Genomic DNA, 57,172 nt, shown 5'->3' on the forward strand with positions numbered 1-57,172 from the left:
CATGTGTTAGGCCTGCCGCCAGCGTTCAATCTGAGCCATGATCAAACTCTTCAATTTAAGTTTGATGCTCGTGAATTAAACTTCGTAATGAATTACGTATGTTCACTCAGAGACTTGGTATTCATTTATTGTCCGAAGACATTAAGAATCCATGTCACTTTGAGTGCCCACACAGATTGTCTGATAAATTGTTAAAGAGCAGTGCCGCTTCGCTTTTCGCTTCGGCGCGGGGTGTGCATATTACGCTTTCCCGCTTCAGAGTCAAGCGTTTATTTTCGCTTTTCTCTCCTGACCCGGCGGCGTGTGTGCCGTTGTTCCGTGTCAGTGGAGGCGCATTATAGGGAGTTATTCCGACGTGACAAGCATAAAATACAAAAAACTTTTCGTTCGCTCACTTTTCAAACTTAACGCTTATTTATGTCGCGAATCGCCCGTTAAATGTGCGATTTCCCGCGCAAAACTGGCCACCTGCGACCAGTCGGTATAAACCACTTCTTTACGCGTATCGGTTTCACCCCCGGTCATCTTCATAATCAGGCGGATCATAAAGCGGTCATACCAGCGGTAGCGAGGATAGCGCAGCGCGCCGGCAAAGACGGCGCACAGGTCTGGCTGCCACGGCGAGCCGAGTAAAAACTTGCGCGTGTAGCTGTTCGTTTGTGGCGTACGCTTCTCGGCTTTACGTGCGACCAGGTTGACCGAGTAAAACGCACCGGGCAATTTGTTGAGTACCGCCGTGTGCTTTTTCACAAAGCGATCCAGCGCCGGATGGAAATGCCCGTAACGAATTGACGCGCCAATTACCACGCGATCGTACTCCTGCCAGGCTATCTGCTCCGCACGGTTCAGGTTCACCACATCAGAGTAAATACCCAGCTCTTTTAATTCCGACGCCAGATAAGCGGCAATCTCACGCGTTTGCCCGTCTCGCGTAGAGAAAAGAATCAATGTTTTCATCAACGGCTCCTTACTCGCGCCAGAATGTAGGGGTGAACAGCACCAGCAGCGTAAAGACCTCAAGACGACCAAACAGCATATTGGCGATGAGGATCCATTTCGCGACCGGGTTCATGCTGGCAAAGTTATCCGCCACAACGCCCAGGCCGGGCCCGAGGTTATTCAATGTTGCTACGACGGACGCAAAGGCGGAGAAATCATCCACCCCCGTCGCGATAATCGCCAGCATGCTGACGATAAAGACCAGCGCATACGCCGAGAAGAACCCCCACACCGCTTCGAGGATACGTTCCGGCAGTGCGCGGTTCCCCAGCTTAATGCTGTAAACCGCGTTAGGGTGGACCAGGCGCTTCAGCTCACGGTTCCCCTGCTTAAACAGCAGCAGAATACGAATCACCTTCAGGCCACCGCCCGTAGACCCCGCACAGCCCCCGATAAATGCAGAGCATAACAGCAGCACCGGCAGGAACAGCGGCCAGCGCGCGATGCTGTCCGTGGTAAACCCGGCGGTCGTCGCCATCGATACCACCTGGAAGAACGCCTGATTTAGCGTAGTCAGCGCGGAGTTGTAAACATTATGGAACCACAGCACCAGGGTACAGATGATCACCAGCGTCAGCTGGACGCCAATGAACATGCGGAACTCCGGGTCACGCCAGTACACCTTCAGGCTGCGCCCGCTCAGTAAAGAGAAGTGCAGACCGTAGTTACAGCCCGAAATCAGCAGGAAAATGGCAATGATGGTGTTAATCGTTGGGCTGTCGAAGTATCCGACGCTGGCATCGTGGGTGGAAAACCCGCCGATAGCAATCGTCGCAAAGCTGTGTCCGATGGCGTCGAAAGCCGGCATCCCGGCAAACCATAGCGCCACCGCACAGGCCACCGTCAGTAATACATAGATAAGCCAGAGGGTTTTCGCCGTCTCGGCAATACGCGGGCGCATTTTGTTATCTTTCAGCGGCCCGGGCATTTCGGCGCGATAAAGCTGCATGCCGCCAACGCCCAGAATAGGAAGAATAGCCACTGCCAGGACGATGATCCCCATCCCCCCGAACCACTGCAGCATCTGACGATAAAAGAGAATGGCGTGCGGGAGTGAATCCAGCCCCACCAGCGTCGTCGCCCCGGTGGTTGTTAAACCGGAGAACGATTCAAAAAAGGCATCCGTGATGCTCAGGTTAGGCTGTTCAGAGAAGATGAAGGGCAGCGAACCGACGCTCCCCAGCACCGTCCAGAACAGGACCACAATCAGAAATCCTTCGCGAGATTTCAGCTCACCTTTCTGACGACGGTTTGGCCACCACAGCAGCGAGCCGATCGCCAGCGCGACAAAAAAGGTCTGGGTAAAAGCCCGCCCCGCGCCGTCCCGATAGATAAGCGCCACCAGTCCTGGGAGAATCATCGTCCCGGAAAAGAGTATGACCAGCAGTCCAACGATTCGGGTTATGGCACGAAAATGCATCTCTGCCGCTTCCTTTGGTATTCATAAAAGTGAGGTGGGGATTATTCTTCAATCGGCAGCAATTGCAACGAACCACGACTAAAATCAGCCAGTTTTGCTGAAAAAGCAGCCAGCTCCGCCTGCGGAAGCGCCACGCGTAATTGCACCATTGCCTGATATTCACTGTGCGCGATGACGCCGTTAAACTGTTTGAGCAGCGTTTCAATGCCCGATAGCTGAGCGTAATCGCACAACAAAGTATATTCGGTGAGCGGCGTTTTGCGGATCGTTGTGAGCATATTCAGTGCCTGCTGAACTCCGCCGCCATAGGCTTTTACCAGCCCACCCGTGCCCAACAGGATGCCGCCGTAGTAGCGCACCACCACGGCGGTAATTTCACCCACGTCGCTGCCCATCAGCTGCGAAAGCATGGGTTTACCGGCCGTGCCCGCCGGTTCACCGTCGTCGGAAAACCCCAGCTGTTGTGAATCGTCCGGCGGCCCTGCCACCCACGCCACACAGTGGTGACGCGCGTCAGGATGCTCAGCCCGAACGGATTCGACAAACGCCTTTGCCGCCTCTACGCCGTCGGTATGCGCCAGCAGCGTAATAAAGCGGCTTTTCTTGATTTCCTCAACAAAGGTGACCGGTTCAGCCGGTATCAGCCAGCTTTCCATCAGGCCAGCTTCAGGTCTCGCGTCATATTCTCAATACCGTTTTCGTGAACCACCACGTTATCTTCGATGCGAATACCGCCAAACGGCTTCAGCGCGTCAATTTTTTCCCAGTTGAAGTGCTTGCTGAACTGGCCTTCACGCCACGGCGCCAGCAGGGATTCGATAAAGTAGATCCCCGGTTCAATCGTCAGCACCATACGCGGCTCCAGAATACGGGTGCAGCGCAGGTAAGGATATTTAGACGGTGCCGCCAGGTGCGTGCCGGTGTCATCCTGCATAAAGCCCGCAACGTCGTGAACCTGCAGGCCCAGCGGGTGACCGATACCATGCGGCATGAATGGCCCGGTCAGATCGTTTTCGACCATCGCCTCTTCGCTCATGTCTTTCACAATCTGATGTTTACGCAGCAGTTTTGCGATGCGCTGATGGAACTGGATGTGATAATCCACATAGCTGGTTCCCGCCTTCATGGTGGCAATCAGCGCCAGCTGTTCATCGTTCACGTCTTTAATCAGCTGCGCGAAATCGGTATCCGCATTCGCCGCCCAGGTACGGGTCAGGTCGGCCGCGTAGCCGTTGTACTCGGCGCCTGCGTCAAGCAGGAAGCTGCGCATTTCCGACGGTACGTGGTGATCCAGTTTGGTGTAATGGAGCACAGACGCGTGCTCGTTCAGCGCGACGATATTGCTGTACGGCACGTCGGTATCACGGTGGCCCGTCGCGGTCAGATAGGCCTGATTGATGTCGAACTCGCTCATCCCCGACTGGAATGCTTCGTGTGCGGCACGGTGGCCATTCACCGCCGTTTTTTGCGCTTCACGCATGCAGTAAAGTTCGTAGTCGGTTTTATACGCGCGGTAATAGTGCAGGTAATCCAGCACCCCTTTCGGATTGAGTTTGTCTGCCGGAATATCCAGACCCAGCGCGCGCTCCGGAACAGGGCCAATATAGGCGATGTTGCCCCGCGCGGCAGGCAGCTGGCTGCCAATGCCGTCCGCTTTCGGCAGCGCAATCACATCAATTTCTTCCGTCCAGAAAGAGGTCGGCAGCGGTTCTACGTTGTGCCAGTAATCGACCGGCAGGTAGAACCACAGCTTCGGCTTGTTCACGCCATCCACCAGCAGCCAACAATTTGGAACCTGAGTCACCGGCACCCAGGCTTTAAACTGCGGGTTCACCTTAAACGGATAAGCGTGGTCATCCAGAAAGGTATTCATCAGCTCGCCGGAGTGGATCAGCAGCGCATCCAGCTTAAAGCGGGCCAGTACATCGCGGGTACGTTCCTGTAGGGTAACGATATGATTTTTATAAAGCGAAGCCAGTGAGTCCATCATTCTTCCTTTCGTTTTTTTGACCTCAAGTCATCGCATCTTAGCACACCTCACTCCGGCTGCGTGATTTCCACCGACCGTGATCAATGCAGCAATTTCTTAATGAGTAATTTGCATTTTATTAACATAAATCCCACACTCCGATTCATCTGGTATGACCAGATCCAATTGCTGGATTCAGGAGACTGACATGCTCTACAAAGGCGACACCCTGTACCTCAACTGGCTGGAAGATGGCATTGCCGAACTGGTGTTCGATGCCCCCGGCTCAGTGAACAAGCTTGATACCGCGACGGTGGCCAGTCTTGGCCAGGCGCTGGATGTTCTTGAAAAACAACCTGAATTAAAAGGGCTGCTGCTGCGTTCGAACAAAGCGGCCTTTATCGTCGGTGCCGATATCACCGAATTCCTTTCGCTGTTCCTGGTTCCGGAAGAACAGCTGAGCCAGTGGCTGCACTTTGCCAACAGCGTCTTTAATCGTCTGGAAGATTTACCTGTCCCGACCATTTCCGCCGTTAACGGCTACGCGCTGGGCGGCGGCTGCGAATGCGTACTCGCGACCGACTACCGTCTGGCGACGCCGGACCTGCGCATCGGCCTGCCGGAAACCAAGCTGGGCATCATGCCGGGCTTTGGCGGCTCCGTCCGTATGCCGCGCATGCTCGGTGCCGACAGCGCGCTGGAGATCATTGCCGCGGGTAAAGATGTCGGCGCAGAACAGGCGCAGAAAATTGGCCTGGTCGACGGCGTCGTGAAGCCTGAGAAACTGGTTGAAGGCGCAATCGCCATTCTGCGTCAGGCCATTAACGGCGATCTCGACTGGAAAGCCAAACGCCAGCCGAAGCTGGAACCGTTAAAACTCAGCAAGATTGAAGCCACCATGAGCTTCACCATCGCCAAAGGCATGGTGATGCAGACGGCGGGTAAACACTACCCGGCGCCGATCACGGCGGTGAAAACCATTGAAGCGGCCGCTCGTCTCGGACGCGATGAAGCGCTGAAGCTCGAAAATCAGAGCTTTGTCCCGCTGGCTCACACCAATGAAGCTCGCGCGCTGGTCGGTATCTTCCTCAACGATCAGTTTGTGAAGGGTAAAGCCAAACAGCTGACCAAAAACGTTGAGACGCCAAAACATGCGGCGGTACTCGGCGCCGGCATTATGGGTGGCGGCATCGCTTACCAGTCGGCCTGGAAAGGCGTGCCGGTAGTGATGAAAGACATCAGCGAGAAATCCCTGACGCTGGGCATGACCGAAGCGGCCAAGCTGCTGAATAAACAGCTGGAGCGCGGAAAAATTGACGGGCTGAAGCTTGCAGGTGTGATCTCCACCATTCAGCCCGTGCTGGAATACAGCGGTTTCGACCGCGTGGACGTAGTAGTCGAAGCCGTCGTCGAGAACCCGAAAGTCAAAAAAGCGGTGCTGGCAGAAACGGAAGATAAAGTTCGTCCTGAGACCGTGCTGGCCTCTAACACCTCCACCATTCCAATCAGCGAACTGGCGAGCGTGCTGAAGCGTCCGGAAAACTTCTGCGGGATGCACTTCTTCAACCCGGTACACCGTATGCCGCTGGTCGAAGTGATCCGCGGGGAAAAAACCTCTGACGAAACCATCGCTAAAGTGGTGGCATGGGCGAGCAAGATGGGCAAAACGCCGATCGTTGTTAACGACTGCCCGGGCTTCTTCGTCAACCGCGTGCTGTTCCCTTACTTCGCCGGCTTCAGCCAGCTGCTGCGCGACGGTGCGGACTTCCGCAAAATCGACAAAGTAATGGAGAAACAGTTCGGCTGGCCGATGGGCCCGGCGTATCTGCTGGATGTGGTCGGCATTGATACCGCCCACCATGCTCAGGCGGTGATGGCGGCAGGCTTCCCGCAGCGTATGCAGAAAGATTATCGCGACGCCATTGACGCTTTGTTCGATGCTAACCGCTTCGGCCAGAAAAACGGCCTGGGCTTCTGGCGCTATAAAGAAGACAGCAAAGGCAAACCGAAGAAAGAAGAAGATGCCGCGGTGGATGGCCTGCTGGCCGACGTCAGCCAGCCAAAACGTGACTTCACCGACGATGAAATCATCGCCCGCATGATGATCCCGATGATCAACGAAGTGGTGCGTTGCCTTGAAGAAGGCATCATCGCCAGCCCGGCAGAGGCCGACATGGCGCTGGTGTACGGCCTGGGCTTCCCTCCGTTCCACGGCGGCGCGTTCCGCTGGCTGGACACGCTCGGCAGCGCCCGCTATCTCGATATGGCTCAGCAGTATCAGCACCTCGGCCCGCTTTATGAGGTGCCGGAAGGGCTGCGTAACAAAGCGCGCCATAACGAACCCTACTATCCAGCAGTTGAGCCAGCCCGTCCGGTTGGCGAGCTGAAAACGGCTTAAGGAGTCACAATGGAAAAGGTTGTCATTGTTGATGCGATTCGCACCCCGATGGGCCGTTCAAAAGGCGGTGCATTCCGTAACGTGCGTGCGGAAGACCTCTCCGCGCATCTGATGCGTAGCCTGCTGGCGCGTAACCCGGCGCTGGATCCTGCTGCGCTGGACGATATCTACTGGGGCTGCGTGCAGCAGACCCTGGAGCAAGGTTTCAACATCGCCCGTAACGCGTCGCTGCTGGCGGAGATCCCGCATTCGGTTCCGGCCGTCACCGTCAACCGCCTGTGCGGTTCGTCAATGCAGGCTCTGCACGACGCGGCGCGGATGATCATGACCGGTGATGCGCAGGCCTGCCTGGTGGGCGGCGTTGAGCACATGGGTCACGTGCCGATGAGCCACGGGGTCGATTTTCATCCTGGCATGAGCCGTAACGTGGCGAAAGCCGCGGGGATGATGGGCCTGACCGCCGAGATGCTCTCTCGTCTGCACGGCATCAGCCGTGAAATGCAGGATGCCTTTGCCGCACGCTCTCACGCTCGCGCATGGGCGGCGACGCAGTCCGGTGCCTTTAAGAATGAGATCATCCCGACCGGCGGCCACGACGCTGACGGCGTACTCAAGCAGTTCAGCTACGACGAAGTCATCCGCCCGGAAACCACCGTAGAAGCACTTTCTACCCTGCGCCCTGCGTTTGATCCGGTCACCGGTACGGTAACGGCAGGTACTTCGTCGGCGCTGTCCGACGGTGCCGCCGCGATGCTGGTGATGAGCGAAAGTCGTGCCCGCGAGCTGGGCTTAACGCCTCGCGCTCGGGTACGTTCGATGGCGGTCGTGGGCTGCGATCCTTCAATCATGGGTTACGGTCCGGTTCCGGCCTCGAAGCTGGCGCTGAAAAAAGCGGGATTAGCCGCCAGCGACATCGACTTGTTTGAAATGAACGAAGCGTTCGCCGCGCAGATCCTGCCGTGCATTAAGGATCTGGGGCTGATGGAGCAGATCGACGAGAAGATTAACCTCAACGGCGGCGCGATCGCCCTCGGTCACCCGCTGGGCTGCTCCGGGGCGCGTATCAGCACGACGCTTATCAACCTGATGGAACGCAAAGATGCCCAGTTTGGCCTGGCAACGATGTGTATCGGGCTGGGTCAGGGTATCGCGACGGTGTTTGAGAGAGTGTAAATCAGGAAAAGTATCTCAAAGCCAATGACGTCAGAACGAACGCAGCCAACGCAGTTATGGCGTCATTGGCGAAGAGAAAGAGTTTAGTTGCCGTTCTTCCCGCCTGTCAGGGGCGGGTTTTTTATTTAGATAAACGCAAAAGCATCGCCGAACAGGCGGTCTTCACGCGCGTCACGTTCGTTACAGAACAGGTCGCGGGCAATTTTCGCCATCTCAAAACGGCCAGCGATATAGATATCGTGCCCTGCCAGCGTACCATGATCCTGCAGCACCGCCGTCAGCACCGTACCGCTACGACCACGCCAGCCCTCTTCCGGCTGCTCAACCACCGGCTCAATGCGCAGGTTAGGATGGGTTACGCTCAGCGCTTCCAGCTCAGACAGGTCGTACAGATGTTTCTCTTCGCGGCCACCCCAGTAAATGGTGATGTCGCGGTCAGGGTTACGCGCCAGGGCGGTCAGCAGAATGGAGCGCACGTAAGAGAAGCCCGTACCGCCAGCGATCAGGATCAGCGGACGGTCTTCGTCATCGCGCAGCCACGCATCGCCGTGCGGAATATCCACTACGATCTCGCGCTCTTTCAGAATGCGGTCCATGACGGCCATCGCATACAGGTTAAGCTCTGACGCACCAATATGAAGCTCAATAAATTCCTGCTCCGCTGGCGTGGAGGCCATGGAGAAAGGACGCTTATCACGCTCATCCATCACGACCATCAGGTACTGACCCGCGCGGAAAGAGAATGGCGCTTCTGGCACTAAACGGACGCGATATACGGTGTCGGTGATGGCATCTACCGAGGTCACTTTACAGCTTAAGGTTGTCATTCGCTCTCTCTGTCGGGAAGTCTATAGGGCTTAACGGTCAGCTCAGGGTTTACCGTTATTCATTATGGCCAGCTCGTCCCAGATCGCGTCAATGCGCGCGGTCACAGCAGGATCTTTTTTGATCGGGCGACCCCATTCACGGTCGGTTTCGCCAGGCCATTTATTTGTGGCATCCAGTCCCATCTTTGAGCCAAGGCCGGAAACCGGCGAGGCAAAATCCAGGTAATCTATCGGCGTATTTTCGACTAACACCGTATCGCGCGCCGGGTCCATTCGCGTGGTAATGGCCCAGATTACGTCATTCCAGTCGCGGGCGTTAACGTCATCATCGCAGACAATAACAAATTTGGTATACATAAACTGGCGCAGGAAAGACCATACGCCCATCATCACGCGTTTAGCATGACCAGGATACTGCTTCTTCATCGTGACCACCGCCATGCGATACGAGCATCCTTCAGGCGGCAGATAAAAATCAACAATTTCCGGGAACTGCTTTTGCAGGATCGGCACAAAAACTTCATTCAGCGCCACGCCCAGCACCGCCGGTTCATCCGGTGGACGTCCGGTATACGTGGAGTGATAAATCGCATCTTCACGCTGCGTAATATGCGTCACGGTAAACACCGGGAAGTTATCCACTTCGTTGTAATAGCCGGTGTGGTCGCCGTAGGGGCCTTCTGGCGCCATTTCACCCTGCTCGAGGTAACCTTCCAGCACAATTTCCGCACTGGCCGGAACTTCGAGATCGTTAGAGATACACTTCACGACTTCGGTTTTCGTTCCGCGCAGCAGGCCTGCAAATGCATATTCAGAGAGTGTATCCGGCACGGGTGTGACGGCTCCCAGAATGGTGGCCGGATCGGCGCCTAAGGCGACAGACACCGGGAAGCGTTCCCCCGGATGCGCAGCGCACCACTCCTGGAAATCCAGCGCGCCGCCGCGATGCGACAGCCAGCGCATGATGAGTTTATTCTTGCCAATCAACTGCTGGCGGTAAATACCGAGGTTTTGCCGCTCTTTGTGCGGGCCGCGCGTAACGGTCAGCCCCCAGGTAATCAGCGGCGCGGCATCTTCAGGCCAGCACTGCATAATAGGGATTTTAGTCAGATCTACCGCATCGCCTTCCAGCACTTTCTGCTGGCACGGCGCGCCGCGCAGGCGTTTGGTGGGCATATTCAGCACCTGCTTAAACTGCGGCAGTTTGTCGAACAGATCGCGAAAGCCCTTCGGTGGCTCCGGCTCTTTCAGAAACGCCAGCAGTTTACCGACTTCACGCAGCGCAGAGACGTCTTCCTGCCCCATTCCCAGTGCAACACGACGCGGTGTACCAAATAGGTTGCACAGCACCGGCATGGAGTAACCTTTCGGATTTTCAAACAGTAATGCGGGGCCACCGGCACGCAGGGTGCGATCAGCAATTTCTGTCATTTCCAGATAAGGATCGACAGGAAGTGTAATACGTTTGAGTTCACCCTGCTTTTCCAGCAGCGTCAGGAAGTCGCGGAGATCGTGGTATTTCATGCAGTTAATCATGGCCTCTCTGTAAGCGCTTCATTATACGGCGTAAGCCTGCTTGATGCTGTAATTTTGTTAAATAAGCGTGAACTTATGCGTTCTGTTCCATTTTCCCCCATTATAATCAACTTAGCGATCCCGCCAGGGTTTTGATATGCTTGCGCCCCGAACTAAGGGAAAGAGTGATTATGCAGGCCTGGTATTTACTGTATTGCAAACGCGGGCAACTTCAGCGCGCGCAGGAACATCTTGAACGTCAGTCTGTAAATTGCCTGACACCCGTGATCACGCTTGAAAAAATGCAGCGCGGGAAGCGCACAACCGTCAGTGAGCCGTTGTTCCCGAACTACCTCTTCGTGGAGTTCGACCCGGAAGTCATCCACACCACCACCATCAGCGCAACGCGCGGCGTCAGCCACTTCGTTCGTTTTGGTGCCCACCCGGCAACAGTTCCGTCAACGGTCATTCATCAGCTGTCAATTTATCAACAGCCTGAAGGGATCACCGACCCCGAAACTCCTTACTCGGGCGATAGCGTCGTCATTACCGAAGGCGCTTTCGAAGGCCTGCAGGCGATTTTTGCCGAGCCGGACGGGGAAGCCCGCTCTATGCTGTTGCTCAATCTGCTGAACAAGCAGGTGCTGCAGAGCGTTAAAAACACCGACTTCCGCAAGCTTTAAACGTTTATCCCGAACAGGTTACGCACGTTGTCATCCGTCTGCGCCGAAAGCCAGTGCGGATCCTCTCCGCGCCACTTCGCAACGCTCTCCACAATGTGCCCCAGATACGCGGGCTCATTGCGCCGCGATGCCGGTTTGGGTTTCATATCGCGCGGTAGCAGATAAGGCGCATCGGTTTCAAGAAGCAGCCGGTCAGCCGGGATTACCGGCAACAGCTCACGAAGTTCAAGCCCGCGGCGCTCATCGCACACCCAGCCGGTAATACCCAGATAAAGCCCTCGCGCCAGGCAATCCAGCGCTTCCTGCCGTGAACCGGTGAAGCAGTGCAGTACCGCGCCGGGCAGTTTCTCCAGCCACGGATCCAGAAGCGCCAGAAAACGCTCATGCGCGTCGCGACAGTGCATAAACACGGGCATTCCAAGCTCTGCCGCCAGCGCAAGCTGGGCAGTAAACGCCTTTTCCTGCTCTTCAGGCGTGGAAAAGTTACGGTTGAAATCGAGACCGCATTCGCCGATCGCTACAACGTCTGGCGTCTTCGCCAGCCTGTACAGGGTGTCGCCACTTTCCGCGGTCCACTGGCTGCTGTCGTGAGGATGCACGCCAGCGGTAGACCAACAGCGATCGTAACGTTGCGCCAGCTGCTGCGCCTGCTCGCTCTCATGCAGGTTGGTGCCCGTCAGCAGCAGTCCTTTCACCCCGGCGGCAAACGCACGCGCAACCACCTCATCACGATCTTTCGCAAACTGCGAGCTGGTCAGGTTGAGTCCGATATCAAACATGCAAATCCCCATATAACAACCGCCCTGACGGGCGGCTGGTTTTACTCTTCAGTGGTCTTGTCGGACGTATCGTCTTCGTCATCCGCTCGACGTCCTTTACCCACGTAGAAACGCGAGAAGAAAACGCCGACCTCAAACAGACAGTACATCGGTATGGCCAGCAGCGTCTGCGAGAACACATCCGGCGGTGTCAGCAGCATGCCGACAACAAATGCGCCCACAAGGATATACGGACGCTTCTTACGCAGGTCATCCGGGGTCGTTACTCCTACCCAGCAGAGCAGCACAATGGCCACCGGCACTTCGAATGCCACGCCAAACGCCATAAAAAGCGCCATCACAAAGCTGAGGTAGCTGGCGATATCCGTCGACACCTGGACCCCTTCCGGCGCGGTATGCGTCAGGAAGCCGAAGGCCAGCGGGAAGACAACGAAATAGGCAAACGCCATGCCGATATAGAACAGCAGCGAGCTGGACACCAGCAGCGGGATCACCAGCTTGCGTTCATGCTTATACAGCGCGGGCGCCACAAACGCCCACACCTGGTAAAGAATGACCGGCGCAGAGGCAATCAACGACACCCAGAAGGTCAGCTTGATGGGGGTAAAGAACGGAGAAGCAACGTCTGTTGCAATCATCGTTGCGCCCAGCGGCATCTGCTTGATCAGCGGCGCAGAGACCACCTGATAGATATCGTTGGCAAAATAGACCAAGCACAGGAATATGAGTAAAACCGCAATAATGCAGTTTAACAGGCGCTTACGCAGCTCAATGAGGTGCGTAATCAGCGGTTGAGTATCATCTACTGCCATGTTTACGCTTTATCACTCGACGAGGGGGATGATTCGGAAACGGACGCAGCGGGCTTCACTTCCGCCGTTTTTGCTACCGGCTCTTCCGGCTGCGCCTGTTTTTTCACTTCGGTTTCCTGCGGCGTCTGTTCCGGCGCGGCAGCCTGATGTTCAGCGCTGGCAGGCGTTACGCCCTCGCGCTGCTCCTCACTGCCCTTCACCACCGGGTTATGAATGGTGTTCGCTTCATCGCTCGCTTTTTCAGGATCGTTGACGCTGTAAGAGCGCTTCATGGATTCCGCCGCTTCGCGCAGCTCATCCATTGACGCTTTCAGTTCCGGCGTCAGGTTATCCATGCTCGCCTTCTCGACCTTTTTCAGGCTTTCCTGAAATTCCTGCAGCTTAAGCTCCTGCGCCAGTTCATTCTGAACGGTCGATGCCAGCGATCTCAGCGCACGAACCCAGCCCGCAACGGTTTTCACTGCCACCGGCAGACGCTGCGGCCCCAGCACAATCAGGCCAATCACAAAGACCAGCAGGAGCTCACTAAAACCAATGTCGAACACGACTTACACCTGTTCTTTATCGTGGCGTTTAGCGTCTTCCTTTTTGGCTTCTTCTTGCTTGTCGGCGATGGATTTAGCAGTAAAGTCAGCGTCCTGGCTGGTTTTATCCTGCTTGCTCTCATCATCGCTCATCGCTTTCTTGAAGCCTTTGATAGACGCGCCCAGATCGGAACCAATAGAACCGAGCTTTTTGGTGCCAAACAGCAGCACGACGATGACGGCAATGATCAACAATTGCCAGATACTGATACCACCCATACATGTTCCTCAGGGATAGATGATTAATGAGTCAGGTCGCATTATACGTGTGCGACCCGTCGATAGCGACGCACGCTCAGCGCGTTTTTCGCCAGCCGGCTAGCCAGACTACCACCCCGCCAGCCATCAGCCAGGCGGGCATCATCTGCCAGTCCGGACGATTGATCAGCAGCAGCGTACCGCTCAGCAGCAGCGTTGCGCCAATCCCAAAGAGATAGCGTGACTGCCCCTGGCGAACGCGGCTGGACTGAAGTTCGCGGGCGATTTTATCCATGCTGTGCTGAAGGTTCTTGCTCTGACGCAAACTGTCATAAACCAGTTCAGGAATTTCAGGCATTTTTTCTATCCAGAACGGGCCTTTCTCTTTCAGCGAGCGCACCAGCGCCGGAATGCCAACCTGATCCTTAATCCAGGATTCAAGGAAAGGTTTCGCGGTCTTCCACAAGTCTAACTGAGGATAGAGCTGTCGGCCTACACCCTCAACGTAAAGTAATGTTTTCTGAAGTAAAACTAGCTGTGGCTGAACTTCCATATTAAAGCGGCGAGCCGTGTTGAACAGGTTCAACAGCACGTGCCCAAAGGAAATTTCCGCCAGCGGTTTTTCAAAAATCGGTTCACAAACGGTCCGGATCGCGAACTCGAACTCTTCGACGTTGGTGTCCGGCGGCACCCAGCCGGAATCGACGTGCAGCTCGGCCACCTTACGGTAGTCGCGGTTGAAGAACGCGATGAAGTTCTCAGCCAGATACCGTTTATCTTCCTTGTTCAGTGAACCCACAATTCCGCAGTCGATACCGATATACTTCGGATCCTCAGGATGTTCGTAGCTTACGAAGATATTGCCCGGATGCATGTCCGCATGGAAAAAGCTGTCGCGGAACACCTGGGTAAAGAAGACCTGTACGCCACGTTCGGCCAGGAGCTTCATATTCGTTCCCTGTTTCTCCAGGGCCAACACGTCCGAAACCGGAATACCGTAGATACGCTCCATCACCATCATGTTCTGGCTGCAGTAGTCAGAATAGACTTCAGGCACATAGAGCATCGGGCTGTTTTCAAAGTTGCGACGCAGCTGAATGGCATTCGCCGATTCGCGCAGCAGGTTTAGCTCATCAATCAGCGTTTTTTCATATTCCCGCACCACTTCCAGTGGACGAAGACGACGCCCGTCCGGCAGCAGGCGTGGCACCCAGCGCGCCAGACGATAAATCAGCTTCATGTCCGCTTTGATGACTGGCAGGATGTCCGGACGAATGACTTTAATAACGACTTCTTTGCCGTTTTCTTTCAAACGTGCGGTGTGCACCTGCGCGATAGAGGCCGATGCCAGTGGCTTAATGTCGAAATCGTCAAACCAGGTCTCGACGGGGACATTTCCCATCGCCTCTTCAATTTGCTTTTTCGCGCGCGCGCCGTCAAACGGTGCGACGCGATCCTGCAGCATCGCGAGCTCATCGGCAATCAGAGGCGGGAAGAGATCGCGGCGGGTAGACAGCATCTGCCCGAATTTAATCCATACCGGGCCGAGTTCCTGCAGCGCGAGGCGCAGACGCTCACCCAGCGGTTGACCTTTATGGCGATTGGGCATCCAGAAGAGCATCCGCCGCCAGATACGAAGCGGCAGCGTGATACGCATTTTGGGGATAAGCTCGTCGAGCCCGTAGCTCAAAAAGGTGCGAATAATAAAATAGAGGCGCCGAATTTCACCAGGCGTCATTTGCCCTCCAGTTTTTCCAGCCGTTTGGTTAACGCATCCACCGCACGTTCAACAGCAGCGGTTTCTTCCGCAAACCATGCAACTTCCAGTGGCCCGGGCGCCATTCGCCACTCCTCAGTCAGCACTTCCGTCGCATAGCGTTGCTGGCGCTGGAGGCTTTTACGCGCAAAGGAGGCGCCACCATGAAGGACTTTCCCGATGCCTTCGGCGGCAATGTCGCCGATAAAAGGCGCGAGCAGCTCTGCCGGATCGAATTCTGCCAAATCGGTGAGCGCAACGAAGTTCTGCACGACCTGAATGTCGCCCTCCACTTCCAGCTCACCGCTGCGGATAAGCGCCGTTAATTGCTGGCGATCGCGCAGTTTTGGCAGCACGCTCATGTGCGTGATGACCGAGCAGTCTGCTTCACCTTCCCACGCCCCCAGAACGTCAAGCTGGCGTTCGCTGAATACCAGCACAAGCGGCGTCGAGAACTCTTTTAAAACAATGCGTAATACCTTTCCGTTAAGCCGCTGACGAGCTGCTTTCAGCGCAGGGGCGCGATACAGAAAAGCGTTCAGTACATTCTCGATGCCTGCGGAGACTAAGGGTTTAAAGGGCACGGGACACCTCCACTCAGAATTTGTAACCGCGATGCAGCGCGACGACACCGGCCGTCAGGTTGAAATATTCAACGTTCTCAAATTCCGCGTCCTGCATCATGGCTTTTAATGTGTCCTGATCCGGGTGCATACGGATAGATTCCGCCAGATAGCGGTAGCTTTCAGCGTCGTTAGCCACCAGCTCACCAATACGCGGCAGCACGTGGAAGGAATAGGCGTCGTAGGCTTTGCTTAGCGGCTCAATGATCGGTTTAGAGAACTCGAGCACCAGCAGACGTCCCCCCGGCTTCAGCACGCGGTACATAGAGCGCAGCGCTTTTTCTTTATCGGTCACGTTACGCAGACCAAAAGAGATCGTGATGCAGTCAAAGGTGTTATCCGGGAATGGCAGCGCTTCGGCGTTTGCCTGCACATATTCCACATTCCCCACCACGCCGATGTTACGCAGCTTTTCGCGTCCCATTTTCAGCATGGAGTCATTAATATCGGCGAGAACAACGCGACCGGTTTCGCCCACCAGACGGGAGAATTTCGCGGTTAAATCGCCCGTGCCGCCGGCTAAATCCAGCACCGTTTGTCCACGACGTACGCCGCTACAGTCAATGGTGAATCGCTTCCACAAGCGATGAATGCCGAACGACATCAGGTCATTCATCACATCGTACTTCGCCGCCACGGAATGAAATACGTGGGCCACCATGTCAGCTTTCTGCGCTTTGGCAACAGTCTGAAAGCCAAAGTGCGTTGTGTCTTGTGAATCGTCAGCCATCTCAGAGCCTGCTTATCAGTAAAATGTTCGTGAAGTGTAACAGATTGGGCGCGTTTGCCCTACGTTTCAACCACCGCGAAAGAAACGCGCTGGAGTCTCGTCTGATGATAAATCCGCCGCTAACGTGTTGTCTTCACTGTTTGTCTTTTGTTCGCCCGCACCTTCTCGCAGACGAAACTCATCGTCCTGTGCGGTGGCCTGTTCGACCAATTCCGGATTAATCTCGCGTTTAACCTCAACCCCCAGGCTGCGGAATGATTCGGCCTGTGCCAGCAGATTGCCACGTCCGGAGGCGAGTTTTTTCATCGCCTGGCGGTAGTTATCCTGCGCACGATCCAGGCTCTGCCCGACTGAAGACATGTCGTCCACGAAGAGGCGCATTTTGTCGTACAGCTTGCTGGCACGATCGGCAATCTGCTGCGCGTTGCGGCTCTGGTGCTCGTAGCGCCACAGGTTCGCAATGGTGCGTAACGCCACCAGCAGCGTGGTGGGGCTGACCAGCATAATGTTATTTTTGAGCGCTTCGGTGATAAGTTCAGGCTGTCTGTCGAGAGCCAGCAGGAACGCAGGTTCTACCGGGATGAACATCAGGACATAGTCCAGCGAGCGCAGACCCGGCAGCTGCTGGTAGTCTTTTCTGCCAAGCAGGCGAATATGATTACGCACGGAGGCAATGTGCTCCTGCAGCGCAGACTCGCGGGTGTAGTCATCGTCCGCATTAAAGTAGCGTTCATACGCCACCAGCGTCATTTTGGCGTCAATCACCACATCTTTGCCCTGCGGCAGCCGCACGATCACATCCGGCTGCATGCGTGAGCGGGCGTCGTTTTCGATACTCACCTGCGTTTCGTATTCGTACCCTTCCCGCAGGCCAGAAGCTTCCAGGACGCGGGTCAGCACCACTTCGCCCCAACTGCCCTGGGTTTTGTTATCCCCTTTGAGCGCGCGGGTCAGGTTAACCGCTTCCTGCGCCATCTGGGCATTGAGCTGCTGGAGATTGCGAATCTCATGCGCCAGGGTGTGACGCTCGCGGGCTTCCTGACCAAAGCTGTCCTGCACCTGACGGCGAAAACCGTCAAGCTGTTCGCGCAGGGGCGTCAGCAGGCTGTTCAGGCTCTGGCGGTTCTGTTCGTCAACGCGGCGGTTGCTGTGCTCAAAAATTCGGTTAGCGAGGTTCTCAAACTGTTCGCTAAGGCGCTGCTCGCTGTTGATCATCTGGCGGATTTTGTCTTCCGCATGCAGCTGGGTGGATTCAAGGCGGGTGGTCACTTCGCGGAGATCGGCTTCCAGTGACGTGTTGATATCGCGCAGGTTGCGCAGCTCGTTATTGAGCAATTCACACTCGTCGCGCCAGTGTTCGCTCAGCGCAAGCTGCTGTTTTGTCGCGCTTAAATCGGCGACCATCTCTTCTCGCTCGGCCAGCTGGTCGGCCTTCTGCTGCGCATGCTGGTAGCTGGAAATCAGCCAGCCAATCCCTAAGCCCACCAGCCCAATCACCGCGTAAATCAGGATTGAGATATCCACAATGCCCCCTGCATCAACGTATTACCCGCACAAAATAGAATTGTGCTGTATAAACGTCCAGTTTGAAAGGCTTTTCCTGCGAGGCGCTACGCAAAAAATAAAGGCCGAACGCGTCGGCCTTTGATTTCGGAAGAGAGGATTAGATCAGGCGACGCGCTGCTTCCACCACGATTTTCACTGCATGACTTTCGGTCTGCTTCATGGTTTCGGCGTTCGGGATCTCCTGCTGGGTGCGGTTAACGATCACGCCCGCCACCATACCGGCACGCAGACCCTGGCTTGCACACATGGTCAGCAGCGTTGCGGATTCCATTTCGTAGTTCATCACGCCCATGGACTGCCACTCTTCCATTGAGCCTTTGAAACGGCTTACCACGCGGCCTGAGAAGGTGTCGTAACGCTCCTGGCCCGGGTAGAAGGTGTCGGAAGAGGCGGTGACGCCCACGTGGGTAGTTGCGCCTACGGATTTCGCGGCTTCAACCAGCGCGGTGGTGCATTCGAAATCAGCCACTGCCGGGAATTCCATCGGTGCAAAGTGCAGGCTTGCGCCGTCCAGACGAACGGATGCGGTCGTGACCAGCACGTCACCGACGTTGATGTGCGGCTGGATAGCGCCGGTGGTGCCGATACGCAGGAAAGTACGGATGCCCAGCTGTGCCAGCTCTTCAACAGCAATAGACGTAGACGGACCACCGATACCGGTAGAGCACACGATCACCGCTTTGCCATCCAGCTCTGCGCGCCAGGTGGTGAACTCACGATGGGCAGCCAGCTTGACCGGCTTATCCATCAGCGCGGCGATCTTTTCCACACGCTCAGGATCGCCAGGGACGATAGCGAGCGTAGCCCCTTGTAAATCGTTTTTGGTGAGGCCGAGATGAAAAACATCAGACTTAGACATAGGTGACTCCTCTGTGGGTCGGTTAGTCAGAAGAAGTAAAACGGTACTTTACAGAAGCAGTAAGCATATTTTCGTGACACACCTCACCATGAATGAAAATGATTACATTGAATTTCCATAAAAAAGTGATTCACATCACATTAACAAGTTATATCGCCAGGTGCTGCACAAAAGATAGACCGTTTAAGGCACTGTGAGTTGTTAACCTGGTGTCTATATTTACCTTTGCGCTAACTCATTGGTACGGAGAATGCCATGACTGAAAAAACCGGTTTTGCACCTGCTGCGGCCCCACATGCTTCAACCATCGTGTCGACGCCAGAAGCGGCAATTACCGCGGGTGAGACCTCCATTCCCTCGCAGGGGGAGAATATGCCTGCATATCACGCACGGCCAAAATCGGCAGACGGTCCGCTGCCCATCGTGATTGTGATTCAGGAGATATTTGGTGTTCACGAACACATTCGCGACCTCTGCCGCCGGCTGGCGCTTGAAGGGTATCTGGCCGTTGCGCCAGAGCTCTACTTCCGTCAGGGCGATCCGAACGACTACAGCGATATTCCAACATTGCTCAGCAATCTGGTCAGCAAAGTCCCGGACGCGCAGGTGCTGGCCGATCTCGATCACGTCGCCAGCTGGGCGGCACGCAACGGCGGCGATCCGCATCGTCTTCTGGTCACCGGTTTCTGCTGGGGAGGACGTATTAGCTGGCTGTATGCCGCGCATAACCCGCAGCTCAAAGCCGCTGTCGCCTGGTACGGCAAGCTGGTGGGTGAAAAAACGCTGAATTCACCGAAACATCCGGTCGATATCGCCACGGAGTTGAACGCCCCCGTGTTAGGGTTTTACGGCGGCCAGGACACCGGTATTTCGCTGGATTCGGTTGAGACCATGCGCCATGCGCTCCGTGCGGCCAATGCGAAGGCGGAGATTGTGGTATACCCGGATGCCGGGCATGCGTTTAACGCCGATTATCGTCCGAGCTATCACGCAGAATCAGCCAAAGATGGCTGGCAGAGAATGCTGGCGTGGTTTAGCCAGTACGGCGGTAAGAAAGCGTAATAAAAAAGCCCGGTGGCGGCTATGCCTTACCGGGCCTACGCATCATCAAGCCTGACGCAGGTTTTGCGCCGCCTTCACCATGTTCGCCAGCGCCGCGCGCGTCTCCGGCCAGCCGCGGGTTTTCAGTCCGCAGTCCGGGTTCACCCACAGGCGCTCCGCCGGAATGCGCTGGGCCGCTTTTTTCAGCAGAGCTTCAATCCACTCCACGCTCGGCACGTTCGGAGAGTGAATGTCGTACACGCCCGGCCCGATTTCATTCGGGTAGTCGAACTCTTCAAACGACTCCAGCAGCTCCATGTCTGAACGCGAGGTCTCGATGGTGATCACGTCGGCGTCCAGCGCGGCAATCGAATCCATGATGTCGTTAAATTCGCAGTAACACATGTGGGTGTGGATCTGGGTGTCGTCCTTCGCCACCGCGGCGTTGATGCGGAACGCTTCCACTCCCCACTGCAGGTAGGCATCCCAGTCGCTGCGGCGCAGCGGCAACCCTTCGCGCAGGGCCGGTTCGTCAATCTGAATAATGCCAATGCCTGCCGCTTCCAGATCCGCCACCTCATCACGCAGCGCCAGGGCAATCTGTTTGGCGATAGTTTCACGAGTCACGTCTTCACGCGGGAACGACCAGCAGAGAATGGTCACCGGACCGGTCAGCATCCCTTTTACCGGCTTGTCGGTAAGGGACTGGGCATACTTCGCCCACTCCACGGTGATCGCTTCCGGGCGGCTGACGTCACCGATAACCACCGGCGGCTTCACGCAGCGGGAGCCGTAGCTCTGCACCCAGCCGTTCTGGGTAAAGACAAAGCCATCCAGGTGCTCACCGAAGTATTCCACCATGTCGTTACGCTCGGCCTCGCCGTGCACCAGCACGTCCAGCCCCAGGCGTTCCTGCTCGATAATCGCCTGCTTGATGTGTTCCGCGATGCCGGTGCGGTAGTGATTCGCATCCAGATTGCCCTTTTTGAAGTCCAGGCGCAGGCCGCGGATCTCCGTAGTCTGCGGGAAAGAGCCAATTGTGGTGGTCGGCCACGCAGGCAGATTAAAGCGGGCGCGCTGCGCTTCGGCGCGCACCTCGTACGGACTCTGGCGCTGGCTGTCCTGGGCAGTGATGGCCGCCAGGCGTTTCTCCACCGCCGGGTTGTGCACGCGCGCCGAGTGACGACGCGCCTGGATCGGGGCGCTCCATTCGGTAATCGCCGCCGTGTCGCCGCTGTTCAGCGCGTCGCGCAACAGCGTCAGCTCTTCACATTTTTGCAGGGCGAAGGCAAACCAGCTTTTCACCTCAGCATCCAGACGTGTTTCCACGCTCAGATCGATCGGGCTGTGCAGCAGCGAACAGGACGAGGCCACCCACAGCTCGCGTTTACCGACGATGTCTTTAATTTGCGCGTATTTCTCGGTGAGATCGGCGCGCCAGACGTTACGGCCGTTGATCAGCCCGGCGGAGAGCAGCCAGTCCGCTGGCAAACGCTTATGCAGTTCCGCGACATCGTCTTTACCGTGTACGAGGTCAACGTGCAGGCCCTGCACCGGCAGCGCGGTAATGGTCTTCAGGTTCGGCGTCACGCCTTCAAAATAGGTCGTCAGAAGGAGTTTTACCTGACCGGTGAGCGCGTCATACGCCGGTTTGAAGGCATCGAGCCAATCCTGCGGCAGCTCAAGCACCAGCGCCGGTTCGTCGATTTGCACCCACTGAATGCCGCGTTTGCCCAGCTCACTCAGCACCTGTTTGTAGACCGGCAGAATATCCTTCAGCAGGCTGAGTCGGTCAAACGGCTCGCCCTTTACTTTGCCCAGCCACAGGTACGTTACCGGCCCGAGCAGCACCGGCTTCACCTGGTGGCCCAGCGCCAGCGCTTCGTCCACCTCGTCCAGAAGCTGCGTCCAGGTCAGCCTGAACTGCTGGCCTTTGACGAACTCCGGCACCATATAGTGATAGTTGGTGTTAAACCACTTGGTCATTTCCGCCGCTGCCGCTGGCTCCCCCGTTGGCGCGCGGCCACGGCCGATGCGGAACAGGGTATCGATATCTACCGATCCATCTTTGTTCTGATGACGAGCCGGCACGTTGCCAAGCAGCAGGCTGGTCGTCAGAACATGGTCGTACCAGGCGAAATCGCCCACCGGCAGCAGGTCAATGCCCGCCTGTTTTTGCTGATCCCAGTGGCGGGCGCGCAGCTCGCGCCCCACCGCCAGCAGTTCTTCGCGGGTGGCATTACCCGCCCAGTAGCTTTCTTGCGCTTTTTTCAGCTCGCGACGCAGGCCGACGCGAGGGAAACCGAGAGTGTGATTGCGGATTGTCATGGTGTGCCCCTTGTGAAATTCGTTATTTAGACGTCCAGATGTTTACACATCTATAATTGGCAGGTACTGTATATTCCTCAAGCGCAATATGTTCATGGCGAAGTGAAGGACTTTCATGATCGAGATTAAACACCTGAAAACGCTACAAGCGTTGCGGAACTGCGGTTCGCTCGCGGCGGCTGCGGCCACGCTGCACCAAACCCAGTCTGCCCTTTCTCACCAGTTCAGCGATCTGGAACAACGCCTCGGCTTCCGTCTTTTTGTGCGTAAGAGCCAGCCGCTACGCTTTACGCCGCAGGGTGAAATTCTTCTTCAGCTGGCGAATCAGGTACTGCCGCAAATCGCCAGCGCGCTGCAGGCGTGTAACGAACCGCAGCAGACCAAACTGCGCATCGCCATTGAGTGCCACAGCTGTATTCAGTGGCTGACCCCCGCGCTTGAGAACTTCCGCCAGAAGTGGCCGCAGGTGGAGATGGACTTCAAATCTGGCGTGACCTTTGACCCGCAGCCGTCGCTGCAGCAGGGCGAGCTGGATCTGGTCATGACCTCTGACATCCTGCCGCGCAGCGGCCTGCACTATTCGCCGATGTTTGATTATGAAGTACGCCTGGTGCTGGCGCCGGACCACCCGCTGGCTGCCAAAACGCGCATCACGCCGGAAGACCTGGCGACAGAGACGCTGCTGATTTATCCGGTGCAGCGCAGCCGCCTGGATATCTGGCGCCACTTCCTGCAGCCGGCAGGCATTAGCCCGCAGCTGAAAAGCGTGGATAACACCCTGCTGCTGATTCAGATGGTGGCGGCCAGAATGGGTATCGCGGCGCTGCCACACTGGGTGGTGGAGAGTTTTGAACGCCAGGGTCTGGTGCAGACCAAAACCCTGGGTGAAGGACTGTGGAGCCGACTGTACGCCGCCGTGCGCGATGGCGAGCAGCGTCAGCCGATTACGGAGGCGTTTATTCGCTCAGCGCGGAACCACGCGTGCGACCATCTTCCGTTTGTGCGGAGCGCGGAGCGACCCATCGGCGATGGACCCACAGCGAAGCCAGGATCACCGCTCCCCCAATAATAAAGCTCGGCCAGTGCGGCTGTTGCTGCCAGATGGCGAGGTTGACCAGCAGCCCTGCCGGGACATGCACGTTGTTCATGATCCCCAGCGTACCGGCGTCTACCTGCGTAGCGCCGTAGTTCCACATGAAGTACCCCAGCCCTGACGCCACCACGCCCAGCCAGACCAGAACACCCCACTGCACGGTGGTGGTCGGCAGTTTTTGCGGGTTACCGAGCATAAACCACGCCGCCACCGCGACAATCGCGGCGCCCATATAGAACCAGGCGAACGCGTTATGCTGCGGCATCGGACGGGTTTCCATCAGGCGTTTGTAGCCCACCATGCCGATGGCAAAACTGATGTTGGCGAGCTGGACGAACATCAGCCCGGTCCAGAAGTGATCGCTGACTTTGTCATAGCGAATAATCGCCGCGCCGATCACCGCCAGCGCGGCGCTCAGCAGGTATCCCCAGCGCAGGCGGCGCCTGCTGAGCAGGTCGTAAATCAGCGTGATATAGAGCGGCGTCAGCACGGTAAAGAGCAGGAACTCGGAGACAGACAGGTAGACGTAAGCCCGGAAGCTGAACAGATACATGATGCCGAGCTGCATCGCTCCCACCAGCATATACAGCACAATCGTTTTCAGCGATTGCCCGCGCGTGCGCAGAAACGGCAGGAACACCAGCGCCGCCAGCCCCACGCGCATCAGCACCGAGAAGTAGCTGTCGACCGAACCGGCAAGGTATTCGCCAATCAGGCTAAAGGAGAAGGCCCACAGGATAGTGGTGATAATGAGTAGCGCCACAATGCTTGTCTCTCAGAAAGAAGGAGAGGCATTGTAGCGAACTCTTTAGTTGACAACTGAGTAATAAATAATCGAATGAAGATTATTCAAGGAACAGTTTGCGCAGGTATTTCGGTACCGCGTTGTCTGCGTTAGAACCAATCACTTCCAGCTCAGGGTGCAGATCCTTCAGACGCTGGTGCGCGTTCTGCATGATGCAGCCCTTGCCCGCCATCGAAAGCATCTCGGCGTCGTTCATGCCGTCACCGAAGGCGATACAGTCTTTCAGCCCGAAGCCCAGCCGTTTCGCAACCGCTTCCAGAGCGTGACCTTTGGAGACGCCACCCGCCATCACCTCCAGGCAGGTCAGGGTTGAGAAGCTCACGTTAACGCGATCGCCCCAGCGGGCGTTGATCGCCTGCTCCAGCGGGAGCAGCTCTTCGTGACTGTCGCAGGTGAAGAACACCTTGCTGATCCCTTCCGGCTCCAGCAGGCCCGGTTCGTAGAGGGAGTAGTTGAATACCGCTTCCTTGAAGAAACGCATTTCATCCGGGCGGTGGCGGTTCATGAACCAGTCGTCGTCGCGGTAAACGTTGGTAACGATAGCCGGGTTGCTATGCACCACGCCGAACAGATCGGCGGCAATATCGCGATCCAGGTTGTGGGTAAAGATCAGGTTGCCGTCGGTATCATGCACGCGCGCACCGTTGGAGGTGATCATGTACGATTTGATCTCAAGATTATCGCGGATCTGCCCCACGTCCACGTGGTGGCGGCCGGTAGCGAACACAAAGTTCACGCCACGGGCAGTCAGAAGCTTTAAGGTCTCTTTCGCATAAGGCGACAGGGTGTGGTCGGGGGAAAGCAGCGTGCCATCTAAATCAGATGCAACAACCTGGTACATAGGGATTTCAACCTCTGGTGGAAAACAAGAATCAATTATGCCTGTTGAAAAATTCAACAATGGCGTTAAGCGCGACTGAGCGCATAGCGTCCTTTTCAAAAAGGATCTCATGGAACGCGCCGTTAATGACCAGCGGTTTACCCCCTTCACAAGGGTGACCGGCGGCAGCGCGCAGTTCACAATAGCGGTCATGCATGCGGTTATCCACCACACGCTCTTCTTCCGCCTGGATCAGAAGCGTCGGCGTGTCATCATCGCCTACGCCTGCCAACACCTGCTCACCGGCCAGAATACCCTCACGCACCCAGTGCCAGGTCGGGCCGCCGACGCGCAAGCGCGGTTCATCGGCATAAAAGCGCAGGTTACGGCGATAACGCTGCCGGCTGTGGGTTAAGACGTTGATGGCGAACGGCAGCGCGCGCCAGCGTCCTGTGCCAATGGCGTAACCTTCACGAATGCGCTGATGGCCCTCAGCCCAGTCAAGAAGATGACGCACCATCCAGTCAGGAAAACGAATGACGATACCGTACATCGGCGCGGTGAGCGCAATGGCGTCGCACTCGTGCGCGTAACGCTGCAAAAACAGCGTCGAAATGGCGCCGCCCATGGAGTGCGCAAGAATATACCGCTTGCGCCAGGGGCCGGGCTGCACGTCCTGCTGCCAGAACGCGGCAAAATCGTCGACGTAATCGCTGAAGCGATCGACGTGCCCACGGTGCGTGTCCGGCAGCATACGTCCGGACAGCCCCTGTCCACGATGGTCGATGATCAGGACATCGAACCCCATATGGACCAGGTCATAGGCCAGCTCGGCGTATTTAACGTAGCTTTCAATACGCCCGGGGCAGACCACAATCACCCGGTCATTTTTTTCATTTCGGAAACGAACGAAACGCACCGGGACGCCCCCGACGCCCGTAAACTCATCTTCCTCACGCTGCCGCCAGAAATCGGTCAGCGGCCCCATAGAGAAAGCAGCAAAAGCGTTTTCTCGTGTTTCCCAGTCCTTTTTCTGCTGAAACATTGGGTTTCCACTCACGTAATCCAGGGAATATCGTTTTTTTCGTCACCGGTCACAAAATGACTCAATAATAGCGTATTGTGGCATAAAAATAGACGGTTCGGGAGTTTCAAATGACCTTCGAATGGTGGTTCGCCTACCTGCTGACATCCATTATTCTCAGCCTTTCTCCGGGTTCGGGTGCTATTAACACCATGACCACCTCCATCAATCACGGCTACCGCGGTGCGGCGGCGTCGATTGCCGGTTTGCAGACCGGGCTGGGCATTCATATTTTGCTGGTCGGGATCGGTCTGGGAACCCTGTTCTCCCGCTCCGTGCTGGCCTTTGAGGTGCTGAAATGGGCCGGGGCGGCGTATCTCATTTGGCTCGGCATTCAGCAGTGGCGCGCGGCAGGCTCCATCAACCTGAATACGCTGGCTCAGACGCAAAACCGCGGCCATCTGTTTAAGCGCGCAGTGTTCGTCAACCTGACCAACCCGAAGAGCATCGTTTTCCTCGCCGCGCTGTTCCCGCAGTTTATCGTTCCGCATCAGCCCCAGGTGATGCAGTACGTGGTGCTGGGCGCGACCACCATTATCGTCGATATCATCGTGATGATTGGTTACGCGACGCTGGCGCAGCGAATTGCGGCGTGGATTAAAGGGCCTAAGCAGATGAAGGCCCTGAATAAAGTCTTTGGCTCGCTGTTTATGCTGGTTGGCGCGCTGCTTGCGTCAGCGCGTCATGCTTAGCGAGAAATGATGAGATGAATGCCGAAGCCGGCGAACAGCGCGCCGGCGAAGCCGTCAATCCACTTCGCGATACGCTGATAGCCGCGGCGCATCGCCGGTAAGGCAAACAGGCTGGCCACGATGGTAAACCAGGCAAAGGTTTCAACGACGATCAGCAGGAAGATGCCCCAGCGCGCGCCAGCGCCGACGCTATCGCCGACAAACAGCGAGAACACCGAGCCGAAATAGATAATGGCTTTCGGGTTCGCCAGATTGGTCAGCAGCCCTTTTACAAAGCTGCGGCCGCCCGTAGCCAGCTCCACCTTTGGCTCTTCCGGCTTTTTCTCTTCTTTCTTCAGCGCCCCGCGCAGCATCTGGTAGCCCATCCAGCACAGATACAGACCGCCGCCGACCATAATGATGTTATGCAGCCAGGCCATCTTCGCCAGGATTAGGTTCAGACCAAGCAGCGCAACGGCCGCCCAGACCATAACGCCCATGGTGATACCGAGCACGCCCATCATCGCCTCTTTGCGGGAGCGGCTGACGGCCGTTTGTGATACGAAGAAAAAGTCCGGGCCGGGGCTCATCAGCGCAACGATGTGCACTAACGCCACGGTGAGAAATAGCATTAACATAATTAGCTCGCGAGGAAATAATTCAGTGAGTCATCATCCTGGCACTTTTTCGCCCGGCTGACTACTCCTCATCATCACCATCGGCGTGAGAGCGGATGAGCGCCATAAACTCTTTACCGAAGCGCTCCAGCTTGCGCGTTCCCACGCCGTTGACGCTGAGCATTTCGCTGGCGCTGAGCGGCATCTGTTCGGCCATCTCGATCAGCGTCGCGTCGTTGAACACCACGTAAGGCGGGATATTTTCTTCGTCGGCGATGGCTTTACGCAGCTTGCGCAGTTTGGCGAACAGCTTGCGGTCGTAGTTGCCGCCGTAGGATTTCTGCATCACGCGTGGCTTCAGGGCGATGACGCGCGGCACGGCGAGCTTAAGCTCAACGTCACCGCGCAGGACCGGACGCGCCGCCTCGGTCAGCTGCAGGGCGGAGTGCTGGGCAATGTTCTGCGTGGCGAAGCCGAGGTGGATCAGCTGGCGAATGATGCTCACCCAGTGCTCGTGGCTCTGCTCCTTGCCAATACCGTAGACCGGCAGCTTGTCGTGACCCATATCGCGAATACGCTGGTTGTTGGCGCCGCGCAGCACCTCCACCACGTAGCCCATCCCGAAGCGTTGATTCACACGGTAAATGGTCGAGAGCGCCTTACGCGCGTCCATCAGGCCATCGTACTGCTTTGGCGGATCGAGGCAGATATCGCAGTTGCCGCACGGCTCCTGGCGCCCTTCACCAAAGTAGTTGAGCAACACCAGACGACGGCAGGTTTGCGCTTCGGCAAACGCGCCCATCGCGTTGAGCTTGTGGCGCTCGATATCCTGCAGCTGTCCCTGCGGCTTCTCTTCCAGACATCGGCGCAGCCACGCCATATCGGCCGGATCGTAAAACAGCATCGCTTCCGCAGGCAGCCCGTCACGCCCGGCGCGGCCGGTTTCCTGATAGTAGGATTCGATATTGCGCGGGATGTCGAAATGCACCACAAAGCGCACGTTGGGCTTGTTGATCCCCATTCCGAACGCCACCGTTGCGACGACGATTTGCAGGTCATCGCGCTGGAATTTTTCCTGCACGTCGGCGCGGATGTGGTTCTCTAATCCGGCGTGATAGGCGGCGGCGCTAAAGCCGCGGTTTTGCAGACGCGCGGCGGTGTCTTCCACCTTCGCGCGGCTGTTGCAGTAGATGATGCCGGACTTGCCGCGCTGCTCCTGGACGTAGCGCAGGAGCTGATCCAGCGGCTTGAACTTTTCCATCAGCATATAGCGGATGTTTGGGCGGTCGAAGCTGCTGACCTGAATATAGGGGTCGTTCAGCCCGAGCAGGCGAACGATATCCAGCCGCGTGGTGTCATCCGCCGTGGCGGTAAGCGCCATAAACGGCAGCTCGGGGAAGCGCTGACGCAGCTGGCCGAGGGCAGCGTATTCCGGGCGGAAATCGTGTCCCCACTGGGAAATACAGTGCGCTTCATCCACCGCCAGCAGGACCGGGTTCCAGTGCGCCAGGTGATCGAGGAAGTTATCCAGCATCAGGCGTTCCGGGGCGATATACAGCAGGCGGATCTGCCCGGTACGGCATCCGGCCATCACCTCTTGCTGCTGCTCCCGGGTTTGGGTCGAGTTGAGACAGGCCGCCGCCACGCCGTTGGCAAGCAGCTGGTCAACCTGGTCTTTCATCAGAGAAATAAGGGGGGATACCACGACCGTCAGGCCGTTAAGCACCAGCGCGGGCACCTGATAACAGAGGGACTTGCCGCCACCGGTCGGCATTACCACCAGGCAATCACGACCTTCCAGCACCGTTTCAATGATGGTTTCCTGGCCGGGGCGGAACTGCTGGTAGCCAAAGGTTTCATGCAAAACCTGTTTAGCCAGCGACTCCTGATTCAATACTTCCGCCTGCGCCACGTTAACCCCATATGCCAGAAATGAAACAGGCGCTATTTTCAGCGCCTGAGAGAGAAACTTCAACGTTTAACGCAAAAACATTCGAACAGCCTAGAGAATATCGTTCAGCATCACGCCCACGCCGACGCGGGTCTGGTTGAAGTTGTAATCGATAAGCGACTCGCCGTAACCGCTGTACACCTGAGTGTAGATGCGGACATGCTTCGTCATTGGATAGCTTAAGCCCACTTCCGCACCGCCGTAGCCGGTGTTCCAGTTGTACTGGCCTTTGGCGCTGAGCACGGCATCGCCTAACTGATAGCCGACTTTAAGCTGGTAGTAGCCCATATATTTGGTGATATCCGGGTTGTCATCCGTACTGCCGACCACATACCACGGCTTCACTTCCACCATCCAGTTACCGTTCTGCGCCATCAGGCGCGTATAGGCACGGTTCCAGCTGCGGGATGTCGGGTCAGAACGACCGTTGGAATCGTGGTTAAAGCCCACTTCGACATCGCGCAGCGTCCAGCCCGCAAACTCATAATCCGTTGCAAAACCGAGGAACAGCTGCGGCTCATAGTTGGTTTCACGGAACGGCGAGGACTCTTCGCTGTTAGAGAGCTGCCACCAGGATTTCTGCGTGTAAGACGCCCCGAGCACCGAGTTCGGCCCCAGAATACCGCGCCAGAACGGGAACGCGAGGCTGAGCTGGAACTTCACCTCATCTTTACGCGCATTATCAGACCAGTTATAGGAGCTTATCGCCTCTTTGTTGAGATCGCTGGTCTGGGTGTAAATCACATAGTTGGTGTCATACGGATAGAGCGTGAACGGATTGTCATGCTCCTGAAGAAGGTTCGCGATAATGCTACCGTGAACGGCAGGTTTATCATGCACCTCTTTGATCGTCGCTTCCTGCGCATATGCTGTGAGGGGCAGCGCAACCGCCGCCAGTAACCAGGCCAGATACGTCCGCATCGGTGGTGTTCTCCTGCAAAAGAGTAAAATTAGCTGAATAGTTATGTGGCGAACATTCTACAGACTTCTGCGACAACTGCTGCATCCTCGTTTCTGAAAGTGGAATTCCTTGTTGCCGAGGCATAAAATCAACATTTCGTTAACAATAAGGATGTGATGCCTCATGTCAGCCATGCTTACCGCCGAAGAAGTGTTAAAACTCGTGGGCGAGATTTTTGTTTACCATATGCCGTTTAACCGCGCGCTGGGACTGGAGCTGGAGCGTTACGAGAAAGATTTTGCCCAGCTGAGCTTCAACAACCAGCCAATGATGGTGGGCAACTGGGCGCAAAGTATTTTACACGGCGGCGTGATTGCCTCCGCGCTGGACGTGGCGGCAGGTCTGGTCTGCGTGGGCAGTACGCTGACCCGCCATGACACCATCAACGAAGACGAACTCCGCCAGCGTCTGGCGCGCATGGGCACCATTGATCTGCGCGTCGACTATCTTCGCCCGGGGCGCGGAAATCGCTTTACCTGTACCAGCAGCCTGCTGCGCGCGGGGAATAAAGTTGCCGTGGCGCGCGTTGAATTACACAACGAAGAACAGGTGTATATCGCCAGCGCAACCGCCACTTATATGGTGGGTTGAGGCGGCAAAATCGGGTAAAATTAATTCACTTTTTTGTAACGGATTTTCCCGATGGATGCTAAACAGACGCGGCAGGGCGTTTTACTCGCCCTTGCCGCTTATTTTATTTGGGGTATCGCCCCGGCGTATTTCAAGCTTATTGCCTACGTTCCGGCCGATGAGATCCTGACTCACCGCGTTATCTGGTCATTCTTCTTTATGATTGCGCTGATGAGCCTCAGCCGTCAGTGGTCGGGCGTCAAAACGCTGCTGCAAACCCCGAAAAAGATTTTCATGCTGGCGCTCTCAGCGGTGCTCATTGGCGGCAACTGGCTGCTGTTTATCTGGGCGGTGAATAATCATCACATGCTCGAAGCGAGCCTGGGGTACTTCATTAACCCGCTGGTGAACATCGTGCTGGGGATGATTTTCCTCGGGGAGCGCTTCCGCCGGATGCAGTGGGTGGCGGTGATTCTGGCCTTCTGCGGCGTACTGGTGCAGCTCTGGACCTTCGGCTCGCTGCCGATTATTGCCCTCGGTCTGGCGTTCAGCTTTGCGTTCTACGGCCTGGTGCGTAAGAAGATTGCGGTTGAAGCACAGACGGGGATGCTGTTTGAAACCCTGTGGCTGCTGCCGGTAGCGGCGATTTATCTCTTCGGCATTGCGGACAGCCCAACCAGCCACATGGGCAGCAACCCGTGGTCGCTGAACCTGATGCTGATGGCGGCGGGCGTGGTAACCACCATTCCACTGCTGTGCTTCACCGGTGCAGCGACGCGCCTGCGTCTCTCTACGCTGGGCTTCTTCCAGTACATTGGCCCGACGCTGATGTTCCTGCTGGCGGTGGTGTTTTACGGCGAAGTGCCTGGGGCGGATAAGATGGTGACGTTCGCCTTTATCTGGGTGGCGCTGGCGATTTTCGTCGCCGATGCGATTTATACCCAACGCAGGGTGCGTAAAGGGCTGTAAAGTTGCCCTCACCCTAACCCTCTCCCACAGGGAGAGGGAATTCGCCTCGCTCTTACAGCCAGTTCCGGCGCTTGAAATAGAGATACGGCGCCAGCCCCGCGAGGATCATAAAGATAATCGCCCCCGGATAGCCAAAGCTCCACTTCAGCTCCGGCATAAACTCGAAGTTCATCCCGTAGCTGGAGGCTACCAGCGTCGGCGGCAGGAACACCACGGAAACCACCGAGAAGATCTTGATGATGCGGTTCTGCTCGATGTTGATAAAGCCCATCGCCGCCTGCATCAGGAAGTTCACCTTCTGGAACAGGGATTCGTTGTGCGGCAGCAGGGATTCGATATCTCGTAAGATCTCACGCGCCTGCTCCAGCTGACCGCCCGGCAGACGCGCCTTGCGCACCAGGAAGTTCAGCGCGCGCTGGGTATCCATCAGACACAAGCGCACCTTCCAGCCGATATCTTCCAGCTCCGCCAGCGTGGAGAGCGCTTCGTCGTACTCATCGCCCTGATGGCCTTCCATGATCACGCGGCTCAGCTTTTCCAGATCGCTGTAGATGTTTTCAATTTCGTCCGCCAGCTGTTCAATTTTTGTCTCGAACAGATCGAGCAGCAGTTCGTAAGCGTTACCGTCCACCATTGCCTGGCTGCGGGCGCGCATGCGGTAGAGGCGGAATGCCGGCAGCTCACGCTCGCGCAGGGTAAACAGACGGCCGTCGCGAATGGTAAACGCCACGGTGGAGTTACCCGCGTGGTCCTCCGCATCTTCAAAGAAGAAGAAGGAGTGAATATGCAGACCGTCTTCGTCTTCAAAAAAACGCGCGGATGCTTCGATGTCTTCCAGTTCCGGGCGGGTTGCCAGGCTTTGCCCCAGTTCAGATTGTACGCGAAGGCGTTCATCGTCGTCCGGCTCGACCAGATCCACCCATACGGCATCAATGAGGGGCTGTGACTCTTCGGCTTCAAGCCGAGTCAGTCGGTTATTTTCGAGTTGAAATGCGCTCAACATGACCGGGACTCCCAATGCAAAAAATATCGGACAGTTCGGTGGGCACACAGAAACAAATTGGGTTTCAGACCATTAAACAGCCTGACTCAGCGCGACGGGAATAATGCAGGTCGCTGACAACCACTAAGGCCATCAGCAAGAGGAGATAGCCTTAGGAGTTGTTCCTGGATGACAGGGAATTGAGCCAGTATCTACTGGGTGTGTCCAAGGCGAATGTCCTCTTAGCGTAATCGTGCGCGCATGTTACGCCAGCTATAACTGTGGCGTCAACACGCAACGGAACGCTGAAGGGCATTAATTGACCTTCACTGTATAAGGCTAGCAGATTATTACAAAATAATGATATTTTTCTGAATGTTAGACCGTTTCCAGCTTTGCGTAGGCCGCCACCAGCCATTTGATCCCCTGCCCCTGGAACGCCACCTGCAGGCGGCTGTGCTCGCCGCTGCCTTCCAGATTCACAATGGTGCCTTCGCCAAACTTCGAATGGCGCACGCGCTGGCCGAGCTTGTAGCCAGTGTCCGTTTCCGCAATCGGCGAGCCCATGCGCTGATGGCTGACCGGACGGCTGATGCTCGCCCGCAGACGCACCTCTTCCACGCACTCCTCCGGCAGTTCGCCGATAAAGCGCGACGGACGGTGATAAACCTCTTTACCGTACAGACGGCGGGTTTCGGCGTAGGTTAGCGTCAGCTTTTGCATCGCACGCGTCACGCCCACGTAGGCCAGACGACGTTCCTCTTCCAGACGTCCGCCCTCATCCAGCGACATCTGGCTCGGGAACATCCCCTCTTCCATCCCGACGATGAACACCTGCGGGAACTCCAGGCCTTTGGCGGAGTGCAGGGTCATCAGCTGAACCGCATCCTGCCAGGTGTCCGCCTGCCCTTCACCCGCTTCCAGCGCGGCGTGGGAGAGGAACGCCTGCAGCGGCATCAGATCTTCGTCTTCTTCGTTGTAGCTGAACTGGCGCGTTGCCGTGACCAGTTCCTCTAAGTTCTCAATACGGGTCTGGCCCTTCTCGCCTTTCTCCTGCTCGTACATGGTGCGCAGGCCGGAGTCTTTAATCACCCGGTCGGTCTGCACGTGCAGCGGCATGTCGGCCGTTTCCTGCGCCAGAGCGTCAATCAGCTCAAGGAAGCGCTGTAATGCGCTGGCGGCGCGTCCAGCGAGGGCTTTTTCCTGCAGCAGCTCGCGGCACGCCTGCCACAGCGTCAGCTGGCGATCGCGCGAGGCCTGACGCACGACGTCCAGCGTGCGGTCGCCAATCCCGCGGGTCGGCGTATTGACCACGCGTTCAAACGCCGCGTCGTCGTTACGGTTCGCAATGAGGCGCAGATACGACAGCGCATCTTTGATTTCCTGACGTTCGAAGAATCGCATACCGCCGTAAATGCGGTACGGCATGCTCACCTGCAGGAGAGCCTCTTCCAGCACGCGCGACTGGGCGTTGCTGCGGTAGAGAATGGCACACTGCTCCAGCGCACCGCCGTTCTCCTGCCAGGTTTTGATGCGGTTCACCACGAAGCGGGCTTCGTCGAGTTCGTTGAAGGCGCAGTAGATCGAAATCGGTTCGCCGTCGACGCCGTCGGTCCACAGCTTCTTACCCAGACGCCCGTTGTTGTTCTCAATGAGGGCGTTGGCCGCGCTCAGGATGTTGCTGGTTGAACGGTAGTTCTGTTCCAGACGGATAGTTTCCGCGCCGGGGAAATCGTTGAGGAAGCGCTGGATATTCTCCACCTGCGCCCCGCGCCAGCCGTAGATCGACTGGTCATCATCGCCCACGATCATCACCTTGCCGGTATCACCGGCCAGCAGGCGGATCCACGCGTACTGAATGTTGTTGGTATCCTGGAATTCGTCCACCAGAATATTGGTGAAGCGTTCGCGGTAGTGCTGCAGGATGTGCGGCTTGTTGAGCCACAGCTCGTGGGCGCGCAGCAGCAGCTCGGCAAAATCCACCAGACCGGCGCGATCGCACGCTTCCTGATAGGCCTTGTAGACGTTCTGCCAGGTCTGCTCGACCGGGTTGCCGAAGCTCTGAATATGGTGCGGACGCAGCCCCTCGTCCTTCTGGCCGTTGATGTACCACATCGCCTGACGCGGCGGCCACTGCTTCTCGTCGAGGTTCATCGCCTTGATCAGGCGCTTCAGCAGACGGAGCTGGTCTTCGCTGTCGAGGATCTGGAAATCCTGCGGCAGGTTGGCGTCCATATGGTGCGCGCGCAGCAGGCGGTGCGCCAGGCCGTGGAAGGTGCCAACCCACATGCCGCCCTGGCTGGTGCCCATCAGCTGGGCGATACGGTGGCGCATCTCTGCCGCCGCCTTGTTGGTGAACGTCACCGCCATGATGGAGTACGGGGAGCAGTTCTCCACGCTCTGCAGCCAGGCGATACGGTGAACCAGCACGCGCGTCTTACCACTGCCCGCTCCAGCCAGCACCAGCAGGTTGGTGCGCGAGGCGGCAACCGCGTCACGCTGTTTGTCATTAAGGCTGTCGAGCAGGTAAGAAACGTCCATTGGCACCGTCACGTCATGTCGGGCAGGCGAATGTTTCCACTCGCCAAAACCCTGTTAATTTATACAGAACAATTGATGATTATATCAGCGTCGTGAGGGATGCCAACCGTGAAATTTCCACGTGCGGCAGAAGTCGGCTATCGGAGGCGATCATCAGGTCAGCGTTTTCCGGCTTGATCCAGCAGGCCTGCATCCCGCAGCGGATAGCACCGGCCACGTCCGTGGTCAGGTCATCCCCCACGTGCAGAATGTTACCCAGCGGCAGGTTAAGCTTATCTGCCGCCAGATGGTACATATCATTAAATGGCTTCGCGCGCCCGTGCGGGCCCGCGCGCAGCACAAATTCAAAGTAATCGCTGAGGCCAAACAGCTCGGGCTGGGCATTGCCGTTAGTGATAGCCACCAGCGGCCACTTTTCGGCAAGCTTCGCCAGCGTGTCGTGGGTTTCCTGCGGCACGTCGATACGGCTGCGCCATTTGGCGAAGTTTTCCATGGCCGCTTCCGCCCCGATAGCCGCATCCTGCGCGCTCAGGCCGGCATTGAGCATCGCCTGCTCAACCGCGCGACGACGCCATTCGGTCACGTCGTGGTAAATGTCCGGCTCGGTTTCCCGCAGGGACTGACGCAGCTTCTGAAAGTCTTTGTTCTGCATCGCTTTCAGCGCGGGATGGTAGTTCTGCACAAACGCCAGCGACTCCTGCTCGGTACGCAGGATCACCTCGCGGTTGTCGTAAAGAGTGTCATCAAGGTCAAACGTCAGGGCTGAGATCTGACCGAGTGGGCGGTAAAAACGCATTATTTCCCCCGTTTGGCGCGTGGATGCGCCGCGTCATACACCGAGGCAAGGTGCTGGAAGTCTAAGTGGGTATAGATTTGAGTGGTCGACAGGTTCGCGTGGCCAAGCAGTTCCTGCACGCCGCGCAGATCGCCGCTCGACTCAAGCATGTGTGTCGCAAAGGAGTGGCGCAGCTTGTGCGGGTGAACGTGGCTGTTCAGCCCCTGCTTAATACCCCACTCCGCAAAGCGCTTCTGCACGTTACGCGCCGAGATCCGTTTGCCGAGCTTCGACAGGAACAGCGCATCCTCTTCGCTGCCAAACAGCCCGCGCAGATCAAGCCAGTGCTCAATCCAGGAAACCGCATTGCGGCCAATCGGCAGGCGGCGCTCTTTGCTGCCCTTACCCATTACCCACACTTCACCGGACTCCAGATCGAGGTGTTTGATATCAAGATTAACCAGCTCTGACAGACGCAGCCCGGCACCGTACATCACCTCCAGCATCGCGCGGTCGCGCACGGCGAGCGGGTCGTTAAGGTCGATATCCAGCAGGCGGTTTACGTCGTCAACGTCGATATTTTTAGGCAGATGGCGCGGCGCTTTCGGCGTGGCGATCCCCTTTGCCGGGTTGGCTTTTAAGCCCCCCTGGCTGACCAGCCAGTCGAAGAAACTGCGCAGCGCTGAGAGCCTGAGCGCCAGGCTTGCCGGGCTGAGATTTTTTTTACGGCTACGCACGACGAACCCGCGCACCGTCGCAGCGTCACATTGTTGCCAGCTTTTCAGGCCGATTTCGTCGGCGATCTGCATGATGGCATCAAGCTGACGCTGGTAGTTCAGCAGGGTAATGGGGCTAAGCTGACGCTCCACGCCCAGATAGCGCAGAAAGCGCGAGACGTCAGTGGCGAGCAGTCCGTCCGTCATACGCGCTCAATCCAGCGCTCCAGCAGCTCGGGCAGCATCAGGGCAATCTCCTGCAGCAGGTGCGTGGCCTGCCCCTGCTCATAGTGATGCGCGTCGCGGCTGGTAAATAATATGACGCCCAGATCGCCATCGCGCCCCATCAGCGACATCGCCACCGAGCCAATCGCTTTGGCTTCCGGTAACACCACCAGTAGCTCAGGTCCGTTAAGCGGCCCCAGATAGTGGTGCTCATGGCCCAGACGCTGAATGCGCAACGGTTCAAACGCCTGACGGCTCAGCGCCAGATGGGTGAACCCCGACGGCGCGCCGATGCGCCAGCGGTCAGGGAAAAGACGAATCGTTGCGCCCGCCAGCCCCAGCTCCCGGGCCCAGCGGTGGAAGCGGCTGAGGAACTCGTCAAGGCTGTGCGCCGACGCCAGACGCGCCTGCAGATGCAACAGACGATAGAACAGGTTTTCGTTGGTGCTGGCCTGCTCCATCAGCAGCGTCATATTCTCTTCAAGCTGATTGATGTGGTTGCGCGAGCGCGCCATGTGCCATTCGACCAGCGACACGGTCCCGCGAACCGGATGCGGCACGCGCATCTCTTCGACGACGCGTGCATTGCGAATAAAAAACTCAGGATTGCGCAGCAGATAATCAACAACAGCTCTGTCGTCCAGTTCCGTCACTGTTTCCTGCAGTTCTTCCCCTGGTTGTTTCATAGATGGATAAACCCGTCATAGACATGTGCCGCCGGGCCAGTCATATACAGTGGATGACCCGGTCCTTTCCAGGCGATATCAAGCCTACCGCCCGGTAACTCCACGCGAACCTCTTCTGCCAGTAAACCCTGAGAGATACCCACGGCCACCGCTGCACAGGCACCGCTTCCGCAGGCCTGCGTCTCGCCCGCGCCGCGCTCGTAAACCCGCAGGCGAATGTGTTCGCGCTTCACCACCTGCATAAAGCCGATGTTCGCGCGCTCCGGGAAACGTTCGTGGCTTTCCAGCACCGGGCCGAGCGTTTCGACCGCGGCGGTTTCCACATCATCAACCTGAATCACGCAGTGTGGGTTACCCATTGAGACGACGCCGCACAATACTGTCTGCTCGGCTGCACGCATAATATAGGTCTTTTCCGCTTTGTTTGCGCGAAACGGCACGACGGAGGGCTCGAAGTTAGGCTCGCCCATGTTCACGCGCACCAGCTCATCATCGGTGACGCTGAGCACCATGCGGCCATTGGCCGTGCTGACGCGAATATCACGCTTGTTGGTCAGCCCTTTCAGGCGGACAAAGCGGGCAAAACAGCGCGCGCCGTTGCCGCACTGGTTAACTTCGCTGCCGTCCGCGTTAAAAATACGGTAGTGGAAATCGAGGTCGGGATCGTACGGTGGCTCGACCACCAGCAGCTGATCGAACCCCACGCCCAGATGCCGATCCGCCAGGCGACGGATCAGTTCCGGGGAGAAAAACACATTCTGCGTTACCGCGTCGACGACCATAAAATCGTTGCCAAGGCCATGCATTTTAGAGAACTGCATCATTTGCTCCATTGCGCGGGTACAGAACGTTGTCGTCAGAGATTAACCTGAGTCGGGCCACCGTTGTCGCCACGATCGTTAGTAGTTGGCGTGGTAGACTCAATGCCGCTTTGCACGGGTTTCGTCGGCGGCGGTGCGGTTTTATCCGCAGGCGGGAAGTACAGTGGTCCCTTCAGTCCGCAGCCAGTCAGGCTAAACAGCGTGATGAGAACGGCAAGCGTTCGGAAAGCGTTTTTCATTATAAAGTTGCCCGTAAGTTCAAATCTGTTTCTATCATCGCAGGAGAAGACACAAAAGCAAGAGTTTGCCGCTTTCCTGCAACGGGAATTATTTAGGGTTATACTGCCGGCATCACGAAAAACAGGAACAAAACCATGAACGACAGTGAATTCCATCGCCTTGCCGACAACCTGTGGATGACCATCGAAGAGCGTCTTGACGACTGGGACGGCGACAGCGATATCGATTGTGAAATCAACGGCGGCATTCTGACCCTGAGCTTCGAAAATGGCAGCAAAATTATTATTAACCGCCAGGAGCCGCTTCACCAGGTGTGGCTGGCCGCGAAACAGGGCGGCTATCATTTCGATCTGAAAGACGGGGAATGGGTTTGCGACCGCAGCGGCGTACCGTTCTGGGATCTGCTGGAACAGGCGGCGACCGCGCAGGCGGGTGAGGTCGTGAGTTTCAGGTAGTTTTGGTGCCGGGTGGCGCTGCGCTTACCCGGCGAAAAGACTCAGGAGAAATACTGCTGCAACAGCGGCGCGGTGTCCTGATTGGCAGGCGCGGCAGGCGTGACGGCCTGGGTGCGGAACGGGATCACCTGCGTACGACCGTCGACGTTCACAATCTGGTAAAACTGCGGCAGGTTAAAGTTGATAAAGCTTGAGCCGTAGGTGAAACGGTCATGCGAAGAGGAGTAGAAGCGGCTGACGTCGCGCACCAGCTCCTCTTTACTGCCTTCACAATGGTGATACACCTCGGCGCGGTTGGTCTCATCCAGAATGTAGATGTTGAACCCGGCATCGTCGCCCGACTCTTCAAAGAAGAACTGAATAATCCCTTCGCTGGCGAATCCGTCAACTACCTGCGGGAGCTTAACGTGGTTGGTTTCCACCTGCACCGACAGGCCATGCAGCTTGTTGTGTGAAATCGCGCCGTAGAACTCGATGGCGTTTTCCAGCTTCTGTACCGACACGTTCAGGCGTTCGAAGAACAGGCCCCAGGTCTGACCGGAGACGCGCAGCGCCTTAAAGCGCCCGGTTTCCTGGCGAGTACTGGAGAGACGCAGTTCGATACACTCAGAGACCAGCTGCTGCACGCGGGTACGAATTAAACCGCGCAGGTGCTGGCTGTAGCAGAACACCTCAACGCTGTCCGGCGGTGCGGCATCCTGGTGCATCTTACCGAGAATCGTTTTCAGCGCTTCGATCATTGCCTGCTCACCGTTGAAATGCAGGGTACGCACTTCGTTCCAGGAGTTGCGGTACAGCAGATCCACACTGCCTACCAGGCAGTTTTGCTGCTCGCCAAAGCTAAAGACGTCCAGCTTGCGGAAGTCAAAGTGAACCACCTGATTGCGGAAGGCCGCCGTCGGGTCGTATTCCAGGTTGACGATAATTGCCAGATGGCGAATTTCGCACGGGCTGTAGAGCGCTTTCGGCGTTGGGGCAGGCAGACGCAGCGGGAAATGGTGCGACACATCCGCGACCATCTCCTGCAGCTTAGCGAGATCGACCACCTCGTTGCCTTTGATAAACAGGCGCGTGCGCGAGGTCAGCAGGCCGTTAAACCAGGCCCAGGCCACCAGCTTGTTCAGGTAGCGGTTATACTCCAGCGGCTGATGGCTGATGATGGAATCCATGCTTGGCGCACGGTTGTACAGATACCACCCGGTGCGGTTCGCGCGGCCCGGCGGCACGTAGATAAAGGTCAGATTTGGTTCTGACAGGTCTGGCGAAATCTGCGGGTTAACCAGGGTGACTTTACCCGGCAGCGCTTCAAACGCGGCGTACAGCTTACGGGTTAATACCCCGATGTCCTGCGGGCTGGCGGAAACGCTGAGGTTGTTACGGCGCGCAAAGCGGATCAGGTTACGGTAGCTTTGCATCATCGCATCGAGCAGTTCGTTGTGCGCTTCACGCACCTGATCGATTTTCCAGTTGGCCCGGTTGTCGAGCATGGACAGACGCGCTTCGTCCCATCCCCACTCTTTCACTAACTGACTGACCACTTCACGACGCCAGCCCACGCAGGCGCGCTCGCGGCTCAATTTCTCACAAACTTTGAGATAGAAACATCGACGCACCAGGTCAAGACGCGTGGTGTCATCAATGGCTTTCAGGTATTCGGTCACGCGCTCCAGCATCATGCAGTAGGCGTCCAGCCCGAAGGAGACGATCTCCCCGTCGTGCAGACGCTGCTTGATATCTTTCGCCAGCAGGCGCGGCGTGGGGTATTCCCAGGAATAGGCTTCCAGCAGCAGCGTTTTCAGCACCGCTTTGTACGGTGAGTCGATACTCTTATAGAGCTGCCAGAGGCTTGCGCCAAAGTACTCTTCGGCTGACAGAGAACTGAGGCCGCCGAGGTCCAGCCATTCGTTTGGCGTCAGTACACCCTGCGCGTAAAGCGACATGACGTAGTCATCGTAATGCTCTTCTTCTTCGCACGGGACCATATTCCACAGAATACGCTTCCCGGCCAGACGCACAGCAGTACGGTAAAATTCATCCAGCAGTAAGATGTGCTGAGTCGAGCCGCAGTCCTCACCACCCAGACTGCCGCTTTCGTTATGGCGGAAACGGTTTTCATCAATCAGGAAGAAGCTTACTTCCACGCCGAGCGAGGCCGCCCAGCTCTCCAGCAGGCTGCACTTGCGCTGCAGCAGCTGACGCTCGTCGTTATCGAGCCAGGACTGATGACAGACCCAGATATCCAGGTCCGAAGAACAGCTTTGCCCTACCGATGAGGTGCTCCCCATAGAGTAAACGCCGGTAATCGGCAGTTCACCTTTTGGAGACTCCTGTGGCGGCATGCCGCGGTAGAGTTCCAGTTCGTTGAGGTAATGCTGTTGGGTTTCATCAGGCGTGAAAAGGCAAATGCCCTGGGGAACGTTACCGTCAAGGTAGCCAGGCATTAGCGGATGGTGATAGTGCAATAATGTCGGCAGCAGACTGTATACCTGCTGGAAAGCAGGGCCCATGGCAGCAAGCGCGCGATCCACACGCAGTTGATTAATGGCATCCAGTCTCTGTTTCAGAGTCTCAATATAGAGGTACAAGACGTATCGCCTGATGTTTCCGGGTGTCGCAAGCTATTCAAAACACGAATAACAGCGGACCCGCAGTATTTCAAAAAGATAACCGTTACCCTTTTTCGCCCTTATCATTTTTGGTGGTAGCGACGAAAAAATGGTCTAAAACGTGATCAATTTAACACCTTGCCGGTTGACCGTAAAGAAAGATGCGCTACATACAAGTGTAGCACCGTTCTGTACGTGTAAATTCCTGAATACGGCTATGGCTGACGAATACGCCGCCTTGTCCCTCTCACGCTTCATCAACCGTAAAACTGCCATCCCAGAGTCAACAATGTTAGGATGGTTAGCGATTGATAATGACGGTAACAAGCATGTTAGACAATGTTTTGAGAATTGCCACACGCCAAAGCCCCCTCGCGCTCTGGCAGGCACATTATGTGAAGCAGCGCCTTGAAGCCTGCCACAGTGGATTGCGCGTCGAGCTGGTGCCGATGGTCACGCGCGGTGACGTGATCCTCGATACGCCTCTGGCGAAAGTGGGCGGCAAAGGCCTGTTTGTCAAAGAACTGGAACTGGCATTGCTTGAGAACCGCGCCGATATCGCCGTACATTCAATGAAAGACGTGCCCGTCGAGTTCCCGGAAGGGCTGGGGCTGGTGACCATCTGCGAGCGCGAAGATCCGCGCGATGCGTTTGTCTCCAACCGCTATGACTCGCTCGACGCGCTGCCGGAGGGTAGCGTGGTTGGCACGTCCAGTTTACGCCGTCAGTGTCAGCTGGCAGAGCGCCGTCCTGACCTGATCATTCGCTCGCTGCGCGGTAACGTCGGCACGCGTCTGGGCAAACTGGATAACGGCGATTACGATGCCATTATCCTCGCCGTTGCCGGCCTGAAGCGTCTGGGGCTGGAGTCGCGCATTCGCGTGGCGATGCCGCCAGAACTGTCGCTGCCGGCCGTGGGCCAGGGCGCCGTCGGCATCGAGTGCCGTCTGGACGATGCGCGTACCCGCGAACTGCTCGGACCTCTGAACCATGACGAGACCGCTATTCGCGTAAAAGCCGAGCGTGCGATGAATACCCGCCTCGAAGGGGGATGTCAGGTACCGATTGGCAGCTATGCTGAATTAACAGATGGCGAACTGTGGCTGCGTGCGCTGGTGGGCGCTCCGGACGGTTCGAAGATGGTACGCGGCGAACGTCGCGGTAAAGCGCAAGATGCCGAGCAGCTTGGCGTGTCGCTGGCGGAAGAGCTGCTGGATAACGGCGCCCGCGAGATTCTGGCTGACGTTTATAATGGAGAGCCCCCTGCATGAGTATTCTTGTCACCCGCCCTTCTCCCGCAGGAGAGCAGTTAGTGAGCCGTCTGCGCACACTGGGGCAGGTGGCCTGGAGTTTTCCGCTCATTGAATTCTCCCCCGGTCGGGAGCTCTCCGCGCTCGCCGACCAGATGAATACCCTTCAGGAAGGCGACCTGCTGTTTGCGCTGTCGCAACATGCCGTGGAATTTGCCCACGCGCAGCTGCAACAGCAGGGTTTAGCCTGGCCAGCCGCCCCCCGCTATTTCGCGATTGGCCGCACAACGGCACTGGCGCTGCATACCGTAAGCAGCGCGGACGTTCGTTACCCGTTAGATCGGGAAATCAGCGAAGTCTTGCTACAATTACCTGAATTACAAACTATTGCCGGAAAGCGTGCGCTCATTTTGCGCGGCAACGGTGGTCGCGAGCTGCTGGGCGAAACGCTGCGTGAACGTGGTGCAGACGTGACGTTCATTGAGTGCTATCAGCGCTGTGCAAAACACTACGATGGCGCGGAAGAGGCGATGCGCTGGCACGCGCGCGACATTAATACGCTGGTGGTAACCAGCGGTGAAATGTTACAACAGCTTTGGTCGCTGATACCGCTCTGGTATCGCGAAAACTGGTTACTCCGCTGTCGGCTTCTGGTCGTCAGTGAGCGTCTGGCGAACCAGGCCCGGGAACTGGGCTGGCAGGATATTCGGATCGCTGATAACGCCGACAACGATGCGCTGCTGCGCGCATTACAATAACTCTCAAATGGGAAGCCATAATGACGGAACACGACAAATCCTCCGCCGTGGTTGAAGAGACCAGGGAGACTGTGGAAACGACGCCACAGCCAGAGACGACAGAGAAAACCGCTGAGAAGAAAAACGGCAGCAACAAAACGAGCCTCGCGCTGAGCGCGATTGCCATCGCCATTGCGCTGGCAGCAGGGGTTGGCCTGTACGGTCTGGTGAAGCAACAGGGCGCTAACCAGACGTCCACCAGCGATGCGCTGGTGAATCAGCTCACTGCCCTGCAAAAAGCGCAGGAGACGCAGAAAACCGAGCTGGAAACGGTGATTAAGCAGCAGGCCGCCGCGCTTGCCGAGGCGAACAGCAAACAGGAAGAGCTGACTAAACAGCTGGGCGAAGTGCAGCAGAAAGTCGCCACGATTTCCGGCACCGATGCCAAAACCTGGCTGCTCTCGCAGGCTGACTTCCTGGTGAAGCTCGCCGGACGTAAGCTCTGGAGCGATCAGGACGTCACCACTGCCGCCGCGCTGCTGAAAAGCGCCGATGCGAGCCTGGCAGACATGAACGACCCGAGCCTTATCACCGCGCGTCGCGCGATCACCGAAGACATCGCCAGTCTCTCCGCCGTCTCGCAGGTGGATTACGACGGCATTATCCTCAAGGTGAACCAGCTGTCGAATCAGATTGATAACCTGCAGCTGGCGGATAACAACGACGACGACTCCCCGATGGATTCCGACGGTACCGAGCTTTCCAGCTCCCTGAGCGAATGGCGCATAAACCTGCAGAAAAGCTGGCAGAACTTTATGGACAGCTTCATCACTATCCGCCGTCGCGACGAAACCGCCGTGCCGCTGCTGGCACCGAACCAGGATATCTATCTGCGCGAGAACATTCGTTCCCGCCTGCTGGTGGCGGCTCAGGCCGTGCCACGTCATCAGGAAGAGACCTACAAACAGGCGCTGGATAACGTCTCGACGTGGGTACGCGCCTACTACAACACCGATGATGCGACGACCACCGCCTTCCTCGAAGACATTGATAAGCTGAGCCAGCAGAACATCACCATGAACGTGCCGGATAAGCTAGCCAGCCAGCCGATTCTGGAGAAGCTGATGCAGACGCGCGTGCGTAACCTGCTGGCGCAGCCGGGCGTGCCGGCAGAGCCGTCGGGCGTAGCGGCACCAGCTCCGGCACAAGCTCCGGCTCCGGCGCCTGAAAGCGCACCACAAGGAGAGTAATGATGCTAAAAGTTCTCTTACTCTTCATCCTGCTGATCGCCGGGATCGTGCTGGGGCCCATGCTTGCGGGTCATCAGGGTTACGTCCTGATCCAGACGGATAACTACAACATTGAAACCAGCGTAACCGGCCTGACGATCATTCTGATCCTCGGCGTGGTGGTGCTGTTTGCGATCGAGTGGATCCTGCGCCGTATTTTCCGCACCGGTGCCCACACGCGCGGCTGGTTCGTTGGCCGTAAACGCCGCCGCGCCCGCAAGCAGACCGAACAGGCGCTGCTTAAGCTTGCCGAGGGTGACTATCAGCAGGTTGAAAAGCTGATGTCGAAAAACGCCGACCATGCCGAACAGCCGGTGGTGAATTATCTGCTCGCTGCCGAAGCGGCGCAGCAGCGCGGTGACGAAGCCCGCGCCAATCAGCATCTGGAGCGGGCGGCTGAGCTGGCTCACGGCGACCCGATTCCGGTAGAAATTACGCGCGTTCGTCTGCAGCTGGCGCGCAATGAAAATCACGCGGCGCGTCACGGTATCGATCGCCTGCTGGAAGTTGCGCCACGTCATCCGGAAGTGCTGCGTCTTGCCGAGCAGGCGTATATTCGTACCGGCGCCTGGGGCTCGCTGCTGGACATCATTCCGTCGATGGCGAAGGCCGAGGTGGGCGACGATGAGCATCGTGATGAACTTCAGCGTCTGGCATGGATTGGCCTGATGGATCAGGCGCGCGCCGACCTGGGCAGCGACGGTCTGAAAACGTGGTGGAAGAATCAGAGCCGTAAGACGCGCCAGCAGGTTCCTCTGCAGGTCGCCATGGCGGAACATCTTATTGAATGTGACGATCATGACACGGCTCAGGAGATCCTCCTCGACGGCCTGAAGCGCCAGTATGACGATCGTCTGGTGATGGTGATCCCGCGCCTGAAAACCAATAATCCTGAGCAAATCGAAAAAGTGCTGCGACAGCAGATTAAAGCCGTTGGGGATCGCCCGCTGCTGTGGAGCACGCTCGGTCAGTCGCTGATGAAGCACGGCGAATGGCAGGAGGCGAGCCTCGCCTTCCGCGCGGCGCTGAAGCAGCGTCCGGACGCGTTTGACTACGCGTGGCTTGCCGATGCGCTGGACAAACAGCATAAGCCGGAAGAGGCAGCCGCCATGCGTCGTGATGGGTTGCTGTTAACGCTGCAAAATAACGGTACGCAGCAGTAAATAAAAAGGGGGCCAGAGGGCCTCCTTTTTTTATCGCCCTTCTCCTGCTACATTCTTTATACACACATCCGCAAACGAACCCGCCAATGTAACGATGTCTTTTCATTAACCTTTTTTCACACACGCGCACATTTTGCAGCGTGGACTAAATCGTTTTTGAAAGGAAATCTCAATGAACTCGCTTTTGTATGCGCTTATTCAGGCGCTGCGCTGCCACCGCTGGCTGCGCCTGCTTGCCTGCGCTTTTATCTTTTCTTCACTGGGGAATGGTTTAACCCAGGTTGTAGTCTTCGGTTTGCTGCTAGCGTGGTCAGCCCCGCCCGCTCTGCTCACTCTCGCTTTTCTTTTCGCTACGGTACCAGGATTCATCGGCAGTATCTTCGGCGAAAAGCTGTGCTCGTGCTTTTCACCGATATCCCTGCTGATACTGACCGAGGGGCTGGGCCTGCTCGCCTTGCTCTTTCCCCTGCTTGGCGTGGGTTACCACAGCGTTGCCGCATTGCTCGCCGTGCAATCCACCGAGGCGCTGCTCAGCGGGATGAGCTGGCCCGCGCTGACATTGCTCTTTAAGCGCGGACTTAGCGAAGCGGAGTTGCCCGCTGCAACCTGTCTGGAAAATGTGATTTTTGCTTCTCAGGTGTTGTTAGGGACCGGACTCGGCGTGGTGCTGTTTCAGAAGACATCCGTGTTTACCCTGCTGGCTATTGATGCTGCGAGCTTTTTTGGGTCACTGTTACTGCTATGGCTGGCTGGACGCCGGTTTTCTCCGGCACCACGCTCCACCACTATGGAAAAGGGGGATTCTGCAACATTACGCTGGCAGGCGTTGACCGTTCGGCAGAAACGCAGCCTGCTCATCCTGCCGGCGCTGGCCGCCGTCGGCTCACCGGCGATGGCGCTGCTTCCGGCACTGGCCCAGCAGCTCCGTCCTCAGGATGCGGCGGGCCTTGCTTTGCCTCTGCTTTTCGCAAGGAGTCTGGGGCAGCTTTGTGGCCCCCTGCTGCTAAAAAAAGAGAGCCTGACGCGCGTTGCGGCCCACACGCCGCGAATAATCGTTTGCCTGAGCATCTTTCTGGCCGCTTATGGCATGCTGCCGTTTTTGTCCGGGTGGACGTTATGCGCGCTGGGGATGATCTTTATCGCGCATCTGGCCTCAAATATTCTCTTCGCAGCGGGCACGTTTGGCGTACTCAGCAGTTTTCCTATTACGCAAACCGCTTCGGCCAGCGGTAAAGCCTGGCGCTGGCAAACGCTCAGCGCCTCTCTTTTCACCGGCATTGCAGCGGCGGTGGCTTCAGGATTTGGCTCAGTACAGGCGCTCTATGCTGTCTCTGCATCGGCCCTGCTGATGGTTGCCCTGATCATGCGCCTGTATCGGGAATAAGGCATAAAAAAACGCCTGCTATAAAAGCAGGCGTTAAAACAGGTCTGTAAGACAACATATTTGGTGCTTCACTCAACGTTGTGTCCATGGTGTCTGATGAGGCCGAAGCGACATCTGTCAGTGGACGATAAGCACCGTAAATGGCTCTGCGTCATTCCTGAGTTTATGAGGCACTAAGGCGAACATAAGAGATGGAATGAGCATCTACACGTATATTATTGCACGTAACGTGCCAACATGACACCCAGATCTTTTACATAACGCAACATTTTAAGATAAAAGGAAATTATGCTGCTATGCGACGTCTTAGGCTCTACAACATATCGGTAAAAGGCGGGAATATGTCGCCAGGAGGAGACAGCAAAACCCATAAATAGTTATTTATTTAATTTTCAATGAGTTGCATGTCGCTGGATTGCGACAAAGAAAAAGGGCGCTGTCGGGGCATGACTACAGGGGTGAGAAGCCGCAGAAAACAAAAAACCCCGCCGAAGCGGGGTTCAAAATTGGTCGGCGAGAGAGGATTCGAACCTCCGACCCACTGGTCCCAAACCAGTTGCGCTACCAAGCTGCGCTACTCGCCGATGTACTGCTTTTTGAATTTTTAGTTCAATTCATTTAAAAAGTCGTGGTGCGAGGGGGGGGACTCGAACCCCCACATCCAAAGGACACTAACACCTGAAGCTAGCGCGTCTACCAATTCCGCCACCTTCGCAATTCACAACTCTTTCAAATAATGGGGTGGCTAATGGGATTCGAACCCACGACAACTGGAATCACAATCCAGGGCTCTACCAACTGAGCTATAGCCACCACTGTATTCTTTCACGCGGTACTGACTACTCCTCAGACCACCGCAGCTCCAGCACCGGGTTAATGGTGCGCCCGACAGGATTCGAACCTGAGACCTCTGCCTCCGGAGGGCAGCGCTCTATCCAGCTGAGCTACGGGCGCTTAGCGCCGTTGCGGGGCTGGATATTACGTACCTCCGTCCCCGCTGTCTAGTGCTTTTTTGAAAAAAATGCGCGTTTGGTTATGGTTTGCACATTTTGCCGCTTATTCCTCCACTTTATGCGTGGTGGCGCGGCGACCCAGGCCAAAAAGCTTATATGCGGCCGTCACAGCCGCCAGGAAGATCATCCCGACAAACAGCGACATGCGGGTATCTTCATTAAAGTACATGCCGATTAATACGCAAATCAGGAACGCCATCGTCAAATAGTTCGCATAGGGGAACAGAATTGAGCGGAACGGATGGCTTTCGATCGCTTTTTTATGCGCATGGCGGAAACGTAGCTGGCTGATGAGGATAACGAACCACGGCACCATGCCCGGCAGTACGCTGGCGCTGTAGACGTAAACGAACACGCGCTGCGGGTTAGGAATGATGTAATTCAGGCAAGAGCCAATCAGCAGGATCGCAATGGAGACCGCCACACCCGCCACCGGTACGCCGGCACGTGAGACTTTACTCATCGCCGCAGGCAGCTGGTTATTCTTCGAAAGCGCATAGAGCATACGCCCGCAGCTGTACATCCCGCTGTTACAGCCTGACAGCGCTGCCGTCAGGACCACAAAGTTGATGATACCCGCCGCCGCCGTGATACCAATTTTGGCGAAGGTTAATACAAACGGGCTACCCGTCGTGCCAATTTCGTTCCACGGGAAGATGGTCACGATGACGAAGATCGCTCCCACATAGAAAATCAGGATGCGCCACAGCACTTTGCCCACCGCGCTACGCAGCGTGACCTGCGGGTTTTTCGCTTCACCGGCGGTAATACCGATCAGCTCCACGCCCTGATACGAGGCCACAACGATACACAGCGCCGTCAGGAAGCCCTTCCAGCCGCCGGCGAAGAAGCCGCCGTTTTCGGTCAGGTTGCCAAAGCCGATAGCGTGCCCACCGTTGCCAAAGCCGAAGAAAATCACGCCCAGGCCGACGACAATCATCACGATGATCGTGGTGACTTTGATCATTGCGAACCAGAACTCAATTTCACCGTAAAGGCGCACGGCTGCCAGGTTTGCCAGCGCCACCAGCCCCACGGCAATGAGCGCGGGTATCCACTGGACCATGTCCGGGAACCAGAACTGGACGTAGACCCCTATCGCGGTGATCTCTGAGATGCCCACCGCCATCCACATAAACCAGTATGACCAGGCCGTCAGGTAGCCGAAGAAGGGGCTCATATAGCGATGCGCGTAAACGGCGAAAGAGCCGGTTACCGGCTCCAGGAAGAGCATTTCGCCCATGGAACGCATAATGAAGAAAACAAACAGCCCGGCGATAATGTACGCCAGTAATACGGAAGGGCCTGCCCATTTGAGCGTGCTTGCGGAGCCCATAAACAGGCCCACGCCGATAGTGCCGCCCAGCGCTATCAGTTCAATATGACGAGCTTCCAGCCCACGCTGTAGCTCCGGTTGTTTCTCTGCCATAGATCCTCGATTGTGTTTGCTGTTTCCCGGCTTAATACCGGGTATTGTTTTTTAGGGGTACTAAAATACGGAGCGAATGGTTTCCTAAAATCTGCCAAATGGCAAACGATGCATTAAAAAAATGAATGCATTGCACAGATTATCAGCAGTTTTGCAGGCGAGTTGCAGCGCGAATAGCATATCGCGCTACATTTTGATTACATTTTCCCGGTGTAATGCCAGCCGAGGTAGCGAAGCAGACGGATCTGTCGTTTAATGCGCGTCGGTTGCGATAGCAGGCGGTACAGCCACTCCAGCCCCAAATTTTGCCAGACCTTAGGCGCACGCTTAACGTGGCCGGTAAAGACGTCGTACGTGCCGCCGACGCCCATGTAAAGGGCATCAGGACAGACCAGACGGCAGTCACGCATCAGGATCTCCTGGCGCGGGGAGCCCATCGCCACGGTGACAATTTTCGCCCCGCTGTCACGAACGCGCTCAAACAGAGCCTGTCGATCTTCCGGTTTGAAGTAACCATCCTGGCTGCCAACAATATTAACATTCCATTGACGACGCAGTTTCTCCTCCGTCTGGGCCAGTATCTCCGGCTTTCCGCCAATCAGGAACACGGGCGTACCCTGCGCACCGGCGCGGGCCATAAGCTGCTCCCAGAGATCGGCCCCCGCCACGCGGGATACATTAGCGTCAGGATACTTTTTACGGATAGAGCGGACCACGCTGATCCCGTCCGCGTATTTAAATTCAGCCGCTTCAATCAGGCTTTTGACTTCCGCATTATCCTCAACCGCCAGCATTTTTTCCGCGTTGATGGCCACCAGCGTACCGGATTTCATCTTGCCGTCGGCGAACAGAAAGTCCAGCGCGTGCTGCATGTCGCGCCAGCCAATAAGCTGCAGGCCACGTAGCGCATAGCGCGGTGCAGAAATATTATCAGTCATTACTATCCTTACTCAGACTTGCGACAGCGTTGTGCTGCCCTGCCGCTCGCGCTTGTGCACGAGCCCTGCGCTGTCAAACAGCCAGTACAACAGTTTGGCGAGCAACAGGCAGAGGCCGAAAACGACCATGAAGAACACCACGCGCGACACGAACGAGTCCAGCCCTTCGCGCGCCAGAACGATCATATTGAAAATGGCACCAAAGCAGAAACTGTGCAAAATGGCGGCTTTATAGCGGTTGGTCTCTTCGTTGCCGCGCAGATAAAGCCAGTCAAACCACTTGATAATCAGCCCAACGGCAACTGCACCGGGCAGAATGAACCACGCGCCCCCCATCACCACCAGGGAACCAATCAGCGTCGGCGAGATTGCCAGACCGGAATGGTTGTTCAGCACTTCCCAGGTAAAGTAATTTGCCGTGTTAAGCACCACGCCAGGCCGGTCAGGCCATAGCCAGGAAGGGATAAAGACGTAGAAGTCGCGAACAATCGGCGCCAGCCCCTGGAAATCAATCTTGTCGTAGTTTTGCAGCAGCAATGCCAGGTTTTCCCACGGCGAGAAGGTATCGCGCGTCAGGTAGAGGAACGTGTAAAACGCCTCATCGCCCGCCACGTTCATCCCGTAGCGCTTCAGCGCCAGCCAGAACATCCCGACAATGCCAAACACGCCTGCCGCAACCAGCATCCACAGCGAGATCCAGCCGCGGATGATGCCGATAAACAGGAAGATGGCGAAGGCGATGATAATGTTCGCGCGCGTGCCGCCCACAATCATGTAGGTCAGAATGCCAAACGCGACGGTACTGACCAGGAAAAACAGCCACGCTTTGCTGTCCTGGCGCAGAAAAAAGACCACCAGCATCGCCGGGATGAAGAAGTAGAAGAAACGCTTAAGCGCCACGCCCGAGACTTCGGCCGAAAAAATCTGGCTGTAGGAGTGGAGCTTAAACAGCAGAAAGCCGTTATGCATGAAGAAGATACCGACGCTGACCAGGGCGATGGTCATCAGCATCACCCACGTCAGGTGGGTTTCCACCCGATTCATAGTAAAAAGCGGCCGACGCGGGACAGCAGCCTGCGCTGAACGCAGACGCGTTTTATAGGTGACGTAGTAGACCGCATAGAAGCAGGTTGCCGCCAGAAGCGCCTGGAGCAGGATTTCCGGCGGCGCGACGCTCACGTCAAAACGGAAGACCAGAATGCTGGTGAGCGGGAAGCCGAAAAAGAAGGTCAGCAGAAACAATAACGAGAAGAAGACGTTAAAGTTGAAGCGCACCCGACGGAATTCAAACCAGGTGAGCGTGGCGATAAACAGGGCGCTCAGAAGCCAGACAACCAGTAAGCCGCTGAATTGCAACTGACTCATGCTTTGTCTCCTGAAGCGATACGCAGCGCGCGGTGCCACGGCGTGAGGTAGTTCGGGCTGAAAAAATCGATGCTATTTTTATCCACCAACGTGAGCTGGCGTTGGGCTTCCCGTACCACCTCAACATTCAGCGTGTCTGAGGTAAACAGCACCGGAATATGCTGCTCGGCCATGTCCTGCCAGAACGGGTTGTCGCGGTTGAGCACGCACGGTACACCCGCCTGAATCAGCAGACACAGCGTGCCGATTCCCTGCTGTCTGGCAAAGATGAAATAGCCAAGATCGCATTTTCTCAGCAGCGCAAGATAGTCATCAAATTCCAACTTATTGCTGAGAATGTGCAGATTTTCTGCACTAAATAGCGCAAGTCCCTGCTGGCGAACCTCAGCAATATAGGCGTCGTTGTTGGCGGGATAGCCCATCGGCACCACCACGTTCACCGTGTCGCCAAACTGCTGATGCACAGCCCTGAGCGCTGCGACGTGTTCGTTACTGCGATCGCCGGAATTCCCCACCAGGATCGTCAGCTTGCCTTCACGTACCGCGTCATTCGCCATGGCGTTCAGGGCCGGATCCATGCGGGTTGGGAAATAGAGCAGTTCTCCGCGCACGTTCGGATGCTGTTTAGCAAAATAGTTGAGATCGCCACGGGTGGCAAACACACAGCCCACGCGCCCCTGCGCCATGCGGCGCAGCGGATAGAAAAGACGGAATTTCCAGCCGCGGGAGACTTCGTAGAGATCGGCTCCCCAGATATGCCAGCTGCACTGGGAGGGTTTAATCCCCCCGCTAAGCAGTGCCAGCCACAGGCCGGTATTGAACTGCCCGTGGAAAAAGAAACGTTGCTTACGATCCGCTTTGGCTCTGGCAACGACCGCCTTCGCCAGCGCGGCCTTATCCGGCCAGAAGCGAATCGTCAGCGCCGGAAACGCCTCGCTCAGGCCCTTATCCTGACCTGCAACCATAAACTCACGCGCATCAGGATTACCCGATGCCAGCTCGTCGTTGAAGAACCGCAAAACGGTCTGGTTATGGTGTGGGATATCCGATCCCAGGATGTGAATCAGTGCAGTCATGCGCGTTTACGCCACAATAAAAATACGCCGCAACAGGCGGCGAAATAAACGATATAGGTTGCCATATAGGCCTGAGCCGCCCCCAGCGCACCGTGCGCGGGTATCAGCCAGTGTGAAAATGCTGTCAGTAACGCAAACTGGCTAATTTCCGCCAGGATATACAGCCGCAGGGACGCTTTTGCAATCACCAGATAGCCAAAAACGTATGCACCCACTTTCAGCACATCACCCACCAGCTGCCAGGCAAAGAGATCGCGCATGGCGGTGAACTTCGCCGAGAACAGCAGCCAGATGGCGACATCGCGCAGTAACCAGACGGTAAAGCTGGCCGCCACGACGGCTGGCAGCACAAAGCGCAGCGATCGGAAAATCTCACGGGTAATATCCTGTCTGGACGTCAGACGCGATAAGGTTGGCAGCAGGTAAACGCTAAAGGAAGCCGTAATAAACTGGAGATAAGCGTCGGAAATACTGCTTACGCCCTGCCAGATCCCCACTTCATCCCAGCTATAATGCGCCGCCAGCAGGTTTCGCATCATCACGTAGGCTACCGGCAGCGTGACGGAGGTGATGAGCGCCATCAGGGTAAATTTGCCCAGCTGGCTGGCGAGCATCGTGTCCCATTGCGGTTTCAGGTAGCTCAAAGGGATGACGCCCCGACGCATCAGCATCAATACCGCAGGCACAACCACCAGCGCCGGGACCAGCGCAAGCCCCAGCAGCGCGCCTTCATAGCCGCCCAGGCGATAGCAGAAGTAATAGGCAATCACGCCGATGACGCTGCCCAGGATTAAGGCAAGCGCGTTCCCGGCGGCATCACGAAAACCTTTCATCAGCGCCAGCAGCAGGTTTGCCCAGGCAATGCCCATCTGAACCAACGCGACCAGACGCACCAGCCCCTGATAATGGGTGTGCCCGAACAATCCCTGGCTGATGGGCGCCGCTGCCAGCAGAAAGACAATCGCCATCAGGGTCGAAAAACCCGTGACCATCGCCGAAGAGGTGCCCACCACCCTGCGCAGCTGAGCCGCATCATCGTGATACTGCGCAATGTATTTGGTAACGCCGTTGAAGATACCGGCACCTGCCAGCACGCCAAGGACGGTGACAAGCTGGCGGAAATTACCCGCCAGCCCCACGCCAGAGGGGCCAAATGAGACGGCCAACAGCTTGACGACCAGCAGCCCGGCGCCAATTTTTACAAGCGTGGACGCGGCGGTCCACACCGATGCTTTTGCCAGAGACATATCAGCCGAAATAACTCAGAAGGGTATTAATTACCGTACGCTGGTTAACAGGCGCGAGGTTGTAAAACAGTGGCAGGCGAAGCAAACGCTCACTTTCTTTCGTGGTGTAACGGTCTTCACCCGCGAACGTGCCAAACGCTTCGCCGGCCGGGCTGGAGTGCAGCGGGATATAGTGGAACACCGCCATAATTTCGGCCTCTTTCAGCCAGGCGATAAGCGCGCTGCGATCGTCGTTATCGCGCAGCTTGATGTAGAACATATGCGCGTTGTGGACGCAATCCGCCGGGATGGTCGGCAACTCAATACGCCCGGCTTTGGCCAGCGGCTCAAGCGCATCGTAATACGTTTGCCACAGGGAAAGACGCTGAAGGTTGATACGTTCCGCCGCTTCCAGCTGCGCCCACAGGTACGCCGCCTGCAGATCCGCCATCAGATAGCTGGAGCCGATATCGCGCCAGGTGTATTTGTCTACCTGCCCCCGGAAGAACTGGCTGCGGTTGGTGCCTTTTTCGCGGATCACTTCCGCACGCTCCACGAGAGCCCGGTCGTTAATCAGCGTCGCGCCACCTTCTCCGCCCGCCGTGTAGTTTTTGGTTTCGTGGAAGCTAAAGCAGCCGATGTGGCCAATAGTGCCCAGCGCGCGTCCCTTGTAGGTGGACATCACGCCCTGCGCGGCATCTTCCACCACGAACAGATTATGTTTTTTGGCGATGGCCATGATGGTGTCCATTTCACAGGCCACGCCCGCGTAGTGAACCGGCACGATCGCGCGCGTTTTGTCAGTGATCGCCGCTTCAATCAGCGTCTCATCAATGTTCATGGTATCCGGGCGGATATCCACAAAGACGATTTTCGCTCCGCGCAGGACAAAGGCGTTCGCCGTGGAAACGAAGGTATAGCTTGGCATAATCACTTCATCACCGGGCTGGATATCCAGCAACAGTGCCGCCATTTCCAGCGATGCCGTACAGGACGGGGTCAGCAGCACTTTGGCGCTGCGAAAACGCTGTTCCATCCACTGCTGACAGCGACGGGTAAAACCGCCGTCACCACAGAGTTTGCCGCTGCCCATGGCAGACTGCATATAGTCGAGTTCAGTTCCGACAACGGGTGGTGCGTTAAATGGAATCATCTTGTCACCTGTATAACCAGTAGGCGGTGGCGTCGATGTTGGCACCACTCGCAATATAACGTTTAAGCGCGGCTGTGTTGCCCAGTTGGGTCGCGACCCGCAGCGTCACAAGCTGTTGCTGCTGAGCCCAGTGCAGCGCCGCCTGCATGAGTTTTTCACCCATGCCGCGCCCGGCTAATAAGCCGATACGCGCCTCGCGCTCGTTGAGCTTACGCAGCGAGACGAACCCCTGGATTTGACCGTCCCCTGCACGGAAAACCAGGCAGACGTGGTCAAATGTGCCTTTGACCGCATTCTCTATCCACTGGGCATAGAAACGTCCGCTATCGTCAGGTGCATACCAGGGCGCACGAAAGCGACTCTGTGCAAATGCCTGGGCCGCCATCTGACGCAGCACGGGGATGTCCAGTTCGTTTGCAATTTCCGCGCCGGATGCATCGTGCCGGGTAAGGGTAATGGAAAGGTCTACCTCACCTTCAACCAGCTGAAAGCCGTGTTGCTGGAGCGCGTCAAGCTGATCGGCACGCTCCGCCGGGATCTTAGCCTGCACCCGTTGCCAGGCGATAAAATCCGGTTCAGCCAGTGCAGGCGCATCGTCGCGCAGACGCACGATGGCCGACGGCAGGCCGAAAAAGGCGCTCTCCCACTGCAGGGACTCGAGCACCCCATTCAGGCTGTTCAACGCCAGACACCTTTGGTATCAACAATATACTGCTGACGAACGGCATCGCCGGACGTCGCTTTAAACTCTTTATGATCCACCAGCAGCACCAGCACGTCCGCCGTCGCCAGCGCGTCGTCCAGCGCCGTCAATGTGCAGTTTCCCGCAAGTTTTGCCGGCAATTCATGGATATTCGGCTCAACCACCAGCGTTTCACCCTTGTGCCATTCGGCAATCATCTCGGCAATTTCCATCGCCGGGCTTTCACGCAGATCGTCAATATTGGGTTTGAATGCCAGACCAAAGCAGCCAATTTTCAGCTCGCTGGCGCGCTTGCCGCTCTCTGCCAGGCAATCCGCTACCGTCGCTTTAACCTGGTTGAGCACCCAGTGAGGCTTGCTGTCGTTCACTTCGCGCGCGGTGCGAATCAGACGCGCCTGCGCCGGATTTTGCGCCACGATAAACCACGGATCGACGGCGATACAGTGTCCGCCCACGCCCGGGCCTGGCTGGAGAATGTTCACGCGCGGATGGCGATTCGCCAGACTAATCAGCTCCCAGACGTTAATCCCCTGATCGGCACAGATCAGCGACAGTTCGTTCGCAAAGGCGATATTGACGTCGCGGAAGCTGTTTTCCG

General features: G+C 56.8%; 53 protein-coding genes and 4 tRNA genes (1 of these 57 cut by a window edge). 14 read left to right on the forward strand and 43 right to left on the reverse strand.

What is annotated here, in order from left to right; genetic code table 11:
- Window positions 1–411: 411 nt before the first annotated feature.
- The 4 genes from hemG to pepQ are packed head-to-tail and all read right to left on the reverse strand — an operon-like array spanning window position 412 to window position 4,406.
- Window positions 412–957, reverse strand: a complete 546-nt coding sequence (gene hemG / locus NUX24_RS19335; protein WP_032662851.1) for a menaquinone-dependent protoporphyrinogen IX dehydrogenase — start codon at window positions 955–957, stop codon at window positions 412–414.
- Between the two features lie 10 nt (window positions 958–967).
- Window positions 968–2,419, reverse strand: coding sequence for a Trk system potassium transporter TrkH (trkH, locus tag NUX24_RS19340; protein WP_257833512.1), 1,452 nt, complete (start codon window positions 2,417–2,419; stop codon window positions 968–970).
- A 41-nt stretch (window positions 2,420–2,460) separates the two neighbouring features.
- Entirely contained in the window at window positions 2,461–3,075 is a 615-nt protein-coding gene (locus NUX24_RS19345; protein ID WP_214577596.1) for an IMPACT family protein, read from the reverse strand.
- Window positions 3,075–4,406, reverse strand: coding sequence for a Xaa-Pro dipeptidase (gene pepQ / locus NUX24_RS19350; RefSeq protein ID WP_045888442.1), 1,332 nt, complete (start codon window positions 4,404–4,406; stop codon window positions 3,075–3,077). The genes NUX24_RS19345 and pepQ overlap by 1 nt, the downstream gene beginning before the upstream one ends.
- Before the next feature lie 190 nt (window positions 4,407–4,596).
- On the opposite strand from pepQ, the gene fadB reads away from it, so the two are divergent.
- Together fadB and fadA are read left to right on the forward strand one after the other, a co-directional pair.
- Window positions 4,597–6,786: a fatty acid oxidation complex subunit alpha FadB gene (fadB, locus tag NUX24_RS19355; protein ID WP_257833514.1), complete on the forward strand. Its 2,190-nt coding sequence runs from the start codon at window positions 4,597–4,599 to the stop codon at window positions 6,784–6,786.
- A gap of 9 nt (window positions 6,787–6,795) precedes the next feature.
- Complete coding sequence (gene fadA, locus NUX24_RS19360; RefSeq protein ID WP_063408166.1) at window positions 6,796–7,959, forward strand: acetyl-CoA C-acyltransferase FadA; 1,164 nt, start codon at window positions 6,796–6,798, stop codon at window positions 7,957–7,959.
- 125 nt (window positions 7,960–8,084) lie between these two features.
- Here fadA and fre read toward each other — a convergent pair whose 3' ends face one another.
- On the reverse strand, window positions 8,085–8,786 hold the full coding sequence (fre, locus tag NUX24_RS19365; protein WP_008501516.1) for an NAD(P)H-flavin reductase: 702 nt from the start codon (window positions 8,784–8,786) through the stop codon (window positions 8,085–8,087).
- A 42-nt stretch (window positions 8,787–8,828) separates the two neighbouring features.
- The gene (ubiD, locus tag NUX24_RS19370) at window positions 8,829–10,319 is read right to left on the reverse strand and encodes a 4-hydroxy-3-polyprenylbenzoate decarboxylase (RefSeq protein ID WP_161496003.1); all 1,491 of its coding nucleotides are present in this window, start codon (window positions 10,317–10,319) and stop codon (window positions 8,829–8,831) included.
- Window positions 10,320–10,492: 173 nt separating this feature from the next.
- On the opposite strand from ubiD, the gene rfaH reads away from it, so the two are divergent.
- Window positions 10,493–10,984: a transcription/translation regulatory transformer protein RfaH gene (gene rfaH, locus NUX24_RS19375; RefSeq protein ID WP_033146887.1), complete on the forward strand. Its 492-nt coding sequence runs from the start codon at window positions 10,493–10,495 to the stop codon at window positions 10,982–10,984.
- On the opposite strand, the gene tatD is transcribed toward rfaH, so the two are convergent.
- The 9 genes from tatD to udp all read right to left on the reverse strand — a co-directional run bounded on the left by tatD (window position 10,981) and on the right by udp (window position 18,891).
- On the reverse strand, window positions 10,981–11,763 hold the full coding sequence (gene tatD, locus NUX24_RS19380) for a 3'-5' ssDNA/RNA exonuclease TatD (protein ID WP_047647022.1): 783 nt from the start codon (window positions 11,761–11,763) through the stop codon (window positions 10,981–10,983). The two genes, rfaH and tatD, sit on opposite strands and share 4 nt — an antisense overlap.
- A 41-nt stretch (window positions 11,764–11,804) precedes the next feature.
- Window positions 11,805–12,575: a Sec-independent protein translocase subunit TatC gene (tatC, locus tag NUX24_RS19385; protein WP_023309607.1), complete on the reverse strand. Its 771-nt coding sequence runs from the start codon at window positions 12,573–12,575 to the stop codon at window positions 11,805–11,807.
- Between the two features lie 2 nt (window positions 12,576–12,577).
- Window positions 12,578–13,120 carry a Sec-independent protein translocase protein TatB gene (gene tatB, locus NUX24_RS19390; RefSeq protein ID WP_047059130.1) on the reverse strand — a complete coding sequence of 181 codons (543 nt, stop codon included), beginning with the start codon at window positions 13,118–13,120 and terminating at the stop codon, window positions 12,578–12,580.
- Between the two features lie 3 nt (window positions 13,121–13,123).
- Window positions 13,124–13,378, reverse strand: a complete 255-nt coding sequence (gene tatA, locus NUX24_RS19395; protein ID WP_024908000.1) for a Sec-independent protein translocase subunit TatA — start codon at window positions 13,376–13,378, stop codon at window positions 13,124–13,126.
- A 76-nt stretch (window positions 13,379–13,454) separates the two neighbouring features.
- On the reverse strand, window positions 13,455–15,095 hold the full coding sequence (ubiB, locus tag NUX24_RS19400; RefSeq protein ID WP_257833525.1) for a ubiquinone biosynthesis regulatory protein kinase UbiB: 1,641 nt from the start codon (window positions 15,093–15,095) through the stop codon (window positions 13,455–13,457).
- Complete coding sequence (ubiJ, locus tag NUX24_RS19405; RefSeq protein ID WP_047652233.1) at window positions 15,092–15,697, reverse strand: ubiquinone biosynthesis protein UbiJ; 606 nt, start codon at window positions 15,695–15,697, stop codon at window positions 15,092–15,094. The genes ubiB and ubiJ overlap by 4 nt, the downstream gene beginning before the upstream one ends.
- 13 nt (window positions 15,698–15,710) lie before the next feature.
- A complete protein-coding gene (ubiE, locus tag NUX24_RS19410; protein WP_023309612.1) occupies window positions 15,711–16,466 on the reverse strand; it encodes a bifunctional demethylmenaquinone methyltransferase/2-methoxy-6-polyprenyl-1,4-benzoquinol methylase UbiE in 756 nt (251 codons plus the stop codon).
- A gap of 66 nt (window positions 16,467–16,532) precedes the next feature.
- On the reverse strand, window positions 16,533–17,990 hold the full coding sequence (gene rmuC / locus NUX24_RS19415; RefSeq protein WP_257833528.1) for a DNA recombination protein RmuC: 1,458 nt from the start codon (window positions 17,988–17,990) through the stop codon (window positions 16,533–16,535).
- A gap of 139 nt (window positions 17,991–18,129) precedes the next feature.
- Window positions 18,130–18,891 carry a uridine phosphorylase gene (gene udp / locus NUX24_RS19420; protein ID WP_003860792.1) on the reverse strand — a complete coding sequence of 254 codons (762 nt, stop codon included), beginning with the start codon at window positions 18,889–18,891 and terminating at the stop codon, window positions 18,130–18,132.
- 255 nt (window positions 18,892–19,146) lie between these two features.
- On the opposite strand from udp, the gene NUX24_RS19425 reads away from it, so the two are divergent.
- Window positions 19,147–19,953, forward strand: a complete 807-nt coding sequence (locus NUX24_RS19425; protein ID WP_257833530.1) for a dienelactone hydrolase family protein — start codon at window positions 19,147–19,149, stop codon at window positions 19,951–19,953.
- A 45-nt stretch (window positions 19,954–19,998) separates the two neighbouring features.
- Here the strand turns inward: NUX24_RS19425 and metE are convergent, their stop codons facing one another.
- Window positions 19,999–22,260, reverse strand: coding sequence for a 5-methyltetrahydropteroyltriglutamate--homocysteine S-methyltransferase (gene metE / locus NUX24_RS19430; RefSeq protein ID WP_047652231.1), 2,262 nt, complete (start codon window positions 22,258–22,260; stop codon window positions 19,999–20,001).
- A gap of 115 nt (window positions 22,261–22,375) precedes the next feature.
- On the opposite strand from metE, the gene metR reads away from it, so the two are divergent.
- Window positions 22,376–23,329 carry an HTH-type transcriptional regulator MetR gene (metR, locus tag NUX24_RS19435; RefSeq protein WP_023309616.1) on the forward strand — a complete coding sequence of 318 codons (954 nt, stop codon included), beginning with the start codon at window positions 22,376–22,378 and terminating at the stop codon, window positions 23,327–23,329.
- Here the strand turns inward: metR and NUX24_RS19440 are convergent.
- The 3 genes from NUX24_RS19440 to pldB form a co-directional block, all read right to left on the reverse strand.
- A complete protein-coding gene (locus NUX24_RS19440; RefSeq protein ID WP_047652229.1) occupies window positions 23,217–24,116 on the reverse strand; it encodes a carboxylate/amino acid/amine transporter in 900 nt (299 codons plus the stop codon). The two genes, metR and NUX24_RS19440, sit on opposite strands and share 113 nt — an antisense overlap.
- 82 nt (window positions 24,117–24,198) lie before the next feature.
- Window positions 24,199–24,999, reverse strand: coding sequence for a sugar/pyridoxal phosphate phosphatase YigL (gene yigL, locus NUX24_RS19445; protein WP_047652228.1), 801 nt, complete (start codon window positions 24,997–24,999; stop codon window positions 24,199–24,201).
- Window positions 25,000–25,030: 31 nt separating this feature from the next.
- On the reverse strand, window positions 25,031–26,023 hold the full coding sequence (pldB, locus tag NUX24_RS19450) for a lysophospholipase L2 (RefSeq protein ID WP_063440061.1): 993 nt from the start codon (window positions 26,021–26,023) through the stop codon (window positions 25,031–25,033).
- Window positions 26,024–26,133: 110 nt separating this feature from the next.
- Between pldB and rhtB the strand changes: the two genes are divergently transcribed.
- Window positions 26,134–26,754, forward strand: a complete 621-nt coding sequence (gene rhtB, locus NUX24_RS19455) for a homoserine/homoserine lactone efflux protein (protein WP_257833535.1) — start codon at window positions 26,134–26,136, stop codon at window positions 26,752–26,754.
- Here rhtB and rhtC read toward each other — a convergent pair.
- The 3 genes from rhtC to pldA form a co-directional block, all read right to left on the reverse strand.
- The gene (gene rhtC, locus NUX24_RS19460) at window positions 26,751–27,371 is read right to left on the reverse strand and encodes a threonine export protein RhtC (protein WP_010426287.1); all 621 of its coding nucleotides are present in this window, start codon (window positions 27,369–27,371) and stop codon (window positions 26,751–26,753) included. The genes rhtB and rhtC overlap by 4 nt on opposite strands.
- 61 nt (window positions 27,372–27,432) lie before the next feature.
- Window positions 27,433–29,262 (reverse strand): ATP-dependent DNA helicase RecQ, encoded by a 1,830-nt coding sequence (recQ, locus tag NUX24_RS19465; RefSeq protein ID WP_029741834.1) that lies wholly within the window; start codon window positions 29,260–29,262, stop codon window positions 27,433–27,435.
- 90 nt (window positions 29,263–29,352) lie between these two features.
- Entirely contained in the window at window positions 29,353–30,222 is an 870-nt protein-coding gene (gene pldA / locus NUX24_RS19470) for a phospholipase A (protein ID WP_257833539.1), read from the reverse strand.
- 163 nt (window positions 30,223–30,385) lie between these two features.
- Between pldA and yigI the strand changes: the two genes are divergently transcribed.
- The gene (yigI, locus tag NUX24_RS19475) at window positions 30,386–30,853 is read left to right on the forward strand and encodes an acyl-CoA thioesterase YigI (protein WP_008501538.1); all 468 of its coding nucleotides are present in this window, start codon (window positions 30,386–30,388) and stop codon (window positions 30,851–30,853) included.
- A gap of 51 nt (window positions 30,854–30,904) precedes the next feature.
- Window positions 30,905–31,801, forward strand: a complete 897-nt coding sequence (gene rarD / locus NUX24_RS19480) for an EamA family transporter RarD (protein WP_063408171.1) — start codon at window positions 30,905–30,907, stop codon at window positions 31,799–31,801.
- A 52-nt stretch (window positions 31,802–31,853) separates the two neighbouring features.
- On the opposite strand, the gene corA is transcribed toward rarD, so the two are convergent.
- The 8 genes from corA to NUX24_RS19520 all read right to left on the reverse strand — a co-directional run bounded on the left by corA (window position 31,854) and on the right by NUX24_RS19520 (window position 38,786).
- Window positions 31,854–32,804 carry a magnesium/cobalt transporter CorA gene (gene corA, locus NUX24_RS19485; protein ID WP_008501540.1) on the reverse strand — a complete coding sequence of 317 codons (951 nt, stop codon included), beginning with the start codon at window positions 32,802–32,804 and terminating at the stop codon, window positions 31,854–31,856.
- A gap of 151 nt (window positions 32,805–32,955) precedes the next feature.
- Entirely contained in the window at window positions 32,956–33,012 is a 57-nt protein-coding gene (ysgD, locus tag NUX24_RS19490) for a YsgD/CorL family protein (protein ID WP_212743980.1), read from the reverse strand.
- A 149-nt stretch (window positions 33,013–33,161) separates the two neighbouring features.
- On the reverse strand, window positions 33,162–35,324 hold the full coding sequence (uvrD, locus tag NUX24_RS19495; protein WP_257833544.1) for a DNA helicase II: 2,163 nt from the start codon (window positions 35,322–35,324) through the stop codon (window positions 33,162–33,164).
- A gap of 79 nt (window positions 35,325–35,403) precedes the next feature.
- Window positions 35,404–36,120, reverse strand: a complete 717-nt coding sequence (gene yigB, locus NUX24_RS19500) for a 5-amino-6-(5-phospho-D-ribitylamino)uracil phosphatase YigB (protein WP_047652223.1) — start codon at window positions 36,118–36,120, stop codon at window positions 35,404–35,406.
- Window positions 36,120–37,022, reverse strand: coding sequence for a tyrosine recombinase XerC (gene xerC, locus NUX24_RS19505; RefSeq protein WP_023309625.1), 903 nt, complete (start codon window positions 37,020–37,022; stop codon window positions 36,120–36,122). The genes yigB and xerC overlap by 1 nt, the downstream gene beginning before the upstream one ends.
- Window positions 37,019–37,726: a DUF484 domain-containing protein gene (locus NUX24_RS19510; protein WP_257833547.1), complete on the reverse strand. Its 708-nt coding sequence runs from the start codon at window positions 37,724–37,726 to the stop codon at window positions 37,019–37,021. Before NUX24_RS19510 ends, xerC begins: the two co-directional genes overlap by 4 nt.
- A complete protein-coding gene (gene dapF, locus NUX24_RS19515) occupies window positions 37,723–38,547 on the reverse strand; it encodes a diaminopimelate epimerase (protein WP_008501545.1) in 825 nt (274 codons plus the stop codon). Before dapF ends, NUX24_RS19510 begins: the two co-directional genes overlap by 4 nt.
- A 35-nt stretch (window positions 38,548–38,582) precedes the next feature.
- Window positions 38,583–38,786, reverse strand: a complete 204-nt coding sequence (locus tag NUX24_RS19520; protein ID WP_047652219.1) for a lipoprotein — start codon at window positions 38,784–38,786, stop codon at window positions 38,583–38,585.
- A 135-nt stretch (window positions 38,787–38,921) separates the two neighbouring features.
- Here NUX24_RS19520 and cyaY point away from each other — a divergent pair, with 135 nt between their 5' ends.
- Window positions 38,922–39,242, forward strand: coding sequence for an iron donor protein CyaY (cyaY, locus tag NUX24_RS19525; protein WP_148244759.1), 321 nt, complete (start codon window positions 38,922–38,924; stop codon window positions 39,240–39,242).
- Window positions 39,243–39,283: 41 nt separating this feature from the next.
- Here the strand turns inward: cyaY and cyaA are convergent, their stop codons facing one another.
- Entirely contained in the window at window positions 39,284–41,827 is a 2,544-nt protein-coding gene (gene cyaA / locus NUX24_RS19530) for a class I adenylate cyclase (protein ID WP_023309629.1), read from the reverse strand.
- Between the two features lie 350 nt (window positions 41,828–42,177).
- Between cyaA and hemC the strand changes: the two genes are divergently transcribed.
- The 5 genes from hemC to NUX24_RS19555 all read left to right on the forward strand — a co-directional run bounded on the left by hemC (window position 42,178) and on the right by NUX24_RS19555 (window position 47,671).
- A complete protein-coding gene (hemC, locus tag NUX24_RS19535) occupies window positions 42,178–43,119 on the forward strand; it encodes a hydroxymethylbilane synthase (RefSeq protein WP_257833553.1) in 942 nt (313 codons plus the stop codon).
- A complete protein-coding gene (gene hemD / locus NUX24_RS19540; protein ID WP_257833555.1) occupies window positions 43,116–43,856 on the forward strand; it encodes a uroporphyrinogen-III synthase in 741 nt (246 codons plus the stop codon). Before hemC ends, hemD begins: the two co-directional genes overlap by 4 nt.
- 20 nt (window positions 43,857–43,876) lie before the next feature.
- Window positions 43,877–45,085, forward strand: coding sequence for a uroporphyrinogen-III C-methyltransferase (gene hemX, locus NUX24_RS19545; protein ID WP_047652216.1), 1,209 nt, complete (start codon window positions 43,877–43,879; stop codon window positions 45,083–45,085).
- Between the two features lie 2 nt (window positions 45,086–45,087).
- Complete coding sequence (gene hemY, locus NUX24_RS19550) at window positions 45,088–46,287, forward strand: protoheme IX biogenesis protein HemY (RefSeq protein WP_257833590.1); 1,200 nt, start codon at window positions 45,088–45,090, stop codon at window positions 46,285–46,287.
- Between the two features lie 172 nt (window positions 46,288–46,459).
- Entirely contained in the window at window positions 46,460–47,671 is a 1,212-nt protein-coding gene (locus NUX24_RS19555) for an MFS transporter (protein ID WP_257833558.1), read from the forward strand.
- Between the two features lie 507 nt (window positions 47,672–48,178).
- On the opposite strand, the gene NUX24_RS19560 is transcribed toward NUX24_RS19555, so the two are convergent.
- From NUX24_RS19560 to wecC, 12 genes are all read right to left on the reverse strand, one after another.
- Window positions 48,179–48,255: transfer RNA gene (locus tag NUX24_RS19560), tRNA-Pro, on the reverse strand.
- Between the two features lie 45 nt (window positions 48,256–48,300).
- Window positions 48,301–48,386, reverse strand: a tRNA-Leu gene (locus tag NUX24_RS19565).
- A 22-nt stretch (window positions 48,387–48,408) separates the two neighbouring features.
- Window positions 48,409–48,484 (reverse strand) — tRNA-His (locus NUX24_RS19570).
- A 64-nt stretch (window positions 48,485–48,548) separates the two neighbouring features.
- A tRNA-Arg gene (locus NUX24_RS19575) sits at window positions 48,549–48,625 on the reverse strand.
- Between the two features lie 102 nt (window positions 48,626–48,727).
- Entirely contained in the window at window positions 48,728–50,113 is a 1,386-nt protein-coding gene (locus NUX24_RS19580) for an amino acid permease (protein WP_257833559.1), read from the reverse strand.
- A gap of 197 nt (window positions 50,114–50,310) precedes the next feature.
- Window positions 50,311–51,051 carry a lipopolysaccharide N-acetylmannosaminouronosyltransferase gene (wecG, locus tag NUX24_RS19585; RefSeq protein WP_047652212.1) on the reverse strand — a complete coding sequence of 247 codons (741 nt, stop codon included), beginning with the start codon at window positions 51,049–51,051 and terminating at the stop codon, window positions 50,311–50,313.
- Between the two features lie 12 nt (window positions 51,052–51,063).
- Window positions 51,064–52,416 (reverse strand): ECA oligosaccharide polymerase, encoded by a 1,353-nt coding sequence (wzyE, locus tag NUX24_RS19590; protein ID WP_033146908.1) that lies wholly within the window; start codon window positions 52,414–52,416, stop codon window positions 51,064–51,066.
- Complete coding sequence (locus tag NUX24_RS19595; RefSeq protein ID WP_047652211.1) at window positions 52,413–53,492, reverse strand: TDP-N-acetylfucosamine:lipid II N-acetylfucosaminyltransferase; 1,080 nt, start codon at window positions 53,490–53,492, stop codon at window positions 52,413–52,415. Before NUX24_RS19595 ends, wzyE begins: the two co-directional genes overlap by 4 nt.
- Window positions 53,489–54,739, reverse strand: a complete 1,251-nt coding sequence (wzxE, locus tag NUX24_RS19600; protein ID WP_257833563.1) for a lipid III flippase WzxE — start codon at window positions 54,737–54,739, stop codon at window positions 53,489–53,491. Before wzxE ends, NUX24_RS19595 begins: the two co-directional genes overlap by 4 nt.
- 1 nt (window position 54,740) lies before the next feature.
- Window positions 54,741–55,871 carry a dTDP-4-amino-4,6-dideoxygalactose transaminase gene (gene rffA, locus NUX24_RS19605; RefSeq protein ID WP_047652209.1) on the reverse strand — a complete coding sequence of 377 codons (1,131 nt, stop codon included), beginning with the start codon at window positions 55,869–55,871 and terminating at the stop codon, window positions 54,741–54,743.
- 4 nt (window positions 55,872–55,875) lie between these two features.
- Window positions 55,876–56,553 (reverse strand): dTDP-4-amino-4,6-dideoxy-D-galactose acyltransferase, encoded by a 678-nt coding sequence (gene rffC / locus NUX24_RS19610; protein ID WP_214577577.1) that lies wholly within the window; start codon window positions 56,551–56,553, stop codon window positions 55,876–55,878.
- A protein-coding gene (wecC, locus tag NUX24_RS19615; protein ID WP_214577576.1) for a UDP-N-acetyl-D-mannosamine dehydrogenase crosses the window boundary here: on the reverse strand, window positions 56,550–57,172 show its 3' portion. Its footprint extends 640 nt past the window's final position; only the last 623 of its 1,263 coding nucleotides appear in the window; its start codon lies beyond the right edge, outside the window — the gene reads right to left on this strand; its stop codon occupies window positions 56,550–56,552. The genes rffC and wecC overlap by 4 nt, the downstream gene beginning before the upstream one ends.

It is taken from the genome of Enterobacter sp. HG048 (assembly GCF_024702055.1).
Classification (GTDB): domain Bacteria; phylum Pseudomonadota; class Gammaproteobacteria; order Enterobacterales; family Enterobacteriaceae; genus Enterobacter; species Enterobacter dykesii.

Excerpts from the sequence above, each read along its gene's own strand:
- hemG (WP_032662851.1), bottom strand. The coding sequence starts at position 957 with ATGAAAACATTGATTCTTTTCTCTACGCGAGACGGGCAAACGCGTGAG.
- trkH (WP_257833512.1), bottom strand. The coding sequence starts at position 2,419 with ATGCATTTTCGTGCCATAACCCGAATCGTTGGACTGCTGGTCATACTC.
- NUX24_RS19345 (WP_214577596.1), bottom strand. The coding sequence starts at position 3,075 with ATGGAAAGCTGGCTGATACCGGCTGAACCGGTCACCTTTGTTGAGGAA.
- pepQ (WP_045888442.1), bottom strand. The coding sequence starts at position 4,406 with ATGGACTCACTGGCTTCGCTTTATAAAAATCATATCGTTACCCTACAG.
- fadB (WP_257833514.1), top strand. The coding sequence starts at position 4,597 with ATGCTCTACAAAGGCGACACCCTGTACCTCAACTGGCTGGAAGATGGC.
- fadA (WP_063408166.1), top strand. The coding sequence starts at position 6,796 with ATGGAAAAGGTTGTCATTGTTGATGCGATTCGCACCCCGATGGGCCGT.
- fre (WP_008501516.1), bottom strand. The coding sequence starts at position 8,786 with ATGACAACCTTAAGCTGTAAAGTGACCTCGGTAGATGCCATCACCGAC.
- rfaH (WP_033146887.1), top strand. The coding sequence starts at position 10,493 with ATGCAGGCCTGGTATTTACTGTATTGCAAACGCGGGCAACTTCAGCGC.
- tatD (WP_047647022.1), bottom strand. The coding sequence starts at position 11,763 with ATGTTTGATATCGGACTCAACCTGACCAGCTCGCAGTTTGCGAAAGAT.
- tatC (WP_023309607.1), bottom strand. The coding sequence starts at position 12,575 with ATGGCAGTAGATGATACTCAACCGCTGATTACGCACCTCATTGAGCTG.
- tatA (WP_024908000.1), bottom strand. The coding sequence starts at position 13,378 with ATGGGTGGTATCAGTATCTGGCAATTGTTGATCATTGCCGTCATCGTC.
- ubiB (WP_257833525.1), bottom strand. The coding sequence starts at position 15,095 with ATGACGCCTGGTGAAATTCGGCGCCTCTATTTTATTATTCGCACCTTT.
- ubiE (WP_023309612.1), bottom strand. The coding sequence starts at position 16,466 with ATGGCTGACGATTCACAAGACACAACGCACTTTGGCTTTCAGACTGTT.
- udp (WP_003860792.1), bottom strand. The coding sequence starts at position 18,891 with ATGTCTAAGTCTGATGTTTTTCATCTCGGCCTCACCAAAAACGATTTA.
- NUX24_RS19425 (WP_257833530.1), top strand. The coding sequence starts at position 19,147 with ATGACTGAAAAAACCGGTTTTGCACCTGCTGCGGCCCCACATGCTTCA.
- metE (WP_047652231.1), bottom strand. The coding sequence starts at position 22,260 with ATGACAATCCGCAATCACACTCTCGGTTTCCCTCGCGTCGGCCTGCGT.
- metR (WP_023309616.1), top strand. The coding sequence starts at position 22,376 with ATGATCGAGATTAAACACCTGAAAACGCTACAAGCGTTGCGGAACTGC.
- yigL (WP_047652228.1), bottom strand. The coding sequence starts at position 24,999 with ATGTACCAGGTTGTTGCATCTGATTTAGATGGCACGCTGCTTTCCCCC.
- pldB (WP_063440061.1), bottom strand. The coding sequence starts at position 26,023 with ATGTTTCAGCAGAAAAAGGACTGGGAAACACGAGAAAACGCTTTTGCT.
- rhtB (WP_257833535.1), top strand. The coding sequence starts at position 26,134 with ATGACCTTCGAATGGTGGTTCGCCTACCTGCTGACATCCATTATTCTC.
- rhtC (WP_010426287.1), bottom strand. The coding sequence starts at position 27,371 with ATGTTAATGCTATTTCTCACCGTGGCGTTAGTGCACATCGTTGCGCTG.
- pldA (WP_257833539.1), bottom strand. The coding sequence starts at position 30,222 with ATGCGGACGTATCTGGCCTGGTTACTGGCGGCGGTTGCGCTGCCCCTC.
- yigI (WP_008501538.1), top strand. The coding sequence starts at position 30,386 with ATGTCAGCCATGCTTACCGCCGAAGAAGTGTTAAAACTCGTGGGCGAG.
- rarD (WP_063408171.1), top strand. The coding sequence starts at position 30,905 with ATGGATGCTAAACAGACGCGGCAGGGCGTTTTACTCGCCCTTGCCGCT.
- corA (WP_008501540.1), bottom strand. The coding sequence starts at position 32,804 with ATGTTGAGCGCATTTCAACTCGAAAATAACCGACTGACTCGGCTTGAA.
- uvrD (WP_257833544.1), bottom strand. The coding sequence starts at position 35,324 with ATGGACGTTTCTTACCTGCTCGACAGCCTTAATGACAAACAGCGTGAC.
- yigB (WP_047652223.1), bottom strand. The coding sequence starts at position 36,120 with ATGCGTTTTTACCGCCCACTCGGTCAGATCTCAGCCCTGACGTTTGAC.
- xerC (WP_023309625.1), bottom strand. The coding sequence starts at position 37,022 with ATGACGGACGGACTGCTCGCCACTGACGTCTCGCGCTTTCTGCGCTAT.
- NUX24_RS19510 (WP_257833547.1), bottom strand. The coding sequence starts at position 37,726 with ATGAAACAACCAGGGGAAGAACTGCAGGAAACAGTGACGGAACTGGAC.
- dapF (WP_008501545.1), bottom strand. The coding sequence starts at position 38,547 with ATGCAGTTCTCTAAAATGCATGGCCTTGGCAACGATTTTATGGTCGTC.
- NUX24_RS19520 (WP_047652219.1), bottom strand. The coding sequence starts at position 38,786 with ATGAAAAACGCTTTCCGAACGCTTGCCGTTCTCATCACGCTGTTTAGC.
- cyaY (WP_148244759.1), top strand. The coding sequence starts at position 38,922 with ATGAACGACAGTGAATTCCATCGCCTTGCCGACAACCTGTGGATGACC.
- hemC (WP_257833553.1), top strand. The coding sequence starts at position 42,178 with ATGTTAGACAATGTTTTGAGAATTGCCACACGCCAAAGCCCCCTCGCG.
- hemD (WP_257833555.1), top strand. The coding sequence starts at position 43,116 with ATGAGTATTCTTGTCACCCGCCCTTCTCCCGCAGGAGAGCAGTTAGTG.
- hemX (WP_047652216.1), top strand. The coding sequence starts at position 43,877 with ATGACGGAACACGACAAATCCTCCGCCGTGGTTGAAGAGACCAGGGAG.
- hemY (WP_257833590.1), top strand. The coding sequence starts at position 45,088 with ATGCTAAAAGTTCTCTTACTCTTCATCCTGCTGATCGCCGGGATCGTG.
- NUX24_RS19555 (WP_257833558.1), top strand. The coding sequence starts at position 46,460 with ATGAACTCGCTTTTGTATGCGCTTATTCAGGCGCTGCGCTGCCACCGC.
- NUX24_RS19580 (WP_257833559.1), bottom strand. The coding sequence starts at position 50,113 with ATGGCAGAGAAACAACCGGAGCTACAGCGTGGGCTGGAAGCTCGTCAT.
- wecG (WP_047652212.1), bottom strand. The coding sequence starts at position 51,051 with ATGACTGATAATATTTCTGCACCGCGCTATGCGCTACGTGGCCTGCAG.
- wzyE (WP_033146908.1), bottom strand. The coding sequence starts at position 52,416 with ATGAGTCAGTTGCAATTCAGCGGCTTACTGGTTGTCTGGCTTCTGAGC.
- NUX24_RS19595 (WP_047652211.1), bottom strand. The coding sequence starts at position 53,492 with ATGACTGCACTGATTCACATCCTGGGATCGGATATCCCACACCATAAC.
- wzxE (WP_257833563.1), bottom strand. The coding sequence starts at position 54,739 with ATGTCTCTGGCAAAAGCATCGGTGTGGACCGCCGCGTCCACGCTTGTA.
- rffA (WP_047652209.1), bottom strand. The coding sequence starts at position 55,871 with ATGATTCCATTTAACGCACCACCCGTTGTCGGAACTGAACTCGACTAT.